A 56,684-nucleotide genomic window follows, 5' to 3' on the forward strand; every position below is an offset into this window, starting at 1 on the left:
GTCAAGACCGTGTACAACGCCAAGGCCGCGATCGTCGTTCCGGGAAGCGGCACCTTCGGCATGGAGGCGGTCGCCCGTCAGTTTGCCACCGACAGGAAGTGCCTGATCATCCGCAACGGCTGGTTCAGCTTCCGCTGGACGCAAATCCTCGACATGGGGCGGATCGCCTCCGAGAGCGTGGCCATGGTCGCGCGCCCGGTTGACGAGGAGCCGCAGGCGGCATTCGTCCCGCCGCCGCTCGCAGACGTCGTCGCCAGCATCCACGCCGAAAGGCCGGAGATCGTCTTCGCGCCGCACGTCGAAACCGCCTCGGGCCTGATTCTCCCCGACGATTACCTGCGCGCCGTCGGCGCCGCCGTCCGCGCCGTCGATGGACTCTTCGTCCTCGATTGCGTGGCGTCCGGGACCGTCTGGGTCGACATGGTCGCCAACGACGTCGACGTGCTGATCAGCGCACCACAGAAAGGCTGGAGCGGCTCGCCGTGCTGCGCGCTGGTCGCCCTTGGCGAGCGCGCGCGTGCGCGCATCGACGAAACCAGCAGCAGCAGCTTTGCCTGCGACCTCAAGAAATGGCTGCAGATCATGGAGGCCTACGAGAAAGGCGCCCATGCCTACCACGCGACGATGCCCACCGACGCCCTGGCGGTCTTGCGTGACGTGATGCTCGAGACCGAAAGCTACGGCTTCGAGCGTGTCCGCAAGGAGCAGCAGGAACTCGGCCGCCGGGTTCGCGAGCTGCTCACCAGCAAGGGTTTCAAGAGTGTCGCCGGCGAAGGCTTCCAGGCGCCAGGCGTCGTCGTCAGCTACACCGACGACGCGGATATCCAGTCCGGCAAGAAGTTCGTCGCCATCGGCGTGCAGGCCGCCGCCGGTGTGCCCATGCAATGCGACGAGCCGGCCGATTTCCGCAGTTTTCGCATCGGCCTGTTCGGCCTCGATAAACTGCACAACCCGGAGCGCACCGTGAACAGCCTGGCCGCCGCGCTTGATGCGCTGAGTCGCTGAGCGCAGGGTCGGACAAGATTCAGCCCTTTTCCCCCGTCGCCGCTGGCCAGGCGGGGAACTGCGGCAGGCGATGGCCCAGCCAGTGGTTTGAAATCGAAGGATCGGAGGAAGCGGACATGGAAAGAAACGCGGTCGCGGCGGTCGAGAAAGCCGCTGCGCAAGTCATTGATTACAGCAACGTCGACCAGCTGATTGTCCTGGTGACCGAGCAGGGGACGTCGATCGGCCTGAAAGTGATCGCCTCGATTCTGATCTTTCTCGTCGGCCGATGGCTGGCCAAGGCGGTGACCAACTTCGCGCGCAAGGCTTTCCAGAAGACGGGCATGGAGGATACGCTCGAGAAGTTTCTCTGCAACATGCTTGGCGCCGTTTTGCTGGTGGTGGTGATCATCGCCGCCATTGGCGCTCTTGGCGTGCAGACGACGTCGCTGCTCGCCGTTCTCGGCGCTGCGGGCCTGGCGGTTGGCCTGGCGCTGCAGGGCTCGCTGTCCAACTTCGCGTCCGGTGTCCTGATCGTCGCCTTCCGCCCCTACAAGGTCGGCGACTTCATCGAAGCCGCCGGGGTCGCCGGGACGGTCAAGGAAGTGCAGATTCTGACGACCATCATTCACTCGCCCGACAACAAGAAAATCCTCGTTCCCAACAGCCAGATCATGGCCGGAACGATCATCAACTACTCGGCCAACGATACCCGGCGGCTGGACATGATCGTCGGTTGCAGCTATGGCGACGATCTCGACCAGGTCCGCAGGGTGCTCAACGAGCTGGTCGCCAGCGACGAGCGCATCCTCAAGGAGCCCGCGCCGACCATCGAAGTCGTCGCGCTCGGCGACAGCAGCGTCAATTTCGTGGTTCGCCCGTGGGTCAATTCAGGCGACTACTGGGCGGTTCATTTTCATCTGCACGAACAGGTCAAGAAACGCTTTGACGCCGCCGGGCTGAACATCCCCTTTCCGCAGCGGGATGTGCACATTCATCAGCACGGCGCGGCCAACTGAGCGTTGTTGGCGGCTGGTCGCGGCACCGCACTGCTGACGACGCCAGCGTCCCGGCGGGCCGAAAACCGTCACGGCAGGTAGCGTGCAGCGCTTATCGAGGGCAACGCGATGGCCGATTTCAAGAGAATCCGCATCATGATTTCCAGCCGGTGCTCCTCGCTGGTCGCCGACGGCGAGCAGCAAGTAAGCATGACCGTCGTGCGCAAGCGCCTGCACGACAGGCTGCGCGACGAGCCGCTGCTCGGTGAAGCGCTGTTCGAGGTCTGGATATCGGACAACGCGCCCGATCAGTCGCAGGGCGACCTCGATACCGCCTGGAACCGCTCGCTCGAAGAAGTGCGCAAGGCCGACATCGTCCTGGCCCTATATACGGGCGAAGCCGGCTGGGCACCGAAAAGTGGCGAGATCGGTATCTGCCATGCCGAGTTCCAGGAAGTCTGGAACAACGGCCCGGCCAGGCTGAAGGTCGTTCGCGTGCTCGAGGTGACGTTTCCGGCCAGAAAATCGGCCGCCGAGACGAAGGCCGACAGGACTTTCCAGGAATACTTCCAGACCCTCAACCCGACCTCGCCGGAGGCGCGCAACGCCGACGATGTCGTCGCGCGCAGTCTCGAAGCGTTGCGCGAAGCCGTCGCCAGCCTGGTCAAGCTGGGCGGCCGCGAGGCGCGCAAGGGGCGTTTTGCCTACGGCACCGCCCTCGACTGGAGCCGGCTCGATTTCGGCGCCCGCAAGCAGGCCATGGAAGAAGCGCTGGGCGAAGCGCTGCGCGACCTGGGCGCGAGCCCTCTGTCGTCCGTTGCCGGCGGCTGGGACTGGCCGCTGGCGGACGAATCCCTGCTCACCATCGTGCACGGCCTGCCCGCCGCCTTTGGTGTCGCCGCCGCGCGCGAACTGGTCGGCCAACCCTTTCTCAGGGATCACGGCTACGACGCCAGCGGCGAGGCCCCGTCGCTGGCCGGCCCCGTGCATCTGGTCGCCTGTCTGAAGACGGTCAGCGAGTCGCAGGCCATGCGGCAACTGGGCTTTCCCGACGCGACCATCGTCGCCGCGCCCTTTGGCGTCTACGTGGCCGACAAGGTGCAGAAGATCCAGATGGTCTTCCTGGCCAACTGCCGCGACGCAACGACGACGCGTCATGCGCTGACGCGCCTGGTCGAATGGCTGGATTCCACCGGCGAGGAGGCCAATCTCGTCAGCCGCGCGCGCGGCCGGCGGCGGATCGTCGCCGCGGTCAGGCTCGCGCTGGATGAAGGCGCGTAGCAGGGCGGCGCGCTGAGGGTGGCGGTCGGGAGTCGGGGGTGGAAAGCGATGCCGCCGGCGAACCCCCGCTCACGTATACTTCTTCCGCTGGTGTGACGACGCGCAGCCGCATGGCGAGCAGTCACGCGATCTGCAATCGACTTCTGGAGCGGCGATGAGTTCTACAGTAGCAGCACTGCCAATCACCCTCGGCAAGGAACTGGATTTCAACCTTGACGAAGCGAGCGCGTTCGGTCGCCAACTGACCGCCACGTATACCGCGGCCGGGCCATTTCCCCATGTGGTGATCGATAATTTCTTGCCGGCCGACGTGATCGACAGCATTCACGCCAATTTCCCGGCTGAACGGACCAATGACGAAAAGCTCTATGAGCGGGGCTACAAGGGATTGCACAAGCGGCAGATCAACCCGAATCGGTGCAATCCCACTCTCAGAAACATATTTTCCGCTTTCAACTCGGCGGCCATGCTGCAGTTCCTCGAAAACCTGACCACCATAGACGGTCTCATCCCTGACCCCTATTTCGATGGTGGTGGGCTGCACGAGACCAAGACCGGCGGCTTGCTGGGCGTACACGCCGACTTCAGGATCAACAAGAAGCTGCACTTGGTGCGCCGAATCAACGTCATCATCTATCTGAACAAGAACTGGCAGGAGGAGTACGGCGGCAATCTGGAACTCTGGGACCAGAAGATGACGGCCTGCCTGAAGAGAGTCTCGCCTGTTTACAATCGCTGCGTCATCTTCAACACCGACGAGGACAGCAATCACGGGCATCCGGAGCCGTTGCGCACGCCAGAACACATCACCAGGAGGTCGGTCGCTCTCTACTACTACACCTCGTCGCGCAATATCTACGATGAAATCGAGCGGGACAAGACGCATTACAAGCCACGCCCAAGGGATCGTCTGAGCGTCAGGTACTACCTCGACAAGTGGACAAGGAAGAAGGGCTGATCATCCAACGCCGTATCCCGCCTCCTCGCAATGACGGTGGCTGGGGAGTGGTGGCCCGGATTTGGCGACGAAGCGATCGAGCGCGACTGGAGTTTACCGGCCTGCGTTCCCGGCCTTAGCCGAACTCGTAGAAAGCGATCTTGTTGCCGTCCGGGTCGCGAATATAGGCGCCGTAGAAGACATCGGGAACGCGCTGGCCGGGCTCGCCTTCGGAGCTGGCACCCAGCGCGATCGCCTTGAGGTACAACGCGTCCACTTTTTCCTTGGAGCCGGGGTTGATGGCGATCATGTTGCCGTTGCCCGGGCTGGGGTCGTTTTCATCGTAGGGGATGCAGACGCTCAGCATCGGGGCGTCCATCGTGCTGCCGATGAAGGCGATGCGGCCCATGTCCATCAACACCTTGGCGCCCAGGTCGGCGAGCAGCTCGCTGTAGAACGCCTTCGCCTTGTCCATGTTGCTTACACCGACGGTCACGTATCCGATCATGTTGGTAACTCCTTGCTGGGGTTGGTTTTACGAGCGGGATACAGTAGCGGAAAATGCCCGGTGATGATAGCGACCAGCGCGCTGCCGGCGCGCCCGCTTACGCGCTGCTCCATCCGGTCTACAATGGGCCCATCGCCCTGCTCATCAGCCTCCCGTTCCGCCAGTGCGCTGGCCATCTCCATCATGATCCTCCCCTCGAAAATCGAGCAGCACAGCGGCCCGCTGGAAATGCTGCTGCAGCTCACCGAATTGTTGCCGGCGAACTACGCGCAGTATCGGCCACTGGTCGCGGACGGCTTGTCGTTCTTCCTGCAACGCCTTTCCCCGCTGCGTCAGCAAGCCATCCTTGCAGCACAGCTTGCGCTGCCGACTGCCGCCAGCCGCGAGCGGCGCGTGCTCAGCCTGTTCCGTCTCTGCCCGACCCTGCACAAGCTGGGGCAGGTGGTGGCCCACGACCGGCGCCTGTCGGCCGATTTACGCGCGCGTTTGCAGGAACTCGAAACACTGGCGCCGACCGATTCGCTGGCTGCGCTGCGTTCGCTGCTCGATCGCGAGGTGGGCACTGTCGCCGGTCTGCAGCTCGGGCAGGAGACGATCGCCGAGGGCAGTGTCGCCGTCGTCGTGCCTTTCGTCTGGCGCCAGGCGAAAGGCGAAGCGCCGCAGCGGGGCGTCTTCAAGCTTCTGCGCCCGGGGGTGCAGGACAGGCTGGAGGAAGAACTGGCCATCTGGCCGCTGCTCGGGACGTTTCTGGAAGAACGCTGCGCTTACCACGGACTGCCGGTGCTCGACTACGGCAATACGCTGGAAATGGTCGCCCGTCTGCTGGCCAACGAAGTCCGCCTGGACCAGGAACAGGAGCACCTGCGGCAGGCTGCCGATCTCTACGCAGGCGCAGCGGATATCCTCATCCCGCGGCTGTTTCCTTTCTGTACGCCGCTGGTCACGGCGATGGAAAGGGTCGATGGCTGCAAGGTGACCCACCAGGACCTGCCCGCCGGGGAAATGTGCCAGCGTGCCGAGCGGGTCACCAGGGCCTTGCTGGCCCAGCCCTTCTGGGGCAGTGGCGAGGCGGGGGCGATGTTTCATGCCGACCCGCACGCCGGCAACCTGTTGGCCACCGCAGATGGACGCCTGGCGATCATCGACTGGGCACTCACCACACGGCTGACCAAGGCGCAGTGCGAGGCGGTCGTGCAACTCGTCCTGGGCGCCGTGACGCTCAACGAGACGCGCGTGTGCACGGCAATCGCCGCGCTGGGCCAGCCTGGCGACGAAACCCGTGTGCAGGTCGCGGTCAGAGCAGCGATTGCGCAGGTGCGTTGTGGCCGCTTTCCCGGCTTCGACTGGATGACGTCGCTGATGGATAGTCTGGCAGCGGCCTCGGCCGTTCGTTTCCCGGAAGAGATCGCGCTCTTTCGCAAGGCTTTGTTGACGCTGTCGGGTGTGGTCGCCGATGTTTCCGGGCAGACGGGGATGGACGGCGTGCTCGTCCGCCACGGCGCTGCCCAGTTTCTGCGGGGCCTCATGTGGCGTCCCTGGGCCTGGGCCGACTCTCGTGCCGTCGGTGCCCACCTGTCGACGGCCGACCTGGTCGGTCTCTGGGCCGACCTGCCGGCGACCACGCTGCGTTTCCTGGCGGGCGATCGCGGCGGGCGTCGTGGCGCAGTGCGGCAGTGATCGAAATCGTTTCCTTCGCGCCGCGAGCGGGCGCGCAAAGGCCGCGAGACGTGCACGGTGGAGCAAGCCGGCGCGCTGCTGTTTCCCGCCGTCCCGGCGCAGGCTGAATTCGCCCGCAGCCGGAGATCGCCGCCTGCCTGTGACTTTCGACACCAAGTCAATATCTGCGCCGTGCAAAGATTGTCGCATTGGGCGGACACGGACGAGGGAGTTGGCGATGAAATTGCAGAGCATGCTTGTGGTTCTTCTCGGTTTGCAGATCTGCCAGCCGGCTGTCGCCGGTTCGCTGTTCAGGTGCGAGGTCGATGGCCGGGTTGAGTTCTCCGATCGGCGCTGCCAACCGGTGAGACAGAAAGCGGTTTGCCCGCAAAGGAACGACAAAACGCCCGCCAGCGACTCGCCGCAGGGACAGTGTGCGACGCCGGCAGCGGACGCCAGCAGCGTGCAGGTCGTTTCATCCGCCACGCGGCCGGATTCCCGCGCTGGCGTCGAACCGCCCGGCCGCCTGGCTCTCAACGACATCGGGAATGGTGCACGGAGCAAATCTGCTGCGGCGGGTGCCAGGTAGGCCTGACGGCACACTTGTTCGCAGCGTCGAGGGACAGTAGCCCGCACGTCATTGCGAGGAGGCGTCGCCGACGTGGCAATCCCGAGGTCTTGTTTTTCGCCGGGCTGACGTGGCGCACCCGTAGTCAGAGAATGGAACTGGATTGCCGCGTCGGCTACGCCTCCTCGCAATGACGGTATGTGGTGGGGCATGAGCGCCAGGGGTGGCGACGAGAGCCGCCCCGGCATGGACCCTGCGGAATTCGGCCAGCACAGGGCTTTCGCCCTGCTTTCAGCAGTCGCCAAAAGCCTCCTCAAAAATGCAGCACAGCGCTAGACTGGGCAATCGATCGAACTCAAGAACCCCGTTCAATGCAAAAACTCCGGAAGTGGGCGGCTCGCCTGGCGTTGCTCTCGGTATTGCTGGCGGGAGTGTTGCTGTCCTGGGCGTACTGGCAACTGCGCGCCAGCCTGCCGGTCCTCGATGGCGTAGTGGCGATTGCCGGGTTGGACGAGGAGGTCAGCGTCACGCGGGACGAGGTCGGCATGGTCGCCATTTCGGCGAACAGTCGCACGGCCGTGGCCAGGGCGATGGGTTTCGTGCATGCGCAGGAGCGCTTCTTCCAGATGGATTTGATGCGCCGTCAGGCGGCCGGCGAGTTGTCGGCCCTGCTCGGCGGCGCGGCGCTGGAGTCCGACCAGCTCGTTCGGATTCACCAGTTGCGCGCGCGTGCCCGCGTCATTGCTGGCCAGCTTGCCGAAGACCAGTCGGCGATTCTGCACGCCTATGTGGACGGCGTAAACGCGGGCTTGCACGGTCTCGCTGCCAAGCCCTTCGAATACTGGCTGCTGCACGCCGAACCCGTCGCCTGGACGGCCGAGGACAGCATCCTGGCGGCGTACTCGATGTACCTGGTGCTGCAGCCGTCGACGCCGGAAAAGAAGTTGACCCGGATGAACGTGAAAGAACGCGTTCCCGAATCGCTCTACGCCTTCCTGCGAGCCAAGGGCTCGGAATGGGACGCACCACTATGGGGCAAGCCGCTGTTGCCGCCTTCGATTCCCGAGGAATCAAGCCTGGCGAACTGGTCGGCAAGGCTGGAACTGCCGCTGAAAAACAACGACCGTCTGGAGCCGGTATTCCCGGGGAGTAATAGCTGGGCCGTCTCGGGTGAGCTGAGCGACAACGGATCGGCGATTCTGCACAATGACATGCACTTGAAGCTGCGCGTGCCGAACATCTGGTTTCGGATGCAGATTCGCTATGGTGAAGACGAGCCATCGGGCGGTCGCTACCGGCACCAGGTCACCGGCGTGTCCTTGCCCGGAGCACCACTTGTCGTCGTCGGCAGCAACGGCAAGGTCGCCTGGGGTTACACCAACAGCTATGGCGACTTCAGTGACGTGATCATTCTCGAGCAGGCGCGCCCGGGAAGCTACCTGACGCCGAACGGCGAATACCCGCTGGAAACGGTCGTCGAGACGATCGACGTCAAAGGTGCGCCAGCGCGGCGTCTGGCCATTGAAAAGACGATTTGGGGACCGGTCGCCGAGACGGGTGCTGATGGCCGGAAGTTCGTTTTCAAATGGCTGGCCCATGACGTCACGCAGGCGATCGACTTCGGAATTCTTGCCCTGGAGACGACGGAGAACGTCGCCGACGCGATACGCGTTGCCAACAGGGCGCGCCTGCCGTCGCAAAACATCCTGCTCGTCGACAGTGACGGCAATCTGGCCTGGACGATCATCGGCGCCATTCCCAGGCGTGTCGGATGTGACGGCGAAGAACCGGTCAGCTTCGCCGACGGATCGTGTTCGTGGCAAGGCTACCTCGCCGACGATGAATATCCGCTGCTCCTGAACCCGCCTGAAGGCCGCTTATGGACGGCGAACAACCGCGTCGCCTCGGGCGAGATGCTCAGGCGTATCGGTGATGGCGGCTATGACCTGGGAGCCCGCGCCAGACAGATTCGCGACGACTTGTTCGCCCGCGAATCCTTTGCCGAGCACGATCTGCTGGCCATTGCGCTTGACGATCGCGGCTTGTTTCTGGCGCGCTGGAAGGAACATCTGGAACGTTTGCTGGCCGACGAAAGCGTTCTGCAGGACGACGTGGGGAAGGCCTTGCTGGTTCGATTGAAATCCGAAGAAGCCTTGCGTGCGCGTCGTGACTCGGTGGCCTATCGCGTCGTCAGGGCCTATCGCTACATGCTGCGTGACACGCTGTTCACGGCCTGGCTGTCTGCCGCCTATGCCGCACAGCCCGACCTCAAGATCGGCTCGCTCTCGAACCAGTGGGAGGGCGTGCTCTGGGAGGTGATCGAGAAAAAGCCCGCGCATCTCCTGCCGGCACCGTTTGCTTCGTGGGGCGACTTCGAGCGCGAGGTCTTGAAGGCGACGTTGCTTTCCCTGGGGGCGGACAACAAGGAACGGCTGGCGGAACTCACCTGGGGTGCGCGCAACACGGCGGCGATCGAGCACCCGCTGAGTCGCTTCATTCCGTTGGTCGGCAGCTTCCTGAACGCGCCGGTCGAAGCTGTCGATGGCGATGCCAACATGCCGCGAGTTGCGGCGCCTTCGTTCGGCTCCTCGCAACGCATGGTCGTTTCTCCCGGCCATGAAGAGCGCGCGATCTTTCATATGCCCGGGGGGCAGAGCGGGCACCCGCTTTCTCCCTACTACCTGGCCGGGCACGAAGCGTGGGTGAAAGGCGAAGCGACGCCATTTTTGCCGCAAGCGACGCAGCATGAGTTGACACTCGTGCCGCAGGTCAGCCCGTGATTTGCGCTCGCGGGGCTTGCCGGTGGGCTAGTTGACGGTCGTGCGCGACGGGAAGGCGCTGCCGGTCAGGAAGGCTTCGAATTCGGCGGCCGGCAGCGGCTGGCTGAACAGGTAGCCCTGCATGTCGTCACACGCCAGGCCGCTGAGCAACTGCCGCTGCGCTTCGGTTTCGACGCCTTCGGCGAGGATGCGCAAGCCGAAGCTGCGGGCGATGCAGGAAATGGCGTGAATGATCGACGTCGAGTTGCTGTTGCCGGCGTTCAGGTCACGGACGAACGACTGGTCGATCTTGATGCTGTTGATCGGGAAGCGGCGCAGGTAGTTGAGTGACGAATAGCGGGTGCCGAAGTCGTCGATCGAAATTCGCAGGCCACTGTTGCGCAGTTGCTTGACCATGTCGATGTTCTTCTCGGCGTCCTTCATCAACAGATTCTCGGTAATCTCGACGTCGAGCGCATCAGGAGGGATGGCGTAGGCTTCGAGACGGCGCAGCAGTCGTTCGGGCAGGTCGGCGCGGTCGAATTCCTTGGGCGACAGGTTGATGGCCAGCTGCAGACCGGTAAAGCCCTTGTCGCGCCAGTCGGCGAGCTGGCTCAGCGCGCGTTCGAGTACCCATTCGCCGAGGGCCACGATCATGCCGGTTTCCTCGGCCAGGGGAATGAAGGTGTCCGGCGTCATCAGGCCGAGTCGCGGGTGGTGCCAGCGGATCAGCGCTTCCATGCCGACGGTGCGCGCGTCGCGATGGCTGACCTGTGGCTGATAGTGAAGTTCGAACTGATCGCCGCCGCTTTCCAGCGCCAGGCGCAGGTCACTCTCGAGCGTGATGCGCAGGCTGTGGCCACTGTGCATTTCCGGCGTGAACTGGAGGTAGCCGTTCTTGCCGCGGCCCTTGATCTGGTACATCGCGATATCGGCGTTGCGGATCAGCAGTTCGGCACTTTCGCCGTCGTCCGGGTAAAGCGAGATGCCGACGCTGACCGTGGCAAAGAAATCCAGTCCCGCGATCTTGAAGGGAAGTTTCAGCTCGGCGAGCAGCTTCTCGGCGATCACCGCCGCGTCCTCCGCGCTGCTCAGATCGGGCAACAGGACGGTGAATTCATCGCCCCCCTGGCGGGCCAGGGTGTCGCCCGAGCGCAGGCAGCTGCGCGCCCGCTCGGCAAAGCGCTTGAGCAGCTCGTCGCCTTCGTGATGACCGTAGCTGTCGTTGATCAGCTTGAAACGGTCGATGTCGATGAACATCACGCCAAGCCGTTTGCCTTTTCTTTTCGCCTGCGTCAGGGCGACTCCCAGCCGGTCCTTGAACAGGATCCGGTTGGGCAGCCCGGTGAGCAGATCGTGAAAGGCCTGGAAGGCGATCGTTTCCTCGGCTTTCTTGCGGTCGGTGATGTCGCGGGCAACGCCCGAGGTACCCATGAAGTGCTGCGTGGCTGGCCCGTCGGTGGTGTCGTAGAGGCCTTGCGCGCTGAGAATGGTGACGATGGTCCGATTCTCGAAGTGGCGGACCCCCTGGGTCTTGGTTTGCAGCCGGATTTCGACATTGGTGCTCGCGCGATCGCCGATGCGACGCTCGTTGAACGCGAAACGGGCGTGCTCCAGGTCGTCGGGATGAACGATCAGCGAGTAGTGCTTGCCGAGCAGTTCACCGCGCGAGTAACCGAGCAGTGCTTCGACGCGGCCATTGATGAAGATGAAACGGCCGTCGCGGTCGAGGGTGTAGATGATGTCCGGCGACTGCTCGACGAGAAAGCGGTGCAGGCGCTCGGAGTTTTCGAGCTGGACGGTCATCATCGCGTGTTCGCGTTCGATCCGGCGGCGGCTCTGCAGGCGCTCGACGGCGTCGATGAGCTCCTGCGCGTTGCCGTGCTTGCGGATGAATTCGAAAGCGCCGTGGCGCAGCGCGCGGATTGCCGAATCGATCGATTCGTCACCACTGAAGACCAGCACCGCCGTCGGAACGTGCTTTTGAACCATCCATTCCATGATTTCCAGTCCATGGACGTCGGGCAGATTGAGGTCCAGGATCAGGATGTCGACGTCGCGGCGGTCGAGGCGGTCAATCGCTTCCCCCCCCGTGGCACATTCCTCGATGCTCCGCCCTGGTGCCGCGAGCAGTTGTCGATAGGCCGCGCGGATTCGCTCCTCATCGTCGACGATCAGGATGCAGCTGGTTTCCGGCTGGTCCGGAACCTGCGGCGAAAAATCGACGTTTGCTATGGCCTTCATCGTTCCTCCTGACGGGTGTTCGGCGACGCGCTCTTCTCGTTTAGTTGGGTTTGGCTTCGCCGTCGCTCCGGCACTCTACGCGGCCCGGTGTTGGCAACAGCAGTGAAATCATGGTCCCCTGGCCGGCCTTGCTGCGGCACGAGACGGGAATTCCAAGGCGGTGGGCAAGCGCGCCAACGATCGACAGACCGATGCCACGCGTCGCCCCGAGCCGACCTTCGGCGGCGCGGTGCAGCGCGCTCATCGCCATTGCGCTCATGCCGGGACCGTTGTCCTCGATGCGCAATTCGCAAACCGGCTGTCCCTGGTGAAGGATGTCTTCACTCAGCGAAAGCTTGACCCGCTGCCCGGGTGAGAGCGCTTCGGAAGCATTCTTCCAGAGGTTGACCAGGATTTGCTTGATGCTGCCACGATCGGCGGCGATGCGCACCGGGCGCAGGGGCAGGGAGGTTTCGATACCGATTCCGCGCGCATCGAAAAGTGTTTCGCGGTAGAGCTGCAGCAGCTCGCGCACCAGCTCGCAGACATCGACTGCCTTGTCGGTGCTGCCGCCTGCGGGAACTTCGCTCATCCGCCGCACGATGCTGGCCACACGGTCGATCTCTTCGCTGAGCACCTTGAGTTCGTGGTGCACGCCTGCTCCCGCCGGTAGCTTGCCGTCGAGTATGCGCAGGTAGCCCTTGATGATCGTCAGCGGGTTGCCCGCTTCGTGAACCACGCGTCGGGCGTGGCGAGTGAAGCGCGCCGACACCGCTTCGTCGGCTTCCTGGCGAAGGTCCTGTGCGTTGCGCCAGCTTTCCAGGGTGACGCCGGCGATGCGTCCGAAATTCGCCACGCAGGGCAGGCGGCGCGTCAGGCGGGTGTGCTGACCGGCGCTCAGCCCGGCGACGATCACCCCGATCGTCCGCCCGCGGCCGATCATCGGAATGCACACCAGGCCGGCGCTTGACAGCGCTCGGGCAAACTGGATGTCGATCAGCGAATTCGCGGGCGGCGCACCGCGGTCGTAGGTCGAGCAGATCAGGCCGCTGATCGCGGCCGCGGCGGCGAGGCTGCGATGCGCCTCGGCGAGGATGTTGACCTGGCCAAAGATCGCCGGCTGTGCGGCAACGCCTTTGCCCGTGAGCTGGCCGCCCTGCGGCTCGCAGAGCAGGAAGGCGAGGTGGTTGAGGTCAAACAGGATGCGTGCCGATTCGCGTAGCGAGAGGAGGACTTCGGCGTCGCTATCGAGGCTGCAGAGATCCTCCTGCAAGGGAGCCATCAGTGCCCGCTCACCGATGATCGCGGCGATCTGCTCGTGGGCGTCGTGTTCGCAGCAGCGACGAGCGCCAAGCACCCGCGGCATGCCGTTCGAACTACCGCCGGCAGCTGCTCTTTCCGGGGGGGCGATGCCGATGGCGTCGGCGATGATGCACATCCGCTGTTCGGCTTGGTCGCGCAGGCCGGTCAGGCGAGCGCTGCTGCCGTTGCCCAGCATCTGCTCGGCGAGGGCTGCCAGTCCGTGCGGAATCTCGTCGCAGGAGACCAGCGCGTGCGCCAGCCACACCAGCTGCGGGAGCCCGGCGGCGGTGACGATCTGCTCGGCGGGCAGATGGTGGAAGAGGATGCCGTCGGCGAATGGCGAATCGAGATGCCACTGGTCGGCCAGCCAGGTGCCAATTTCGCCGTGATGAACGCCGAACTGCGCGCTTTCCCGAGCGGAAAGTTCAGCTTCGCTGGGGCAGGTGGCAAGCAGCTGCAAATAAGGGTCGCCAAGTGCCGAGAGCAGAATGAGCTCGCCGACGTCGTGCAGGAGTCCCGCCAGGTAGGCCTCGTCCGGTCGCTGGTAGCCGCTGGCCGCAGCCAGGCTTCGCGACAGTTCGGCGACGAGCAGCGAGTGCGTCCAGAAGGCGGAGAGGTCGACCGACCGGGTGCCGGCGCGTTCGTCGAACAGGTTCTGCACCGACAGGCAGGTGGCGATCGAACGCACCAGCCTGGTTCCGAGCGCGATCAGGCAGTTTTCGATACTGCGCAGCTGCGTGCCGCGGCGAATGGCGGGTGAATTGGCGGCCGTCAGCACGCGCGTACACAAACCGGGATCCTGTTCGACGAGGCCCGCCAGCTTGGCCATCGTCGTGCTGTCGTCGTCGACCATCTGCAGCAGGCGCAGCAGGACCTGTGGCGGCGAAGGGGCGCGTCCCGACTCGATGGCGTGGCGGACGGGCTCCGGCAAGCTATACATCGTCGTGAGCGAGGATGCGAAACGGTGTCCTTGCGGCAGAAGAGTGGCGGGAAAGCGCGCGCATTGTCCTGGGGGGCTAGGAAAACGGGTTGTGCCCGGCGCGAACAGCGTTCTCGCCGGCAGCGTCGATGCCTTCCTGGACCTCGCGTGAAACGACTTCGAAGAGCGTACGGACGACGAAGTTCATGCCGTCGATGATTTCATCGACCGACAGCATCGAGGGAACGCGGGTGCCGCGGTGTTCTATCGCGCCGCCAATCTGTTCGACATTGACGCCCAGGCGCGTCAGGTTCGACGCCAGACGCGGCTCGGTGAGGACGAACAGGGTGGTGATTCCGTAGCTGCGAGCCAGCGAAATCAGGCAAAGATAGACCGCCAGAGCGAGGTAGGGTTGGCGCGGCTGCTTGGCAGTGCCGAAGTCCTCCTCCGAGATCGAGATGGGTCTTTCCTTCTCGCCCGGCCGGCGGCGGTAGCTGCCGATCACCGCCAGGCGAGAGATTTCCGCAATGCGTGATCGGTCCAGCGCCAGCGGATCGACGATCGAGCGGTCCAGCGTTTCCGCGCAGCTGATCTCCAGCGGTAGCCTGGCCTCCTGGGCAAGTTCCGGATCGATCAGCACGAGGCGAGCGCAGCCGACGAAGTCCCCCGTCGAAACCGATTGCACCAGGCAGTGCAGCGACTGCTTGTCGTAGGCGTCGGCTTCGAGACCCTCGGGGCGCAGCGGCTCGTAACCCAGCTCCTGGCAATAAACCTGGTGCCGGATGCGGTAGTTTTCGGCGCGCAGCTCGTCGGTCAGCGCCGGCACGACCCTGAAGAACCGCCGGTAGCCCTGGCTCATGGTCAGTTCTGTCAAGTTGGAAAGAAACATCCGCCGCCCTTGTGGTGTTGTCTGTCTGGCCGGCGAGCTGCCGGCACGACCTGCGCATACTACTACGAAGTGCGGGGCTCGCACCCTTGGCGGGCGCCACGTCAGTCGAGTTTCTTGAGGTAATCCTTGGTGAAGATCTTGTCCGGAAGATCGCGCAGCTTCATGCTGCCGTATTCCAGGACCGACTGCTCGCCGCCGCGCAGCGCATCTTCCATGACCAGTCGAGTCGGGCGCTTCCTGCCTTCCATGGTCTGGTAGTTCTCGTACTTGCAGGTTTTCAGCAGGCGGTTGGAGAGCGAATAGAACTCCGCGCGGTACGGCCAGGAGTCCTTTTCCCGGACCCAGTAAAGCACCCGCTGGTAAGTGACGCCGCGGTCGACCCCGATCAGTTCAAGCACGAAATAGCTGTCGTCGCCGATCTTCTCGCTGCGCAGAAGCTTCGGGTTGTAGTCGGCGGCGAAATTGGCCCGTGCCAGGTCGCCGTTGGCCACCTGTCCGGTCAGCCGTTGCGAGAGGGCGAGGCGAATTGGCTGCGAGACTTCAGGCATGAAGATCCACAGGTCGCGGCCTTTCATCAGGATGATCTGACCGCGCTCGGATGCCGGTTCGGTGACCATCACCACGCTGTTGGTGTTGCCCTTGGACAGCACCCGATACTTATGCACGTCGGGGTTGTCGCCGTTGGTGGTCGTGGTGATTGCCACGTCGACCTGAAAGCTGTCGGCGGGGAAGCGAACCTCGTCGGCTTTCTGGACGATCATCCGGGCCATGGCCTCGTTGCCGGGATCTTCCTGCGCGGGCGTTGCCGCCGGCGCTGCCGCGCTCCAGGCGGAGAAAGTCAGCAGGAGAAGCGCCAAGGCAGTCTTGACACCAGAATGGCGGATCGTCATGCTTTCCATCGTTTTCACCTCATTGTGCTGGCCGTTCAGTCGGTTGGCAGGAAGTGCCACCGCATGAAAGTTGTCCGCATCGACCACGTTTACAAGGATTATCAACTCGGCGAGCAGAAAGTCCAAGCGCTCAAGGACATCACGCTGGCCTTCGACCCGGGAGTGTTTCTGGCAATTGCGGGTCCGTCGGGCAGCGGCAAGACAACTTTGCTCAACCTGATCGGCTGCATCGACACCCCAAGCAGCGGCAAGATCTACATCAACGAGAAGGACGTCAGCGGCCGGACGCCGAACCAGCTCGCCGATCTTCGCGCGCGGACCATCGGTTTCATTTTTCAGACGTTCAATTTGCTGCCCGTGCTGTCGGCGGCTGAAAACGTCGAGTATCCGCTGCTTCACCGCCGCGATATGTCGGTTGCCGAACGGCGCGAGCGGGTGGCGTACTTTCTCGATATCGTTGGCCTGGCAAAGTTTGCCAATCACCGTCCGAACCAGCTGAGCGGCGGTCAGCGGCAGCGCGTGGCCATCGCCCGGGCCCTGGTGATCAAGCCGGCCATCGTCCTCGCCGACGAACCGACCGCCAACCTCGATCACAAGACCGGTGAGGAAATCCTTCTTCTGATGAAGAGGATCAATCGCAAGCTCAAGACGACTTTCATCTTCTCTACCCACGACAGGCGGGTGATCGCCAAGGCCGACCGTCTGGTCCGCGTCGAGGATGGCGAGATCGCCCTGCTCGGGAAGCGTTCGAGTGGCAAGTGGTCGCTGGCGCGTCACCGTCCGACGGAAGCCGTTGTCGACGAGCCGGCGAGTGCGCTGGCTAACGAGGAGCCGGCAGTCAATGACGACGAGAAGCAGGACAGCGCGCCGATCGAGGCGCCGGATAGCAACGGGGAAAACCGCAATGCAGATCAGAAATAAGCAGCCTTTGACCGTTCTCGCCCTGCTTCTGGCGAGCTTGCCGCTGTCGCTTCTGGCCCAGCCGGCGGATCACGCCGGGCGCGCTGCTGGCGATGCCCTCCTCGCCGCCACGCCAGAGCGGGTGCCGTTTCAGCTCGCCGCCAAGTCGGACGATCTGCCGCTGAGCCGGGATTCGCTGTTCGGCACCGACGAGCCGGCTGCGAAGCCCGCCGCAAAGCCGGTCGCCGCTCCAGCCGCCGCCCCGGCAAGCGAACCGCCGCTCAGTCGCGACGCCCTGTTTGGGACCGATACGCCAGCCGTCGCTGCGCCCGCCGACGAACTGCCGCTTAGCCGCGATGCCCTGTTCGGCGACGGCGACGATGCCCTGCCGAAAGGAAAGGCGGCGCAGGCTGTTGCCCAGTCGGCGTCGCGCCCGGTTCGCTACCGCGGCTTCATCCAGAACGTCATGGCCTACACCACGCCCGGGCCGGCGCACTGGTCGGAGGCGATGACACGTGCCGATGTCAGTGCGCAGGGCGATTTCGGCAGTGGCGTCAAGTGGCATCTGGGCGCGCGCGTGGACTTCGACGCCGTTTATCCGATGAGTGATTTTTACCCGCAGGCGGTGAACGACAATCAAACCCTGAATGCGATGTTGCGCGAGAACTACATCGATATCGGCGCCGGCGACTGGGATTTCCGTGTCGGTCGGCAGCACATCATCTGGGGAGAAATGGTCGGTCTGTTGTTCGGCGATGTCGTTTCGGCCAAGGATATGCGGCATTTCGTGCTCCCCGAGTTCGACATCCTGCGCATTCCGCAGTGGGCTGCACGGGCCGAGTACTTCAAGGGCGACTTTCACGCCGAGGCGATCTGGATCCCGGTGGCCAGCTACGACAACATCGGCAAGCCGGGGGCGCAGTTCTACGACTACACGCTGATACCCTATGGCCAGGCCACTTTTCGCAACGAGAAGATTCCGACGCAAAACCTCGAGAACACCAACTATGGCCTGCGCCTTTCCGTTCTCCAGAACGGCTGGGATGTGGCGGCATTTGCCTACAGCAGCATGAGCGTCGCGCCGACCTTCTACCGGCAGATCATTGCCGGAGCGCAGCCGACGGTGGAGTATCAGGCGCGGCACGAGCGCATCGACCAGTACGGAACGACCTTTGCCAAAGACCTTGGTTCGACGGTTCTCAAGGGCGAAGCGGTCTACACCAGCGGCCAGAAGTATCAGTCAACAAATCTGACGACCCCCGATGGACTGGTCGCGCAGAACACGCTCACTTGGGTGCTCGGCCTGGACTTTTCCCAGATTACCGACACCCGGGTCAACGTCCAGGTCTTCCAGAGTCATTTCTTCGACCACAGCCCGGATATCATCGAGTCGGCCAACGAGAACGGCTACAGCCTGCTGGTGAACCGCAAGTTCGGCGACAGGTTCGAGGCGCAGGCGCTATGGATTTCCAGCCTCAACCGCAACGACTGGATGTTGCGCCCGCGGGTCAGCTGGAACTTCGAGAAGAACTGGGACCTGGCGGTCGGCGTCGATATCTTCAACGGCCCGCCGCTGGGATTCTTCGGCCGCTATGACGACAGCGACCGGGTCTATTCGGAGCTGCGCTACAGCTTCTAAAGCGTCGGGTTCCGGCCGGAGATCGATACCGCGGCAGCGAAACCATGGAGCCCGAGACGCGGGGCGTCGCCGGCAGCGAGCGTGCGTGCACGCTACTGTTCGGTGACCACCACGACGCCGCCACGCCGGCGGTCACCCGCGCCATAGAGGTGCCCATGACCGCTGGCGACGCAGTTGACGCCACCGAAGAACAGGCTCGCCTCGTCGAAGCGGGTCGCTGCCGGCCATGCCGCCTGCAGGGCGTCGGCGGCCCCGGCACCGAGGCCGTGACTTTCAAACCACAATCTGGCCCCTTCGACGTGCAGGCGCGGCGCGTTCACCGCCTCCTTGAGCGGGCGGCGATAGGCCAGCAGGTTGAGCAGCGATTGCAGGATGGCGCTACGAATCCGATTTGAGCCGCCGCTGCCGAGCGCGAAGCATGGCCGTTCGCCGGCGACGACGATCGTCGGGGACATCATCGTGCTCATCCAGGTTCCCGCTGCCCGGTGATGGAAACCGCTGGGGTTGATGTCGTCCTCGCCGAGGAAGTTGTTGACGTGGATACCGAGTCCGGGCAGGGCTTCGCCACAACCCTCACCATTGCTGGTGGTCATCGCCGCGGCCATGCGGTCGGCGTCGATGACCGAGATGTGGGTCGTCGCGCCGAGTTGGTTCTCGGCAATCAGCGTTTGTGTTCGCGCACCCCAGGCGGGAATGCCGTCGCCGGCGGCGAGATCGAGAATCGATCCCGGGTCGGCGTAGAGGCGGTGGTCATAACCCGCCTGGCGGATTTCCGATACCGTCGCCAGCAGCGCCGCCATCTTCAGCTGCTGCTCGCGCGACAGGAATTCCTCTTCGCCGAGACCGAGTCGCTCGGCGATACGCAGGCCGGCGCCGATCAGGCCGCCTCCGGCCGCCGGCGGCGGGTTGGTGAGCACCGTGTACGGGCCAAAGCCGACGCGCAGCGGTGCACGGATCACCGGCGCGTACGCCGCCACGTCCTCGGCGGTGATCAGTCCGCCTTGCGCCGGGCCGAAGTTGGCGACCAGCGCCGCCCAGTAGCGGGCGACGTGGGTGTCCGTGTCGCCCTCGCCAAGCGCGTAGAGGAAGTCGCCGAGATCCGGGTTGCTCAGGCGATCGCCTGCTTGCGGCAGGACTCCGCGCGGGAAGAACAGGTTGGCCACGGTCGGCGAGCGGCGGGCGATCGGCGCGACGAGTGAAATGATCATCGCTATCTGCGGGCTGACCGTGAAGCCGTCACGCGCCCAGGCGACCGCCGGCGCGACGACTTCGCGCAGCGGTACGCGGCCGGCGCGCCGGTGCAGCTCGAGCAGTCCGACCAGTTCCCCGGGGACAGCCGCTGCCGCCCTGCCGACATGGAAAACCTGCGTCGTGCGTCCGAAATCGACCGTCACCGGCGCGAAGTCGAGGCGCGGCGGGCTGGCGAGGCCGCGCCCCGGTGTTGCTGCGAAGAAGTCGAGGACCTTGTAGCCATCGTCGGCGTCGCCCCAGATGCACGCGCCGCCGCCTCCCAGCGAGGTCAGCGGCAGTTCGGTGACGGTCGCCGCGAGCTTGGCGGCGACGATGGCATCGACCGCGTTGCCGCCCCGGCGCAGAAGGCAGGCGCCGGCTTCGGCGGTATGCGGCTCCGACGCCGCGATGACTCCAAGAATCCCCATTGGCGGAGGATACGCGATGGCCGCGTGCGAGTGAACACGATGTGCAGCCGACGACACCTCACCCTCGCCACTCGCTGCGCAACACGCCGGCTGCCATACCCCGGCCTTTCGCCGGCGGTAGCCCGCGTGGCGAAGCGGCTGCCGCCAGGCGCCTTTCAGGAAACGCCGAGCAGCGTGCTGTTGCGGCCGAAGGCGAGCAGGGCGCCGGGGATCCGTTCGAGAGCCATGACCTGCTCGGCACCACCGTGCCTGACGGCTTCCTTGGGCATTCCGAAGACGACGCAACTCGCTTCGTCCTGGGCGATCGTCCGGGCGCCCGCGTCGCGCATTTCCTTGAGGCTGCGAGCGCCATCGTCTCCCATGCCGGTCATGATGATGCCCAGCGCGTTGCCACCGGCGAACCTGGCCACCGAGCGGAAAAGCACGTCGACCGATGGCTTGTGGCGGTTGACCAGCGGTCCGTCGACGACGTCGACCAGATAATGGGTGCCGCTGCGTCTGAGCATCATGTGCCTGTTGCCGGGCGCAATCAGCGCCCGGCCGGCGACGACTCGGTCGCCGTGGCCTGCCTCGCGCACTTCGATCTGGCACATCTCGTTGAGGCGCTGGGCGAGCATCGCGGTGAAGCGCTCCGGCATATGCTGGACGATGACCATTCCCGGGCAGCTTGTCGGCAGTCGGCCCAGAACGAACTCCAGCGCCTGCGTGCCGCCGGTCGACGCGCCGATGGCCACGATGCGCTCGGTACTCCCGGCGCTGGCGGTCGCCGCACCGGCGGCAAGCATGACGTCGGCCGAGTTCTTCGGGCGCAGCAGATCGTTGGTCGGTGCTGGTGTCGCTCGCCTTTGCGGCGGCAGGCAGGTTTGCGCAGCGGCGCGCACCGCGCGCACGATGGCCTCGGCATGATGTCCGGCGGCGGGCTGCACGCCGATCGCCGGCGTGCAGAAGCTGCCGACGGCGCCGGCTGCCAGCGCCGCCAGCGTCGCTGGTCCCTGCCGCTTGGCCAGCGACGAGCAGATGACGATGGCCGTCGCTCGCTCGGCGAGCACCTTGCGCATGAACGAGAGGCTGTCCAGGCGTGGCGTCTCGACGTCCAGCACCAGCACTTCCGGCCATTGCCGGCGCATTTTCTCCAGGGCAAGCAGCGGATCGGCGGCGCTGCCGATGACCTGGATCCCCGCTTCGCCGGCGAGCGCCTGGGCGACGAACTGGCGCACCAGCACCGAGTCGGCGACGATGATGACCTTGGTGGGGGATGTGCCCATGGGGCGAGGGACCTTCACCGGTGCATGATTCCACTCTTCGTTGCCGTCGGCAAGCACGGCTGTGCTCGCTGCACGCGGCGTTGACCCTGCGGCTGCCGCTATTCCTGCTGGCTGCCGGGCAAGCTGTTGTCCACGCGGGGCGCCAGTTCTCGCCGCTTGGCCCGCACTCGTCGGTGGGCAGAAAATCCGGCGATTCGCGCGACCGCCGCCTTCGCCGCCTGATAGTCCGGGCGTGCGCAAAGCGCGGCCTGTAGCGCGCCGAGCGCCTGCCGGTCGCGTCCCAGGCGGAAGAGCAGCAGGCCGAGGTCGTACCAGGCGCCCGCCAGTGCCGAGCCGTGGCCGCTCGCTGCGCGCAGGCACTGCGCCGAGGCCAGCAGATCCGGCCCGCCGGCGACCGGTGGAGCCGCTGGCGCGTCCGGATCGGCGGCGCTGAACGCCTGCAGCGCCTGGCTGCGACGGTCGGTCCGATAATAGACAAGACCAAGAAACTGCAGCGACACGATATCGTCCGGGATCGCCTGCAAAATGCTGCGTGCGATCCATTCGGCCTGCGCGAAGTCGCCGCTTTGATAGAAGGTGCCGAGAAGGTCGAACAGGGCGTCGATCATTGGCGGGCTTCCTTGCGAGAAATGGCCGGCGCTGCAGGCGGCGCGATCACCCCACCTGCAGCCTGACGGCGCCGAGACGGGCTCAACCGATGTCGACCGGAACGAAGATCTTCGCGTCGTCGCGCTCGATGAGCAGGGCGACCTTCCTCCCGGACTTGTCGAGCAGCGTGCGCAGCTGGGCGATGTCGCGCACCTCCTGGCCGTTGAGCGACAGGACGATGTCGCCCCGCCGGATGCCGGCCTTGGCGGCTGGGCCGCTGACGTTCTCGACGAGCAGACCGCCGGCCATGCCGCTTGCCTGCTGCTCCTGCGGGCTCAACGGACGCAGTGCCAGACCAAGGCGAGGATTGTCGGCTTCGCCGCCGCTGGCCGCCGCTTGCGCCTGAGTCGGGATTTCGCCGACCGACAGCGCGATATCGCGCGTGCCACCCTTGCGCCAGACCTGCAGCGCGATCTGCGTTCCCGGTTTGATCGCCGCCACCAGGGGTGGCAGCTCGGCCGAGCTGCCGATTTCCGTGGCGTCCAGTTTGAGAATGATATCGCCCGCTTCGAGACCGGCGGCCGCCGCCGGGCTGCCTTTCTCGACCGAACTGATCAGCGCGCCGGCGGTGTTCTTCAAGCCGAAGGACTCGGCCAGCGACTGCGAGACTTCCTGGATGGTGACGCCGAGGCGCCCGTGACTGACCTTGCCGTTCTTCAGCAACTGCTCCTGAATGTTCATCGCCACATCGATGGGGATGGCGAACGACACGCCCTGATAACCGCCGTTGCGACTGTAGATCTGCGAGTTGATACCGATCACTTCGCCGTTCAGGTTGATCAGGGGTCCGCCCGAGTTGCCCGGGTTGACCGCCACGTCGGTCTGGATGAACGGCACGTAGCTGTCGCTGGCCAGCGAGCGGCCCTTGGCCGAGACGATGCCGGCGGTGACGCTGTTCTCGAAGCCGAACGGTGAGCCGATGGCGACGACCCATTCGCCGACCTGGGCGCTGCCCGGACTGCCGAGGCGAACGACCGGCAGGTTCTTGGCGGCGATACGCAGCACGGCGATGTCGGTGAGCTTGTCGAGGCCGACGACCCTGGCCTTGAATTCGCGCTTGTCGGTCAGCTTGACGGTGACCTCGTCGGCATCGCTGACGACGTGGGCGTTGGTCAGAATCAGCCCGTCGGCGCTGACGATGAAGCCCGAGCCCATGCCGCGCGAGGGGGCTCCGCCGTCGGGCATCGGAATGCCGAAGTGGCGGAAAAGCTCGGGGACGCGTTCATCCCGGTCGCCGCCTGAGTACGCCGTTTTCGACGCTCCGACGGCGCTGATATTGACCACCGCCGGGCCACTGTGCTCGACGATTGCCCGGAAATCGGGCAGCCCGACGGCAGGATTGGCCAGCGGCGCTGCGCTCGGCGCCGCAAGAGCGGCAACGGCGTCGGCCGGGCGGATGACGTCGCCGCCCAGCTTGGCGTAGCCGACGCCGACGGCGGCGATCAGTGCCGCAGCCAGCAGACTGCGTTTGAAGGTCGTTGCTTGCATGGTGATCTCCTCTTTCGTTTCATCGAGGAAGCGCATCGCTTCCGGTGCAACGTACGATAGACGGCCATGACTTAAGACTGACTTAAAACGAAGTGCGGGTCGGAGTGGTGGACGAATTGGTGGCGGAGGCTGAGCGGTCGAATTGAACGCGTGCGCACAAGCCGCCGAGCCGGGCTTCGCCGAGGTGCACCGTCGCCTGGTGCCGTTCAGCGATGGTCTTGACGATGGCCAGCCCCAGGCCGCTGCCCGCTTCTTCGCTTTGTGCGCGGCGATAGAAGCGGTCGAAGACGCGTTGCCGGTCGGCGGCGGGAATGCCAGGGCCGGAGTCACTGACTTCGATGAACACGCCGTCATCGTCACCGACGGTAACGTCGACGCGACCGCCGGCCGGGGTATAGCGAATGGCGTTGCCGACCAGGTTGGTGATCAGGATGCGCAGCGCTTCCTGGTCGCCGCGAATAACATCATTGTCGGTGCCGGGCGCGGCGCCGAGATCGATTCCCTTCGCTTCGGCCAGCGCCAGCTGCGCGGCGATCACCGTCGCCACGAGATCGCCAAGGTGTACCGCGCTGGTCGCACGTTCTCCGCTGCCCGGTTCCTGGCGGGCCAGGGTCAGCAGTTGTTGCACCGAATGCGTCGCGCGCTGCAAACCGCCCTTCAATTCGCCGAAGGCCTCGGCGCGGGCGGCAGCATCCGGTGCGCGCTCGGCAAGCTGTACCTGCAGACTCAGTGCCGCCAGCGGCGTGCGCAGTTCGTGCGCGGCGTCGGCAGTGAACTCGCGCTGCGCCTGCAGCGCGTGCTGGAGCCGGTCGAGCAGCTCGTTCAGCGCGCGTACCAGTGGCACGACTTCGCTCGGCACCCGATTTTCCGGGAGCGGGTCGAGGGCGACCGCGGTGCGCGTGCTGACCGCGCGTGCGACGGCGTCGAGCGGGCGCAGTCCGCGGCCGACGACGACCCAGATCAGCACTCCGAGAACCGGCAGCATGAGCAGGAATGGGGCGACGGTACGCAAGGCGGCGGCCAACGCCAGTTCGTCGCGCGAATGCATCGGCTGCGCGACCTGAATCGTCTGGCCGTGCTGCTGCATGCCGAAGACACGCCACTTGCCATGGCCGGTATCGATGGTCGCGAAGCCCAGCGGCGTCCGGTCCGGCAGTTCGTTGCGCGGGTGCGACAGGTAGAGGCGGGTGCCGTCCGGGCGCCAGACCTGGATCGAGAAGTCCTGCGCGTCGCCGTCGATCGTGAAATCGTGCGGCCGCCCGCCCTGGAACACCTGGTCGCGGAACGACAGGGCCAGCTGGCGCAGCTGGTAATCGAACATCGCGTTCGCCTCGTCGCGCGCCGTGCGGTAGGTGGCCAGCGCGCCGAGCAGCGTGGTCAGCGTAATCACCGACAGGAGCGCCAGCAGCAACTGGCGGCGGATCGACGTCATCGGCCAGGCGGCACCAGGTAGCCGACACCGCGGATGTTCTTGATCCGCTCGCTTCCGAGCTTACGCCGCAGCGAGTGGATATAGACCTCGACGGCGTTGCTTTCGATCTCTTCTCCCCAGCCGTACAGCCGCTCTTCGAGTTTCGCCCGCGACAGCGGCACTCCCGGTTGTTCGAGCAGCGCCTGCAGGAGGGCGAATTCCCGTGCCGAAAGCGCTACCGGCTTGCCGTCCTGAGTGAGCTCGTGAGTTGCCGGATTCATGCGCAGATCGCCGTGTTCGATGACCGGGCTGGCGCGACCGGAACGGCGGCGCAGCAGCGCGCGCATGCGCGCCGACAGCTCGTCGAGGTCGAAGGGTTTCACCAGGTAGTCGTCGGCACCGCTGTCGAGCCCCTTGATGCGCTCGGTGACGGCGTCGCGGGCGGTGATGATCAGCACCGGAATGCCGTTGTCCGAACGCCGCAGCCTGGCGAGAACCTCCAGCCCGGACCTGCCGGGCAGGCCGAGGTCGAGGAGCAGCAGCTCGTAGGGAATCGTCGTCAGCGCCAGTTCGGCCGCCTGCCCGTCGCGCACCCAGTCCACGCTGGTGCCCTCCTGGCGCAGGCCCTGCTGGACGCTCTTGCCGATCATCGGGTCGTCTTCGACCAATAGCACGCGCATCGTTTTCTGCGGAGAGGAAAAGGATCGTCGAACGGCCCGCAACTACGCGAGATAGGGCATGGCGCTTACGGCGCCAGCACCACTTCGTAATACACGCCGCTCGACCCGAAGTAGGGCTTGTACCAGTTCGGCCCACTCTGGTAGTACTGGGCACCGTTCACCGTCATGTGTCGGGCGTTGGGAGGCAGTGCCGCGTACTGGCTGCCGATCGGCAAATTGTTCGGGGTCACGTAGGTCGGCTGTGGGGCCACATAAACCGGCTGTGGGGCCACGTAGACGGGTTGTTGGACCACCACCGGTTGCGCCGCGCTGGCGATCGCTGCCCCGGTCATCGCTCCAACCGCCAGGCCGGCAACGGCACCCGCGGCCGCGCCGCACCCGTAGCAACCGCGATGGTAGTAGCCGCCGCCGTGGTAGTAGCCGCCATGGTAGGGGTGGCCGGCGGCAACGAAGCCTCGTCCGCCCCATCCGCGTCCAGCCGCGACCCAGGCGTTGGCGTCGGCAAGGGGAGCCAGGACGCTCGCGGTCACCGCGACGCCGAGAATGAGTTTTTTCACCGGTTTCATCGTTTTGCTCCTCATGTCACTCATTTGGACTGCGCAAGGCCGATCGGCTTGAACTCGAGCTTCACCGCGTCCTTGGGAATGGCGACCTCGAAGCTCTGGGTCGGCATTGGCGCATTGAGCTTCCAGTCCGAGAACTCGACCGTGAACGTGGGCTGCCGCTCACCACTGCGGTACGACGCGATTACCAGGCGCGGCAGCCTGTCCCGCGTGCCGATCCAGAGCTCCCAGTCAACGCCGGGGGCGGTAAACGCCAGGTGATCGGTGTTGACCCCGTCGATTGTCGATTGCCCTACCAGAAGGGCGCTCGAGAGATCCTTGGTGAGGCGGGCGTAGGGGTCGGAGACCAGTAGGTCAACGAAGGGCGCCAAGGTGTCCGCGCCCGGCTGTTCCTGGGCGAGGACGGAGTCGAGGGTGCTGCCGCTGGCGTCGTGTTGCGCGTAGAACTTCTTGGCCGGGCCGATCGCCGTCACCGTCTTGCCGTTGTAGTAAAGGTCGGTTGGCACGAGGTCGCCGCGCGACTCGACGAACAGGCGGTCGGGCCGCTGCAGCCGTACGCGTGTCGCAGCGAAGAGGCTGACGTACTGCCCGCTCGGCGCCTCCAGGGGCAGCAGGCTGCGGGCCTTGAAGGCGAGTGTCCGCGCCGCGGCCAGAGTGTCACTCATATCCTTCAGCAGCTTGAGAGCTCGCTGATCCGTGATCTCCTTCGCGGGCGTGACCGGCTGCTCAGCCTTGTCGTCGGCCAGGGCCGTGCAGAGGCCCCCGAGAAGCACCGTGGCGGCCAGAAAAGTGCCGCCGACAAGATGTGCCATCATGTTTCGTCCCATCATTTTCTCTCCCGTTGTTCCAGTATCGTCCAGATGGACTGTTTGCGCAGACCCACGCCGCGCAGTGTAACGAATCCCTGATCACCATTGGTGAGTCGCGTGAAGGCGACAAGCTCGAGGCCTTCTCGCCCGGGCACGATAACGGCCGCGGCAGTTGTTTCTTGACGCTGCCGGCGACAGCGGCGGCAAGCATGCGTCTGTGTGAACGCGTCACGGACAAGGAAACGACCACGCGCCGCCGGGCGGGCGCGTGGTCGTCGGGAGTCCTGCTACTTGCTACCTGTGGTCGTGCGTGCTGCTGACCACCTGCGCCATTTCGCGCTCGACCTCCTCGTCGAGATGCACGTCGGCGGTGTTGAAGGCGCCGGCGTCGGGGTCGTTATAGACGTCCAGGTTCAGCTGCCCTTCGCTCTTGGCGACGATCACCGAAACCACCGCGTCGCCCGAGACGTTGACCGCGGTGCGGATCATGTCCAGCAAGCGGTCGACACCGAGAATCAGTCCGATGCCTTCGATCGGCAGGCCGACCTGGGTGAACACCATCGAGAGCATGATCAGGCCGACACCGGGCACGCCCGCCGTGCCGATCGACGCCAGCACCGACATCAGGATGACCGTCAGATAGCCGCCCATGCCGAGATCGACGTTGTAGACGTTGGCAATGAATACCGTGGCCACGCCCTGCATGATCGCCGTTCCGTCCATGTTGATGGTGGCGCCGAACGGGACCGTAAACGAGGCGACGGAGTTCTTGACGCCCAGGCGTTCGGTGACCGTGCGCAGCGTCACCGGGATGGTGGCATTGGAACTCGAGGTGCTGAAGGCGAACACCTGTGCATTGCGCATCTTCGCCAGGAAGATTTTCGAACCGAGTCCAGAGAAGACCTTGAGCACCACCTGCAGGGTGACGAAGAGGTGGAAGAGCAGGACACCGATGAGCACCAGCACATAGCCAAGCAGTTGCGCCAGCAGATCCAGTCCCAGGCTGGCAATCGCCTTGGCGATCAGGCAGAACACGGCGTAAGGCGCCAGCGCCATGATGATGCTGACCATCTTCATCATCACTTCGTTGAGCAGTTCGACGAACTCGACGACCGTCTTGGCCTTCTTGCCAACCAGCAGCAGGCCGACGCCGCAGAGAATGGCGAAGAAGATGATCGACAGCATCTCGCCCTGCGCCATGGCATTGACCGGGTTGGACGGGATGACGTTGATCAGGACCTCGGACAAGGGCGGCGACTCCTTGCCGGTGAACTTCGCCGTGGTTTCGGCGTTCATGCCTTCGCCGATGCCCAGGCTGGCGGCCAGCAGGATGCCGGTGGCGATGGCGATCGCGGTGGTGACCATATACAGGACGAAAGCCTTCGAACCGATACGCCCCAGCAGTTTGATGTCGCCGATGCCGCAGACACCACAGATCAGCGAAAAGAGCACCAGGGGAACGACCATCATCTTCAATGCGTTGACGAACATCTTGCCGACGACGTGGAACAGGCCGTTGACCAGGTATTCGTTGATTAGCGAGCCTGCGGCATTCATGCCGCCCAGGTTGATCACCAGGCCAACCACTATGCCTAGCGCCATCCCCAGCAATACTTTGACTGTCAGATTCATGACCACCTCCTAATATGGGTAATGCTGTCTCTTGGAGTCGCGACGAGCCTCCATCGCGCGTCAGCTGCGCCTACGCTTACCCTCGCAGCTGCACGGTACGCCCTTGTTTTTCTCCTTTGGCCGCGAAGCAGATCGCCTGATTTCTGGTCAAGGTGGGGTCTTTCCGTAGTACAAACTAACACCAATCGAAGATCGGAATGCAAGGACGTTCTTCGTCGGCATTACGCGCCCAATCGCACCAGCCGATTATCCACATCCGCGACATAAGATTTGTGGCGAGCAAAGCGCCAGAAAGCAACAATATTTAAAACAAAGACATGCAGAGGTTCTGTGGTATTTCTGCGGGTCTGGCGAGCGCTCGATGGTGGCCGCGCTGCGGGGTGACAAGGAAGCCTGAGGCCATTATTGGTGCCAGGCATTCTGACGGTATTGGTGCCAACCCGTTGCCGACTTCCGGCGCGATTCCGGGCGAGTGGCGAACGTAGTGCTGCATTCCCGATGCGACTTTCAGCGACCCTGACCGCAGGGTGGAACCCCTGCGGTGGCGGGATTTCACCAGTCACATGGGGCACCCCGCGTTGCCCACTCCCGGCAAACATTCCCCACCTGCCGTCATTGCGAGGAGGCGCAGTCGACGCGGCAATCCAGACATTTGCCGCTGCGCACGATCATAAACGGCATCGAACCCGAGCACGGCACTCAGCGGCTCGGGAATTAGTGTTCCTGCAACCCCTGGAAAAGGAATCTTGTCGGAATTCTTTACAGTCCGAATTCGGCGTACACACAACGCCCTGATTCCATGACAAAGTATTTTCCGGCATGCTTTGTGCTTGCAGTTTGCATATTCGCTTGCGTCCCGCCCGCCGCACAGTTCTTGCGGCGTTCCCGTTTCGCCTGCGACGCAGCAGGCCCCTTCGGTCAGGGGAGTAGTGGAACGTGTGGGGGACACACCGTTGCCGCAGCTTGCCTGCGACTGGATTCCCGCGCACCTTGCTGTTTCCAGGAGAAATTTCTCCGATTGCGGCTTTTTTTGGGGTCCAACGATGAAACCACTTCACGATCTATTCGCGTTCAGTCTCGTTGCCATCAGCTTGCTCGGTTCGCTACCAACGCACGCATCACCCATTGTGGGAGGCTGGTATGGCACCCACCTCGGACAGGCTGACAGCACTGCGGTCATCACGTTCCTTGCAGACGGAAGCTACTGGATGGCCGAAGACGGCAGTTCGGTCCTCGACCCCAGTGGGCAGGACGGCATGGAAAGAGGCACCTACACCTGGAATCCGCTCACCAGTGCTTTCTCGTCCACGACGCTCGTGGACACGTCGGGGCAGTGGGGGTTGTCTCACTCGGGCCTGACCTCGATCGGCATTTCCGGTGACACGATGACGATCGATGTCGGTGTCACGCTGAATCGCGTAACCAGCCCAACCAGCGCCATTGTCGGCTCCTGGTATGCCACCCCTGGCGGACAAGCTGCCAGCACGGTGCTTATCACTTTCCTGTCTGACGGAAGCTACATGATGGCCGAAGACGGAAGTTCGATCCTCGATCCCAGCGGACAGGATGGCATGGAACAGGGCAGCTTCACATGGAATGCGCTCACGAATGCTTTTTCGTCCACGACGCTCGTGGATACGTCGGGGGAATGGGGCCTGTCGCACAGTAATATCGCTTCCGCCGCCGTAAGTTGTAACACTCTGCAGTTAAGTGACGGCGGGGATACTTTTACGCTGGTTCGGGTCGTTTCCGACCCGCAGGTCTGCGCCATTCCCGAGCCGCAAACCTGGGCCAATCTGCTGCTTGGACTCGGTCTGATGGCGGCATTCGTGCGCCGTCGTTCGATTTCGCGCGAGGGCGCGCGCTAGTGGTGTTCTGCATTCTCAATGAGACTTTTGGCGACTGCTGAAAGCAGGGCGAAAACCCTGTGGTGGCTGAAATTCGCATCGTCCATGCCGGGGCGGCTCTCGTCGCCTCCTCGCAATGACCAGCGTGCTGGCGTGTTGCCGCCTACCCGACGAGACTTTCAGCAAGCCCGACAGCCGCACGCAACCCCTGTGGTGGCTGGGATGTATGCGTTTCATGCTGCGCGCAACACTACACCAGCGAGCACGACGCCGGCGCCCGTTCCACACCAAACGCCATAGAGCTCCGCCACTTGGCAGGGGCAATGGTTGTGCTGAAAGGGGAGGACGGCGAACGGCAATGGACGTTGGCGGCGATGGATAAAGAGATGTGACTTTGCTAGGGCCTTCGATGTGTCCGAGCGGACAGGTCAGCGCGTCAGCAGCATCCACAACACCAGATTGAGCAGCAGCGAGACGCCGGCGATGATCCGCCAGGTGAGCAGGGGGTTGCGCAGCGCCAGCGGCGTGACAGGTGGTCGGCCGACCGGGCGGTGGGCGCCGCGTTCGAGCGCCAGCAGAAATTCCTCGGCGGTTTCGAAGCGCTGCGCGGGATCCCTGGCGACCGCCTTGAGGAGGACATTTTCCAGCCAGCCGGGGATGTCCGGGCGGTAGCGCGTCGGTGCTACCGGTTCGCCGAATTTCGGATGCTGGAAAGGCTCGATCTCGCCGTAGGGGTACTTGCGGGTGAGCAGGTGGTAGAGCGTCACGCCGGCCGCGTAGAGGTCGTGCGCCGGGCCGGCGCGCTCGCCGGCGAGCAGCTCCGGTGCCATGTAGCTGGGGGTGCCCGGGCTGCCGGTGGCGGGGTCGTCCTCGGAGAGGCTGAGCGCGACGCCGAGATCGAGGATGCGCAGGCGGCCGTCGCGCCCGATGTGGATGTTGTCGGGCTTGATGTCCCGGTGCGCGACGTCGAGGCGGTGCAGCGCCGAGAGCCCCTTCATCAGGCGGACGGCATGCTGGACGGCGTCGGCAACGGTGAAGTGCAGGCCGGCGTCGAGCATTTTCTGCAGCGTCGCTCCCTCGTGCCAGGTCTGCAGGTAGTACAGGCAGCTGCGTCCTTCGGCGGGCAGCAGCTGGGCGAAGAAGGGCGAGGTGATGCGCCGGCCGCGCCACTCCTCCATGATCAGCGCGCGGATTTCCTCGCCGTCGTCGGCCAGCTCCGGGCGCAACGTCTTGAGCACCAGTGGCTGGCGTGAGCAAAGATCGGTGACGCGGTAGAGCAGGGTGGCGCGCGAGTCGTGCAGCACTTCGTCGATCTGCAGCCCGTCGATTTCCTGGCCCGGCTTGAACTGCGGCGGCAGCGGCAGGCGCGCCGTTCCTTCCAGCGAGTCGCGCAGGTTCTCTGCCGGCAGTTCTTCGATGCGCGCAACGACGGCGCTGGCGTTGTCCTGGCCGCCGGCCGCCAGCGCCAGGCTGGTCAGCGACGCGGCTGCCTGCTGCGCGTCGGGATGGGCGAGCAATGCGGAGCGGATGCGGCCGTCACCGATCGCCGCCCAGACGCCGTCGCTGCAGAGCAGGAAGCAATCGCCGACCTTCAGTTCGCCGTCGGCAAAATCAAGCTGGAAGTGGCGGTCGAGGCCGACCGCGCGCGAGAGCACGTTCTTGAGTTCCGGATGTTCCCAGACGTGGTCGCTGCTCAGACGTGTGCACATGCCGTCACGCAGCAGATAGAGACGCGAATCACCGACGTGCGCGCTGACGTAGCGACGGCCGCGCAGGACGAGAACGGTCAAGGTCGTGGCCATGCCGGTGAGATCGGGGTGCCGGCCGGCTTCAGCCATTACCCAGCGGTTGAGCGCGGCGATGACCTTATCTAGCGCGTGCGGCACGCTCCACGTGTCGGGCGTCGCGTAGTAGTCGGAAAGCAGGCCGCGGACCGTGTACTCGGCGGCTTCGCGACCGCCCTGGTGGCCGCCGACCCCGTCGGCGACGGCGGCGATCAGGCCCTTGTTGTCGAGTTCGGCCCCAGCGGGGGTGACCATGCCGCAGAAATCCTCGTTGCGCTCGCGCGGTCCGGTGAGCGACGAGTGACCGATATCGACTCTGAGCGGCATTTCTCGGCTAGCCTTCTGATTTCATGGTCTGCTGTGCCGCCTGTGTCTGGCGCTTACGAGCCTCGCCCGGCGCCCTCTATCGTGCACCGAGCACGAGGCTCGCGCTGGATGAAATCAGCGATTCGCCAGGTTTTTCCTGACGACGTCTTGATATTTGCGGATTTTTCCGCGTTTCAGCCTGATCCCGTCCTTGGCCGACGCCGTTCCCTTGTCGATGTGGTCCAGGTATCTGAACATCTCGCGAGGCGCGATCTTGACGAATCTGTAACCCAGCCTGGGCAGCGCGTCCTGCATCTCGTAACCGGGAATTTTCTCTCCCATCGAGAAGCTCATGCCGTGGCTCTTGATGATGTTCACGTTCCACAGGGCGCAGAAACTCTTGAAGTAAACCTCGTAATACAGGGTCGGTGGCCTGGTTTTCAAGCCAAGCGCTATCTTCAGCCGCCTGAAGTAATACTTCGTTCCTCGCGTCGCAGTCCGCCAGACGGTGTGTGGCAGCTTGCGCAACACCGGTTCCATGCAGCCAACGGCGGCGACCCTGTCGTCGGCAGAGAATTTCTCCAGCATGATGTCGATAATGGCCGGGTCATAGATGAAAGTGTCGGTATGCAATAGCAGGAGATACTCGGTGCTCACCTTTTCGAGGATCATGTCCAGCGCGCGGCCGTGCGCCAGAAAGCCGACTTCCTCGCCGGGTGGTTTTCTTTCAATCAGCTTGATCCAGTCGATCGACCTCAGGTAATCCAGGCTGGCGTCGTTGGAATCGTTATCGACGACCCATACCGGAATTTCGGAAACGTCGACCGCTTTTTGCAGTAAATCCAGGCAGATCGAAGTCATTTCCAAGGACTTGTAATTGACCAGCGCGATACTGAATCGCGGCGGGCGATCGACCTGCCCGCTGATTTCTTCCTGGCTGTCGCTGCGTGTACTCATGGCAATGGGTTTCTACGGCTTCATCAAGGCGTTGTTCGAGTCGCCAGCGGCAGATGTTCGACGCGCCGACGGGCCTGCCGGCCGTCGACGCTGGCCGGCTTGAAAGCAGGGCGGCGGGAGCGGGAACGGCGCGGCAAGGTGGCAATATACCTTGCCGCGCCGGTTTGCTGAAAGGAGCAAGGCGTTCGCAGGTCGCCCCGATGCGGTCAGCGATTGCCGCCGCGAGTCCTTCGCTTACCGCCTGCAGACCGAGCCAGACCGTGCCGTCGTCGTTGCCGCCCTCAGATCTTCGCTGCCGTCAGGTGCGCCGCACCCCAGGTCGTCCGCCAGCGGTTCTTGACGGCGCTCAGCCCGGCCAGCGCGAGCAGGGCCAGTGCGGCGAAGATCAGGAAGCCGATCTGATAGCTGCCGGTGAGCTGCTTGGCGTAGCCGAGCGACGATGCCAGGTAGAAGCCACCGACGCCGCCGGCCATGCCGACCAGCCCGGTCATCACACCGATCTCCTTGCGGAAGCGCTGCGGCACCAGCTGGAAGACTGCGCCGTTGCCCATGCCCAGTGCCAGCATGGCGCCGACGAAGGCGAGCAACGCCATCCACGCTTCAGGCAGGCCGATACTGACGATGGCCAGGAAGATCGCGGCGAAGACGTACATCACCGACAGGCTCTTGATGCCGCCGATGCGGTCGGCGACGTTGCCGCCGATGGGTCGTACCAGCGAACCGGCGAAGACACAGGCGGCGGTGAAGAAGCCGGCGGTCTTGGCGTCGAGTCCGTACTGGATGTTGAAGTAGATGGTCAGCGACGAGGCGAGGCCGACGAAACCGCCGAAGGTGACCGAGTAGAAGAACATGAACCACCAGGCGTCGCTGTCCTTGAGGACTTTCAGGTACTCGGCCAGCGACTTCGGCGGCGGGCACTCGGGCGAATCCTTGGCGGCGACCATGTAGAAGACGAAGACCACGAGCAGGGGAATCAGCGCCAGGCCGAAGACGTTGGTCCAGCCGTAGGCGATGGCCAGGCTCGGCGCGATCAGCGCCGCCAGTGCCGTGCCCGAGTTGCCGGCTCCGGCGATACCCAGCGCCGTTCCCTGATGTTCGGGCGGATACCAGCGCGAGGCGAGCGGCAGGGCGACGGCGAACGACGCGCCGGCGACACCGAGGAAGATGCCGAGGATCAGCGTCTGTTCGTAGGTCTGCACGCCCACGTACCAGGCGACGAACAGGGAGACCATCACCACCAGCTGGCCGATGGCGCCGGTGAGTTTCGGCTTCAGGTGGTCGACCATCAGGCCCATGACGATACGCAGCAGGGCGCCGGCGAGCACCGGCGTGGCGACCATCATTCCTTTCTGGGCGTGTGTCAAGCCTAGGTCGCCGGCGATCTGCACGCCGAGCGGGCCGAGCATGACCCAGACCATGAAGGCCAGGTCGAAGTAGAGGAAGGAGGCGATGAGCGTTGGCCGGTGGCCGGCTTTCCAGAACGAGTTGTCCATGGTCGTAGTCCGTCGGTGGGGGTGAGAGTTCAGGTTGCCGCTATTTCAGATATCGAGAAACACCGTACCGCTTTCGATGCGGATCGGGTAACGGCGGGAGCATCCCTGGTCGGGGGCGACGGCCTCTCCGGAATCAAGGCGCAACCTCCAGCCATGCAGCGGGCAGGTCACCTGGTTGCCGTGCACCAGCCCCTGCGACAGTGGCCCGCCCTTGTGCGGGCAGCGGTCACGCAGCGCGAAGACCTCGTCCGACGACGTGCGAAAGAGCGCGATGTCGCCATTCATTGACCTGACGATGCGACTGCCGAGGCGCGGTATGTCGTCGAGCTTGCAAATCGATTTCCATTCAGCCATTGCTGTTCTCCAGTTCTTCCGGCTCTATACCGAAAGCGTTTCGTATTCGTTCTTCTCGACGCCGGCGATGCGCTCGGCCCAGGGGTCCTTGGCGTCCTTGAGTTCGGCGAGCAGGCGGCCGTGCAGCGCCTTGCGGTTTTCCTCGTCGTCGACGACCCGGCTCTTGGCGTGGTCGAGGCCGACGCGTTCGAGGTAATGGCAGGTGCGCTCGAGATAGAAGGCCTCTTCGCGGTAGAGCTGCAGGAAGGCGCCGGCGTACTCCATCACCTCTTCGTCGTTGCTGACCTTGACGAAGAACTGCGCAACTTCGGTCTTGATGCCGCCGTTGCCGCCGACGTACAGCTCGTAGCCCGAATCGACGCCGATCACGCCGACGTCCTTGATGCCGGCTTCGGCACAGTTGCGCGGGCAGCCGGAAACGGCGAGCTTGACCTTGTGCGGCGAGTACATGTCGAAGAGCATCTTTTCGAGCTTGACGCCCATGTCCATCGCCAGCTGGGTGCCGAAGCGGCAGTGCTCGGCACCAACGCAGGTCTTGACCGTGCGGATCGACTTGCCGTAGGCGTGCCCGGAGGGCATGTCGAGGTCTTTCCAGACGCCGAGCAGGTCGTCCTTCCTGATTCCGAGCAGGTCGATGCGCTGGCCGCCGGTGACCTTGATCGTCGGCACCTGGTACTTGTCGGCGACGTCGGCGATGCGGCGCAGTTCGGCGGCAGTGGTCAGTCCGCCCCACATGCGCGGTACCACCGAGTAGGTGCCGTCCTTCTGGATATTGGCGTGCGCGCGTTCGTTGATCAGCCGCGAGCGCGGATCGTCCTTCGCCTGCTTCGGCCAGGTCGAGATCAGGTAGTAGTTGAGCGCCGGGCGGCACTTGTCGCAGCCGTCGGGCGTCGTCCATTCGAGGAAGCGCATCGTTTCGCCGATGCTCAGCAGCGGCTGCTGGCGAATCGCGTCACGCACCTCCTGATGCGAGAAGTCGGTGCAGCCGCAGACCGGCTTGCGGTTCGACGCTGCCGGCGTGTAGGCGCCACCGATCGTCGCCGAGAGAATCTGCTCGCAGAGGCCGGCACACGAGCCGCAAGACGACGCAGCCTTGGTGTGCTTCTTGATGTCGTCGAGCGTGAACAGGCCGTTTTCCTTGATCGACTTGACGATCGTCCCCTTGCTGACGCCGTTGCAGCCGCAGACCTCGGCGCTGTCGCTCATCGCCGCCGCCTTGCTGTGGCCCTGGTGGCCGACGTCGCCGACGTGCGACTGGCCGAAGAGCAGATGGTCGCGGATCTCGTGAATGTCCTGGCCGTCGCGCAGCAGCTGGTAGTACCAGGGCCCGTCGGCGGTGTCGCCGTAGAGCACGCCGCCGACCAGCTTGTTGTCCTGGATCACCAGCTTCTTGTACACGCCGCCGGCGGCGTCGTTGAGGATGATTTCCTCGCTGTCCTTGCCGCCGAAGAAGTCGCCGGCCGAGAAGAGATCGATGCCGGTCACCTTGAGCTTGGTCGAGGTCACCGAGCCGGTGTAGCGGCTGATGCCGTAGTCGCCAAGATGGTTGGCGGCGACCTTGCCCTGCTCGAAGAGCGGCGCGACGAGTCCGTAGGCGATGCCGCGGTGGGCGACGCATTCGCCGACCGCGTACACCTTGGGATCGTAGGTCTGCATGGTGTCATTGACGACGATGCCGCGATTGCAATAAATCCCTGCCGCCTCGGCAAGGGCAATGTTCGGGCGGATGCCGACCGCCATGACAACCAGATCGGCCGGCAGCTGCAGGCCGTCCTTGAGGCGGATGGCGGCGACGCGGCCGCTCTCGCCGGCGACCAGTGCCTCGGTCTGCTTCCCGAGCAGGAATTTCAGGCCGCGCTCTTCGAGCGACTTCTGCAGCATCCTGCCGGCGGTCTCGTCGAGCTGGCGTTCGAGCAGCCAGTCGGCAAGATGCACCACGGTCACGTCCATGCCGCGCAGCTTCAGCCCGTTCGCCGCTTCCAGGCCGAGCAGGCCGCCGCCGATCACCACCGCGTGGCTGTAGCGTTTGGCGGCGTCGATCATGGCGTCGGTGTCGGCGATGTCGCGGTACGAGATCACCCCGGGCAGGTCGTTGCCGGGAACCGGCAGCATGAACGGGTTGGAGCCGGTTGCCAGCAGCAGGCGGTCGTAGCCTTCCTCGCTGCCGTCGTCGGCGATCACCCGGCGCTTGACGCGGTCGATGCGCTTCACCGTCTTGCCCAGATGCAGCCGGATGCCGTTCTCGGCGTACCACTGGTGATCGTTGAGGATGATGTCCTGGATGGTCATCTCGCCGGCGAGCACCGGCGAGAGCAGGATGCGGTTGTAGTTCGGGTGCGGCTCGCTGCCGAAAACGGTGATCTCGTAGTGATCGGGGGCGATCTTCAGCAGCTCCTCGAGCGTGCGCACGCCCGCCATGCCGTTGCCGACCATCACCAGCCTCTTCTTGCTCATTTTCGCAACTCCATTCGAAACGTCTCTATGGAGGCATTAAAGCAATTGGCGTGCCATAGGCGGCGACGGTTGATTTTCCTGAAGTTTATTCTGGCGTCGCCGGGCGCAAAATGATGCGGCGCACAAGTTCGGGGCACGCCGGCGCGTGCTGGTGCGAGTTATGGTGCAGGGAGGGGCGCTTGCCAAGGTGTTCGCGCGAAGGCAGGCGAGCCTGCGCCTCCTCGCAATGACTGGTGGGCGGGCAGTGGTTGCTTCCACCCTGCCTGCCGCACCACCCTAGCGCATGACGAACGCCTCCTGATGGAAGCGCAGGCGGCTCTGCCACAGCTCGTGCAGGCGGTCGCGCAGGCTGTCGGCGAGTCCCTGCGGGCCGCAAAACCAGACCTCGGCCGGGCGCGCGCGATCGTGTCTCGCGGCCAGTTCGTCGGCGCCGAGTTGCTGACCCTGCCTGGCGTCATGGACATGGAGGCGGATCGAGGGCAGTCGATCGGAGAGCGCCTCCAGTCGGGCGACGAAAGGATCACCGTCGCGATCGCGCGTGCAGTAGTGCAGATCGGCGGTCGGCACGTCGGCGGCCCTGCCTTGCAGCGCTTCCAGCCAGGCCAGGAAAGGCGTGATGCCGATGCCGCCGGCGACCCAGATCTGCTGCGCGCCACGCTGCTGGCGGGCGATGTCGAAGCGTCCGTACGGTCCTTCGACGCGCAGCGGCTGGCCGACGGCCAGGCGTCGCGCGAGCTGGCGCGTGTAGTCGCCAAGAGCCTTGATCTGGAAAGTGATCTCGCGGTCGCCACGGTCGGCGCTGGCGATCGTGAACGGGTGCTGCCCTTCGCCGTCGTCGAAGCCGACGAAGGCGAACTGGCCGGGCCGATGCCCCGGCCAGCCGGCGTCCAGGCGGCAGCGAACGGCGAGCAGGTCACCTGCCGGGTGGTCGAGCGCAACGACGCTTCCGCACACCTGTCGCGAACGACCGATGCGCCCGGCCAGCGCGAGCACGCTGCCGTGGACGCCGCCGGCGATGAGCAGCGCGAGGAGCGTACCGACCGGCTGCGTCCAGTAGTCTGTCGGGGCCAGCAACAGCGCATGGAAGGCGAGCATCAGGTAGAGCAAGGGCATCGCCCGGTGCAGGAATCGCCACATCCGGTACGGGAAACGCTGCCACAGCGTGATCGCCAGCATCGCCAGAAGCGCGTAGATCGCCCATTCGCCGAGGTCTTCGGCGAGATCGCGCAGCACTTCCAGAAAGCCGCCGTAGTTCTCCTTCGGCACGCGTCCCTCACGGCCGACGAGTGCCTTCAGGATGTCGCTCGACATCTCGATCAGCCAGTGCGCGGCGGCGAAAGCGCAGGCCAGGATCCCTGCCCATTTGTGCGTGCGATAGACGCGGTCCATGCCGCCCAGCGGGGCTTCGAGCCATGTCGGGCGGGTGGCGAGAAACATCGCCACCGACATCAAGGCGATCGCGAGCAGGCCGGTGAGGTAGAGCGCTTCCTGGCGCAGGACCCACAGCGGGGCGCCGCCGGACGGCGTGCCGGTGACGAGTACATCCCAGCCCCAGGCCGCGGTGACGAGGGTGATGATCAGAGTGAGAGCGGTTTTCATGGTTGGCGCATCATTCCGTCAGTGGATCAGGCAGGGGAGTCTTCGACAGCGGGCGCGGTGGCCGGCGAATGAAAACTCGAGGTCATTTGCCGGCAGGCGGGAGCGCGCCGACGGCGGCCTGCGGCAGGTCGTCGCGGCAACGCCTTTCGTTGCAGTCGGCCGAGCCGCTCCTGCGTTCGCCACGTTCGTCGCTCGCGCGCTGGCGCTCACCCTGGCGAGAGTCCATGACTTCGCCGGTCTGCGGATGAACGTACAGCTTGCTGCGCGTGCCATCGCGGCGGGTGGCGCGCACTTCGTACTTGCCGTGCTCGCGTTCGATCTCCTCGATGTTGCGGTAGCCGGCCGCCTCGAGTTTGTCGACAATTTGCGGAATCGACAGCCACTGCCGGTCGGCAGTGGAAGCGGCGGCCGGTGGACGCTTGTCGTCGCTGAAGGCAGGTGTGATGAAAGCGCTGGCGGCGCCGAGAACGACGCCTATGATCAGCGCGGGAAGGAAGTTTTTCAAGCTCATGGTGGCGATCTCCTGTTGAGCGGTCGGGGGTTCAAGGAAATGACCGCGGGGCAAGTGTGCAAGGTGTTTTCTGAACGTCCGCTGAGTCGGCTGTTCATCTGCTGTTGCCGAAGAGCAAGGCCCAGCGCCCAACGTTCAGTGCCTAGTCGTCGTAGTAGCCGCGTTCCGCGCCGGCGTGGCAGGCAAGGCAGTTGGCCTTGCTGCGCACCTCCTTGTGTTGCCACTCCCAGGCGGGAACTTCGCGGTGTTCCTTGACCCAACGCTTGAGCTCGGTGATGCGTAGCGGCGCCTTGTTCGTCGAGGCCCCGCGCAGCAGCTTGTCGCCGTAGCGCCGGCCGCCGGTATCGCCGGCGTTGCTCACCAGGTAGTGGGTGATCTGTGCGGCGGTCACGGGATCGACGCTGGCGTCGTCGCCGAAATGGTCCTTGAGTTCGCCCATCATTCGCTGCCACGAACTGGCCGGAAGCATCGACGGCGGAAAGGCGAGGTGGCAGCTGCCGCATTCTTCCTTGACCACCGGGTCGCTGACCGGCGGGAAGTAGTGGCTGCCACCGGCCTGCGCGCGCTGGAAGACGAGCGCTGAAAAGGCGATCGCCAGCAGGCCGAGCGCGATGGGGCGATAGGGCAGATTCATCGGTTTCTCCTTGGGATGGCTGGTGCGGTGCATGCATTGGTGCAAGTGTCGGCGGGTGCGTGCTTACTGACTGATCATGAAGCTCAGCCAGTCGCCTTTTTCCTGCGCCGTACACTGACGGCCAAGCACGTCGTTGCAGTTGCGCTTGAACCATTTCTCGACCTTGGCCGGGTCGGCATAGCGGCCGGGGCTGGCCGACAGCGCTACCGGGTCGATCGCTTTTCCGGCCGGAGTCTGGCCGGATTTGCGCGGGTCGTTTGCGTGGCAGCTGGTGCACGCCGGGGTATCGGCCTTGCCGCCGGCAAACGACTGGCGATGGAAAGCTTCGCCGCGAGCTGCCGAGAAACCGGCAAAATGGGGGTCGCCGCTCTTCGCTGCCGCTGAATAGGCGGCAAGCAGATCGTCGCGTGCCGCGGCGAACGCGGTTGTGCTGACCAGGACTGCCAACGTCGCTGCCAGGAGCTTCGTTCTCGGGTGCCTCTGTGCGTGCCGTTTCATGCTCGTTCCCTTTCGCTTCGGTTTGACATGGCGCCACTTTGCCTGGCGCCCTCTGAACGAAGGCTGAAGCGCGTGTTCATCCTGCGTTCAGCTGCAACGGCGTAGAAAGGAGGTCCACTGCAGGCCGCCGTGGCGAGCGAGGGTCAGCCCGGAAAGTCCTTGCTCCCGTTACACTCTGGAGATGAGCCGCTTGAAGAACGCTTTGCTTGCCCTTGCCACGGCGCTGATGGCCAGTGCCAGTCCCGGTAGTGCCGGCGGTTCCGGCGACGGCCACGGTGCTGACCACGACCGCGCGCGCCAGGCGCTCGAAGCCGGTGAGGTGCTGCCGCTACGAGCGATCCTCGAACGCGTCGAGCGCGCTTATCCGGGGCAGATCGTCGAGGTCGAACTCGAACGCGAGGACGGCCGCTGGGAGTACGAGATCAAGCTGCTGCGCAGCGGCGGAGCGCTGGTCAAGCTCAGGGTCGACGCTCGTGACGGCAGCATTATCGGCGTCAAGGGGCGCAAGGATCACAGGCAGGGCGAGCGCCGTGGCGAGGCGGGCGGGGAGCAACGCGGGGAGCAGCACTGATGCGCATCCTGATCGTCGAAGACGAACCTCTGCTGCAGACGCAACTGTCCGACGCGCTGCGCGCGGCCGGCTACGCGGTCGATTCCGCAAGCAACGGCGTCGACGCCCACCACCTCGGCGACAGCGGCTCGTACGACGCCGTCGTTCTCGACCTCGGCCTGCCGCAGCTCGACGGTATCAGCGTGCTCCGGAAATGGCGTTCCGCCGGCCGCGCCATGCCGGTGCTGATCCTGACCGCGCGCGACGGCTGGCACGAAAAGGTCGCCGGCATCGACGCCGGTGCCGACGACTACCTGACCAAGCCGTTCCACATGGAAGAGCTGCTCGCCCGCCTGCGCGCGCTGATCCGCCGTGCCGGCGGACACGCCAGCGCCGAACTGGTCTGCGGTCCGCTGACGCTCGATACGCGTAACGCCCGGGCGACCGTCAATGGCCAGGCCCTGACGCTGACCAGCCACGAGTACCGCGTCCTGGCCTATCTGATCCACCATCGCGACGCGGTGGTCTCGCGCAGCGACCTGGTCGAGCACATCTACGCGCAGGACTTCGATCGCGACTCGAATACCGTCGAGGTCTTCATCGCCCGCCTGCGCAAGAAATTGCCGCCAGGGCTGATCGAAACGGTACGCGGCCTCGGCTATCGCCTGAGTGCCGGTGCATGAGCTTGCCCGCCGCGCCGCGCTTCGCTCTTTTCGCCCGCGGCTCGCTGCGCATCCGCCTCCTCGCCGGGACGCTTTTCTGGATCGCCGCGTCGATCGCCGTCGCCGCCTGGGGATTGAGCAGCCTTTTTCGCGAACACGTGGCGACGCAGTTTCACGCCGAGCTGAAAACGCATCTCGACCAGTTGACCGCCCAGCTGGCGGTCGACGGCAAGGGGCAGGCGACGCTGGCGATGCCCTTGAGCGATCCGCGCCTGAGCCTGCCGTACAGCGGACTCTACTGGCAGGTCGACGAGCTGCCGGCCGAGGTCGACTCTGCGTCGGCGCGCACTACGCTTGCCGGCCGGCTGCGTTCGCGCTCGCTTTGGGACAGCGTTCTTGCCGTGCCGCCCGATGCGCCGGCAGACGGCGAGATTCATCAGCACCGCCTGAGCGGTCCGGGCGGCAGCATGCTCGGCATGGTCGAACGCGTTATCCGCGTCGAAGAAGGGAGCGGCGGAACGGAGGGAAGCGATGCCGGCAGGCGCACTGCACGCGCCTTTCGCCTGATCGTCGCTGCCGACGAGCAACTGATGCGCGAACCGGTGAGCAGATTCGATGGCGCGCTGTGGCTGGCACTCGGCATTCTCGCGGCGGGTCTGGTCGTCGCTGCCCTGGTCCAGGTGATCGTCGGGCTGGCGCCGTTGCGCACGCTGCGCGCCGCCCTCGGTCGCGTTCGCGATGGCGACGCGCAGCGTCTCGAAGGTCGATTTCCGGCCGAGATCGCTCCCCTGGTCGACGAGTTCAATACCGTTCTGGCACAGAACGCCGAGGTCGTCGAGCGCGCCCGCACGCAGGCGGGAAATCTCGCGCATGCGCTGAAAACGCCGCTGAGCGTCCTCGCCAACGCCGCCAGTGGCAAGCACGACGAACTTGCCCGCCTGATCGTCGGCCAGGTCGACACGGCCAAGCGCCAGGTCGACTATCACCTGGCGCGGGCGCAGGTGGCGGCCAAACGCTGCCTTCCCGGCGCCCGCACGCCGCTGCGAGCAAGCCTCGAAGCACTGCTGCGCACGATGCGCCGGATACACGCGGAGCGCCAGCTCGAACTGCTTCTGCGTCCCTTTGCCGATAGCCTGGCATTTCGCGGCGAAGAGCAGGATCTGCAGGAAATCCTTGGCAACCTGCTCGACAACGCCTGCAAGTGGGCGCGCAGCCGTGTCGAGGTCGCTGCCTGTGCGACCGGCGACCGCCTGCGGATCACCATCGACGACGACGGCCAGGGAATCGCCACCAGCGATCGCGATGCGGTATTCCGCCGCGGTGTGCGCGCCGACCAGCAGGTGCCGGGTTCTGGCCTGGGCCTGTCGATCGCCGACGACCTGGCGCAACTCTACGCGGGCGAACTGAGCCTGGCCGATTCGCCGCTGGGCGGGTTGCGGGTGGTGCTGAGCCTGCCGGCGGCGGGCAGCAGCAGCGGTCGATCGGCAGGCGGTCGTCCCGACCCGGCCTGATCGCGCGGGCTCGATCCGCGCTCGAGCGGAGCGCTGCCCGCGTCACTCCGAAAGATCTCGCCGGCACGGCTGCTGGAGGGCGGGGGTCTGTCGGAATTCTTTACACTCTCGTCCGCCGGCCACCTTCTGCGTTTTCTAGCGGGCTGATTTAATGTGTATAGCATATCGTGGTGTGAAACTTGCTTTCAAGACAGAAGTGCGTCGGTGACTCACCAATCGTCCTTCCTGGCGTGTGCAGGAAGGTTCTGGCAGGGAGGCGGTGAATTCAGGGGGCTGCTCCGTTCCCGCCGGACTCTTCCGGTAGTACTTTTGTCCGCTTGCTTGACACTCTGGAGACCGAAGATGAGCACTCTAAGATCCTTTCTGGCCATCGTCATCGTGGCTTTTTTCCCGTCGTGGGTGTGGGCCGGACAGATCGTCGTTTTTGGCGACAGCCTTTCCGACGTTGGCAACGTCTATGCCGACAGTATTGCCCTGGGACTGACTCCCGATCCACCCACGCCGCCCTATTACGCGGGCAGAATGTCCAACGGTCCAATCTGGGTGGACTACCTGGCCGATGCGATGAACGTTCCGCGCGCCGAGGCAAGTCAGCAGGGCACGGGTGGAACAGGCTATGCGTATGCGGGTTCAGCGATCGGTCCGGGAACGCGGCTACGGAATTCGATCGCCGTTCCGGGGCAGGTACAACCGGTTTCGAATACCGGCAAGCAGATCGACGACTTCCTGGCGGCAAGCGCCGGCAATCGCTTTTCGCCTGACCAGATGGTCCTTTTCTGGGGCGGCGCGCAGAACCTCCTGCAGGCAACCCTGACGGGTAGCGTTGCCAGCGGCCTGGCTGCCGTGGCGGCCACCCTCTCCGAATTCGAACTCGAGCTGCGCAAGCTTGACGCCAACGGCGCGCAGCGCGTGGTCGTGCCGAATCAGATCGACGCCAGCACTGCGCCGTTCTTCAACGGCTACGGGCCAACGCTTCCAGCGGGCACCCAGCCGCTCCTGGCGTTCCTCACCGTCGCGTTCAATACGCAGCTCGACGCACTGCTCACCGGCTTGATGGCCGATCCCACCCTGCAGATGCAGCTCTTTCCGGTTGATATGTTCGGCTTGCTCAAATCGGTAGAGGCGAATCCGTCGGCATTCGGGTTCACCAACGCCACGACGCCAGCCTTCATTCCCGGATTCGGGCAGGTTGCCAATCCGGCGGGCTATGTCTTCTGGGATCCGATCCATCCGACCACCGAGGTTCACCAACTGATGGCGGCGGCAACCTACCACGCCGCAGTGCCGCTCCCGGGAACTCTCCCGTTGCTGGTACTGGCCATTGGACTGCTCGCTGCCGGGCGCGGTGGCGCGCGGCGGCCAAGGGCTAAGGGCGTTCCTGCGGGGGCGTGACAGACGACGTGGTGTGCGGGTGAATGAACGGGCAGCCTATGCTGCCCGTTCATTCGTTCCGGCGCTCGTCGCAAACGAGAAGCCGGGATCGGTCTGGCAGGGGCTCAGGTGCCCTGGCGCAAGGCGTCGACGATCAGTACCCGCGATGCCCGCCGCGCTGGGAGCAAGGCGGCCAGACAGGTGGCCACGAAGCCCACGGCGCCGGCCGTGACGACATCGACCGGAAGCAGGCGAATCAACGCCGTGTAGCCGATGTTGGCGTTCGGTGGGGGGGGCATCGGGATGCCGATCGCCGAAATCAGCCAGGCGCAAACACAGCCGAAACCGATCCCGAGGAGTGCGCCGATCAGGCCGATCAAGGCGCTTTCGGCAAGGATCAGGCGGAACACCTGTCCCGGGCGATCGCCCAGCGCCAGCATGGTGCCGAACTCCCGTGTACGTTCGAAGATGGTCATGTTGACGCTGTTGACCACGCTGAGCAGGACCATCAGCAGGATGATCAGGCGCAGCACGCCGAACTGCCGATCGTAGAGTTCCAGCGTCTTGTCGTAGAAGTCGGACAGTTCGTGCCACGACGCGATTTCGTAGCCGTGCGGGCCCAGTTTCTCCCGCAGCGAAGCCTGGGCGCGCTCGGTGTCTTCGGTCCGGCTCAGCAGGACCACCATCAGGTGTGCCGATTGCGTATCCATGAGGCTGCGCGCCGCCGCCAGCGGAATGCGCACGGCGCGTGCGTCGAACTCCTTGGAGAAGCTCTGAAAGATGCCGACGACTTCGAAGTCGAGCGTGTTGACGGCGCCCTGTGGCAGGCTGATGATCAGATTTGCGCGGTCGCCTGCTTTCAGCCCGAGGCTTCGCGCGACACCCTGCCCGAGGACGATCCCGTCCAGGTCGCTGTCGGCGAGTGGCCGACCCTCGATATAGCGCAGGAAGCTGCCGAGGACTGCCTCCGCCGACGGCTCGACGCCTTCGCCGATGATGCCGAGATCCCGTTTGCCGTTGTTGATCATGCCGGCGAATGCCAGCCGGGCGAGGACCATTTCGGCTCCCGGTTGGGCGAGGATTTCCTGCTGCAGTTGTTCGGGCCGTTCGATGAGATAGCGTTCGGGAGCGCGGATGCCGCCCTCGCGATAGCCCTGACGGGAAATCTGCAGGTGCCCCGTCTGCGAGTGAATCAGCGCTTCGCCCAGTTGCACGAAGATGTCCTGCACGAAGCCGCCGGCGAGAATCAGCCCGGCGACGCCCAGGGTGATCGCCGCCAGCGTTGCCGCCGAGCGCAGGCGCTGGCGAAAGATGTTGCGCAGGACAAAGGTCCATCCGTCGGGCAGGCGCAGCTTCATTGGTTATGCCGCAGCGCGTCTACGATGTTCATTCGGCTGGCCTTCCAGGCGGGCATGATGCTGGCCAGCAGGGTGGCGATCAAGGCCAGCAGGAACGCGTCCCGAGCCAGATTGCCGCTGACCAGAATTCGCCCTATATACCCTCGCGCCATCCCCGGTGGCGGCGGCATGGGGATGCCGATGGCCGAGATCAGCTGTGCCAGACCATAGCCCAGGGCGACGCCGAGGACGCCGCCGAGGAGGCCGACGAGGATGCCTTCGAAGATGAACATCCCCATGATGTGGCGGGCGCGCTGGCCGATGGCCAGGCTGGTGCCGATTTCGGTGGTGCGCTCGAGAACGCCCATGGTCTGGGTATTCGAGATGGTGAGCACAATGAGCAGGCCGATGATGTACTTGACGACGCTCACCTGCTTGGAGAAGAGGACCACGGTCTTGTTGTAGAAATCGGCCAGCTCTGTCCACGGCACGATCTGGAAGTCGTCGCGCTTGAGGGTGTCGTTCAGGTGGCTGGCGGCCGCGGCGGTCTGCTCGGTCCTGTCGAGCAGCACGACCCACGACGTCGCGCCGTCGACACGCATCAGCTTTCTGGCGACCGCTAGCGGCAGGCGCAGGGCCCGGTCGTCGTAATCCTTGTACATGGTGGCAAAGGTTCCGGCGACGCTGACCTCGACGGCATTGGCGCCGCCGTTGGCCGCGGTGGCCAGCAGCACGACGACATCGCCTGGTTGCAGGCCCATACTGCGTGCCAGGCCTTCGCCGAGAACGACGGCGGATTCCGTGGCCGATGCCAGGTCGCGGCCACTGACGATGGCGATACCGCTGCTCAGCCGTTTTTCATGTTCGGGGTCGACGCCATCGCCAATGAAGGCGATGGTCGCGTCGCCGTGGCTGAGCAGTCCACTCAGGGCAAGGCGCGGGGCCAGGCTGGCGAAGCCGGGTGTCTTCTCGACCACTTGCTGCGCCGGCGAGTGCCCGGGGAGCAGGAAGGCGTAGGGATCGGCGATTCCCTTTTCAAAATAGTCCGGGCGGACGACCTGCAGGTGACCGAGTTGCGAATGAATCGTCGCCTCGCGCATCTCCTGGAAAATGTACTCGATGAATCCGCCAGCGAGCAGAAAAGCCATGATGCCAAAGGCAACCGTGCACACGGCGACTGCCGTCCGCCGGGTATTGCGTTGCAGGTTGCGAATGGCGAGGCGCACATCCGCAATCAGGCTGGCTATTGGCACCGAGAGTTCTTTGCCTGTAATGTTCAAAAAACGAGTTGGAGGGGAGTGCCGCCCGACTTGCTGCAGTGCGCCGCCACCTGGGCCACGGGCTATTGCCGAGAAGTTGCATTTGATCAAGTGCTTAGGCGGTCATGTTGCACCGTTTTGGCAAGGCCGGCAGATACCGTTTAGGCGCTGATACTAATTGGAGAGGGTTCATCGTGCAAGCTTTCGACTACGACCAGGCGTTTTCGCGCAACCTTGGCTGGGTTCGCGATGCGGAACAGTCACGCCTACGCCAGGCGCGCGTCGCCATTGCCGGCCTGGGCGGAGTCGGGGGCTTTCATCTTCTCACCCTGGCGCGGCTGGGCATTGGCCACTTCACCATCGCCGATCTCGACGTTTTCGAAGTCGCCAACTTCAATCGTCAGGCCGGAGCGAGCCAGGCAACCGTGGGCCGGGCAAAGGTTGAGGTTCTCGCCGAGATGGCCAGGGACATCAACCCGGAATGCCAGCTGGCACTCTTCCCTGACGGAGTGAGCAAGGACAACCTGGACGAGTTTTTCCAGGGCGTCGATCTTTATGTCGACGGCCTCGATTTCTTTGCCTTTGAAGCACGTGAGCGCGTTTTTGCCTATTGCGCCGAACACAGGATTCCTGCGATCACCGTCGCGCCACTCGGGATGAGTGCGGCGCTGCTCAATTTCCTGCCCGGCGGCATGACTTTTGAAGATTATTTTCAGGTTGCCGGCCGCCCCGATCTGGAGAAGGCAGTACGTTTTCTCGTCGGTCTTGCACCGGCCTTGCTGCATCGCCATTACCTGGTCGATCAGACACGCGTCGACCTGAAGTCTCGCCGCGGTCCGTCGACGCCAATGGCGTGCATGCTGTGTGCCGGGGTTGCCGGCAGCGAAGCCTTGAAGCTTCTGCTCGACCGGGGCAGGGTACTGGCCGCTCCGCATGGCGTACAGTTCGACGGTTATCGCAACAAGCTGGCCCGTACCTGGCGACCGGGCGGCAACCGTAATCCGATCAATCGCCTGGCGATCGCCATCGCTCGCCACCAACTCAAACTGGATTGACATGGACAAGCTGAGTCAGGAGCGGCTGCGCTTCGTTCTCCAGAGCGCGCTCCTCGCGCCGTCGGCGGACAACCACCACCGTTTCCGTATTCAGGTTCGTGATCAGGTGATCGCGATCCGTGGCATCGAGACTCGCCTGCCGCCCGTGGGCAGCTACAAGCGAGTTCTCGCGCTGGTCTCGCTCGGCGCCGTGGCCGAGAATCTGAACCTTGCGCTGAGCCGATTTGGCCTGGCTGGCGACGCGCTCCTGTTGCCGGACCCCGCGCAAGCCAATCTTCTCCTGCGCGTTGTCGTCAACGCGCGCGGCGTGGCGCCGGATCCGCTTTGGAAAAGCATTCCCGAGCGCCATACCAACCGGCAGGTCCGCTTCAGTGGTCCAGCAATGAACGCTGCCGAACACGCCGACCTCGATTCGGCTGTCGCCGCTTACCCGACCAGCAAGCTGATGTGGCTCGACGAAGCGGCGCTGCGCAAGCGCGTGCTTGGCCTGATGCGCCGTGCGGAAAGCGAACGTTTCCGCAACCCGGTGTTGCACGAGGAGCTTTTTTCGGCGATCCGCTTTGACGTCGGCTGGCGCAATAACTGCCTGGAAGGATTGCCACCAGGCAGCCTGGGTGTCGAGGCACCGCTGCAGCCCTTCTTCGCTCTCCTGCGCCATTGGTCGCTGGCCCGTGTGCTGAACCTCTTCGGGGCGCATCAGATGCTTGGCTTCCGCTCCTGCTACCTCCCCTGTCGTATGGCACCGCATCTGGGCCTTCTGGCGGTCAGTGATGCGGACGACAGTCAGTCGATTTTCGACAGCGGACGATCGTTCCAGCGGCTGTGGTTGGCGGCGACCGGACACGGGCGAGTCCTGCAACCGATGCCGGCGGCAGCCCTTTACACCTGCCGCGGAGCGCGGGCCGAGGGAATTCCCGCGACCTTGCAGCGAGACCTGGCCGACGCCTGGAAGGAGCTGCTCGGTGGCGCCGCTCCGGTGATGCTGTTTCGCATGGGTCTTGCCCGGCGGTCGGCGATCGTTTCGGGTCGGCGGCCAGTCGACGATTACCTGGAGCTGCGGCAATGAGCTGTCGACAACGCTTCGCGCATTGAACCCGGGCGCGCTGCGCTGTCCTCGCCCCGACCGTCGCGGCGGTGACTCTGCCGACTTAGCGCCTGCCTGCTACAAGCCTTGCAGTTCGCCCTGGTAGCGCTGCCAGTTGGCAACATAGTGCTCGGCGCTGTGGCTGATCCGTTCCACCTGTTCGGCGCTCAGCTGGCGAACCACCTTGCCCGGCGAGCCGACGATCAGGGAGTGGTCCGGAAAGACCTTGCCTTCGGGAATCAGCGTTTTGGCGCCGACAATGCAGCCCTTGCCGATCACCGAATGGTTGAGCAGCACCGAGCCGATGCCGATCAGCGAGCCGTCGCCGATGGTGCAGCCGTGCAGCATGACCAGATGGCCGACGGTGACGTTGCGGCCAATGTCGAGCGGCACGCCTTCGTCGGTGTGCAGCACCGAGTTGTCTTGAATGTTGCTGTTTTCGCCGATGCTGATCGGGTCGTTGTCGCCGCGCAGCGTGGCGTTCCACCAGATCGAGGCGTTCCTGGCCAGACGGACGTCACCGATGATGATCGCCGTTGGGGCGACCCAGCATTGTGGGTCGAGCTGCGGGCGACGGGTGCCGAGTGTGTAAATGGGCATGGCATGGGTCTCGCGGTCGTTGCGGATTGCAGATTGTAGCCTGTAAGCCACGGCCAGGCCTATTGATGGCGCAGCGCTTCGATCGGGTCGAGTGCGGCCGCCCGGCGCGCCGGGTAGAAACCGAAGAAGATGCCGATCCCTGCGGCAACGGCAAAAGCAACCAGCACCGAGCCGCCGGAGATGACGATCACCATATCGGTGATGGCGTTGACCAGCAGTGCTCCGCCGATCCCGAGGAGCAGGCCGATCAGGCAGCCGGCGACGGAAATGATCAGCGCTTCGAGCAGGAACTGGCTGAGGATGTCCTTCTGGCGGGCGCCAATGGCCATGCGGATGCCAATCTCGCGCGTCCGCTCGGTCACCGAGACGAGCATGATATTCATGATCCCGATGCCGCCGACGAGCAGCGATACCGAGGCGATGGCGCCGAGCAGCAGCGACATCACGCGCGTCGTTTCGGCGGCCGAGTCGGCGGCAGCGGTCAGGTTGCGGATGTAGAAGTCGTTGTCCTGTCCTTCGCGCAGGCGATGGCGCTGGCGAAGCAGGGCGATCATGCTCGTTTCCACGCCAGGCATGGCTTCCGCCGACGCGGCCTGGACCATCATGACCCGCACCGATCCCGGAAAGGGGGTACCGAAGACCTTGCGCTGGGCGGTCGTCAGCGGCACGATCACCGTGTCGTCCTGGTCGCGCCCGTCGAGGTTCTGGCCCTTCTTGCCGAGAACGCCGATGACCAGGAAGGGACTCTGCTGGATGCGGATGGTCTTGCCGACGGGATCGTCGCTGCCGAACAGGTTGTCGGCGATGGTCTGCCCGATCAGCGCCACACGGGTCGCCGAACGCACGTCCGAGTCTCCGAACGGGTAACCGTTGCTGACCGCCCAGGCGCGTGCGTCGAAATAGGCGGGCGTCGTGCCGACCACCGTGGCACTCCAGTTGTTCGCGCCATGCACCAGTTGCTGCCGTCCCTGATGCACCGGTGCCACCCGGCTGACGCCTTCGAGCTGAGCGATCGCCTCGGCGTCGGCAACGTTCAGCGATGGGCCACCGCCGCCGCCGCTGCGCAGACCGCCGGCGCTGGTCGATCCCGAGATGACGATATACAGATTGCTGCCCATGGTGCTGATGGTTTGCGCCACCGCGTACTGAGCACCCTGGCCAATGGCCATCATCAACACCACCGAGCCGACGCCGATGACCATCCCGAGCATGGTCAACGCGGTGCGCATGCGGTTGGCCCCCATCGCCCTCCAGGCTTCGCCGAGCATCGCTTTCAGCATTGGCCGGGCACCCTTGCCGGCGTCGCAACGTCGCTGACGATCAGCCCGTCGAGAAAGCGCACCTGGCGCTGCGCCCAGGCGGCGATATCGGCTTCGTGGGTAACCAGGACGATGGTGATCCCGGCAGCGTTGAGCGTTGCCAGCAGGTGCATGATCTCTGCGCTGGTATGGCTGTCGAGGTTGCCGGTCGGCTCGTCGGCAAGGATCAGCGGCGGCGAGGTGACCAGTGCGCGGGCGATCGCCACGCGCTGTTGCTGACCGCCGGAAATGCGGCTGGGTAGCGAGTCGGCGTAGGCGGCGAGGCCGACGCGGGCCAATTCCTGCTGCGCCCGCTGCTGACGCTGCGCGCGCTCGACACCGGCGTAGACCAGCGGCAGGGCGACGTTGTCGGCGAGCGTCATCCGTGGCAGGAGATTGAAACCCTGAAAGACGAAGCCGATGGTCCGGTTGCGCAGTGACGCCAGTTCGTTCCTGCCGAGATGCGCGACATTGCGATCAAGGAGAAAATAGTCGCCGCTGGTCGGTGTGTCGAGGCAGCCGAGCAGGTTCATGAAGGTGGACTTGCCGGATCCGGACTGACCCATGATGGCGACGAACTCGCCGGCTGCGATGCTCAGATCGACACCCCTGAGCGCCGGGAACGGCCCGGCGGCCGTGCTGTACGACTTGCCGAGTCCGGCGACGCGAATGAGTGCCGACGACATCAGAACAGGCGCATGCCGACGCTGCTCGGCTTGCCGCCCGAAGTGACCGCGTTCTCGCCGACGACCACCCGTTCCCCGACCTTCAGCTCGCCGCCGAGCACTTCGCTGTTGCGGTTGTCGGTGATGCCGAGCTGCACGTTCACCGCCTTCAGCTGGCCCTGATCGACGACGTGCACGGTGCCGCTGCTGCCGCTGTCCTTATCCCTGTCGTGCTTGCCGCCCTTGCCGCCCTTGCCCCTGACGTCGCCAGCGACCGGTTTGCTGCCAGGATCCTCTTCGGGCGGCTTGAAACGCAGCGCCGCGTTGGGGACGAGCAGGGCGTCTTCGCGCCGGGCGACGACGATGCTGACGTAGGCGGTCATTCCGGGAAGAAGAATATGGTCGGGATTGGAGAGCGAAACGCGGACGTTGTAGGTGACGACATTCTGCTGCGTCGTCGGGTTGAGGCGAATCTGCTGCACCTGGCCGGCGAAACTTCGCTCCGGGAAGGCGTCGACGGTAAACCGTACCTGCTGCCCGTCCCTGATCTTGCCGATGTCGGCTTCGGCAAAGCTGGAATCGATGCGCATTTCGGACAGATCCTGGGCGATCTTGATCAGCGTCGGCGTTTGCAGACTGGCGGCGACCGTCTGTCCCAGATCGACGACGCGGTCGACGACGACGCCAGAGACCGGCGAGCGGATCGTCGTGTAGCGCAGATTGACCTGGTCCTTGTCGGCCGCTGCCCTGGCTTGCGCCAGCTGCGCCTCGGACGAGCGGCGCGTCTGGATCGATTGCTCGAGTTCCTGGCGGGAAACGTACTCCTGCTCGAAGAGCGCCCGCATGCGTGCTTCGTTGGCGCGTGCCAGATCGAGCGCTGCCGAGACGTTGCGCACATTGGCCGCCGATTGCCGGGCCTGGGCGGCGAGCAGGGAGTCGTCGAGTTCGAGCAAGGCCTGGCCCTTCTCGACCTTGTCGTTGAAATCGACATACAGGCGGGTGACCGTCCCCGAAACCTGCGTCCCGACATTGACCAGCACCACCGGGTTGAGGGTGCCGTTGGCCGACACCGTCTGGGTGATCTCGCCACGCTCGATGGCCTGCAGCTTGTAGCGCTGCTCCGGCGACAGGGCAGACTTTTGCTGTTGCCAGTACAGGCCGCCGGCGGCGAGGGCGACGGCGAGCACGCCAATGGTCGATCTTGTGCGCGAGATTTTCATGGATTGCGGGCTTTCGGCTCGCCACCGACGGCGAGCAGCAGGCTGCTGTCGAGGACGCCTATGGATCGGGCCAGGGCGGCGCGCGAGACCTGCCAGTCCAGCATCGCCTGGATGCGCTGCAGGCGCGCAGCGGCGAGCGCGCTCTGGGCGTTGAGGACGTCGAGGATGTTGCCGACGCCGGCCTTGTAGCGGCCCAGGGCGACACGTTCCGACTGTTCGGCACTGCTCAGCAGGTCGGCGCTGGTGCGGATCGTCTGGGTGGCGGTGTTCAGGCTCTGGTAGTTCTCCCAGACTTCCAGAGCAACCTCCTGGCGGGTGTTTTCCAGGCGCGCGGCCTGGACCTCGCTGCGCGCCTCGGCGGCGCGTATCTGGTAGGTGGTGTTGAAACCGGAAAAGATCGGCAGCTGCACGCTCAGCCCGATGGCATTGCCCTGGCCCGAGAGGCCGTCGAGGTTTTCCCACTGCGGACCGGCGCTCAGCGAGATCGTCGGCCGGCCGGAGGCGCGCGCGTAGTCGATCCCCGATTGCGCCGCTTTCAGTTCGGCTTCGGCGGCCTTCATCTCGGGTCGACGCTGGCGTGCTTCGGCGATCAGTGCGGCGATGTCGCGGTCGAAGCCGCTGTCGGGCGTGGTCGTCGGAATGTCGTCGAGACGTAGCCGGTGGTTGGCGTCCAGGCCCATCACCTTGGCCAGTCTGCCGAGCATGTTGCGCAGTACACCCTCGCTCCTGATCCGGTTGAGCGTTGCCTGCGACCAGGCGGTCTGCGCCTGCAGGCGGTCGGCCGGGGTGCCGCTGCCGACGCGGTAGCGGACTTCGGCGGCGGTCAGGCTCTCGCGGCTGGCTTTCTCCGATTCCAGCGCCGCGCTCACGGCCGCCCGTGCCGCCTGGGCGTTGAAGTAGGACTGCAGGGCGCCGAGAAAGACGCTCTGCACGGTCGCGTCCAGTGTCGCCGCCGCAGCGCTGAGCAGTTGCCGCGCGACTTCGAGGTTGGCCGAGCGGGCGCCGAAATCGATCAGCAGCCACGACAGGGTCAGCGACGCACTGCGCTGGGTCGCGCTGCGCGCCTCGCCACGCAGGCGATTAACCGCCAGTCGACCATCGAGCGCCGGCAGGAAGTCCGACTTCGCGACGCCGACCTGAGCCGCCTGCAGGCGGGCGATGGCCCATACTTCACGCGTCGTCGGGTTCTTGCACAACGCCAGATCGACGACTTCGAGAACGCCGTAAGGGGTGTCGTCGGGCAGTGCCTGGCACGGCAGATAGGCATTCTGCGCGGCAGAAAGATCAAGGGCCGGGTGTGGCGGGGTGATGGCGTCGGTGGCAAAGGGGTCACTCACTTCCCCGGCCGACAGCTGGCCGGGAAGCGCTGCAAGCACGATGACGATTGCGGTGAGGAAGCGAGCAGCGCGCGCAAGCAGCGAACCCGGTCGGGATGTGGTGTTGGTCATTTTTCGCTAGTATAGCCAAGCTCGCAGCGATCGCAGCCGGGCGATGCGCTCGGCGCAGTCCGCTGCGGCCACTTTTCCCCTGCAACAATGTTGCCCGGCGCCGGTGGCCATCGGAGCGTGCGACGACGCACCACAACGAGGGTTGCCGCAATGACATTCAAGTGTTCAGCTTTTGGCGCTCGCCGGCGCAGGGCAGGTCGTCCCGCCAGCGGGACCTGCGGTGGCACCCCCGCCAGAAGAGGCGCTGATGCCCTGGGCTGAAGTGCTCAGCCTGCTGGCGATGCTGGCTGCTGGCGCCCTGTGGTGGGACAGCTTCAAGTCGCGTGAGGCGGGCATGCGCGCGGTTCGCGCGGCTTGTGCTGCCGAGGATCTCCTCTTGCTCGACGATACCGTTGCCCTCGCCTCCCTGCGCCCGGGACGCGACGATGAGGGTCGCTTTCGCCTGCGTCGCGTCTATCGTTTCGAGTTCAGCGACACCGGCGACAATCGCCGCGATGGTCAGGTGACGCTGCTCGGCAGCGAACTGGTGACGCTGCACCTGCCGCACTCGAATCGCTCGCCACTGCGTTCGGTGGGCACGCCCGACGAGGAGCAGAATCGACCGTTTCCGCGCCTGCCGTCTTGAACTACCTGGCGCACGCGCTGCTCTCCGGTGCCGACGACGAGTGCCGGCTGGGTGGCTTGCTCGGCGACTTCGTCAAAGGGCCTTTGGCGCCACCGCCAGCGCAGTTCAGCGCGGCCGTCGTGCACGGCCTGCTGCTGCACCGGCGGATCGACAGCTTCGCCGACGCGCACCAGGCTTTCGCACGCAGCCGGAGACGGGTGAGCAGCGAGCGTCGCCGCTACAGCGGCATCATCGTCGATATGTTCTACGATCACTTTCTTGCCGTGCACTGGGCGCGCTATTCGCCGCAGCCGCTGGCGACGTTTTCCGCCGCTGTCTATGCGCTTCTCGCTTCCCGGGCGCTACCCGACCGTCTGGCCCGGATTTTGCCCACCATGCGCGACGAGGACTGGCTGACCAGCTACCGTGAGCCGGCTGCCGTCGGTCGGGCGCTCGACCGGATCGCTGTGCACCGGTTGCGGCGCAGCAACAGCTTGCGCGGCGCGGGCAGCGAGCTGGTCGCCGGCTACGCCGGCTTCGAAGGCGACTTTCTCGAGTTCTTTCCGGCAGCCATGGTCTTTGCCGCGCACTTCCGCGAACAGCGCCCGGCGTAGAGCCTCTGCGCGGCTCCCGACCGGCCGGCGTGCCTGCCTTTTCCGGCGATCAGCCTTCGCGCGACGCGCGTCGGCGCTCGTTGTCGGTGAGCAGGCGCTTGCGGATGCGAATGTTCTTGGGCGTGATTTCGACGAGTTCGTCGTCGGCGATGAATTCCACGGCCGATTCAAGGGTCAGCGCCACCGGTGGCACCAGGCGTACGGCTTCGTCGGTGCCCGAGGCGCGAACGTTGGTCAGTTGTTTGCCCTTGATCGGATTGACCACCAGGTCGTTCTCGCGGCTGTGGATGCCGATCACCATGCCCTCGTAGAGTTTGTCACCAGGGCTGCTGAACATTCGCCCGCGGTCCTGCAGTTTCCAC

50 protein-coding genes (2 of these 50 cut by a window edge) are annotated in these 56,684 nt (G+C 64.8%); 18 read left to right on the forward strand and 32 right to left on the reverse strand.

Going from position 1 to position 56,684, the window contains the following annotated elements; genetic code table 11:
• From QZ613_RS03190 to QZ613_RS03205, 4 genes are all read left to right on the forward strand, one after another.
• Positions 1–1,005: the 3' portion of an aminotransferase class V-fold PLP-dependent enzyme gene (locus QZ613_RS03190; RefSeq protein ID WP_291981484.1), read on the forward strand. Its footprint begins 126 nt before the window's first position; 1,005 of the gene's 1,131 nt are visible here — the last part of the coding sequence; the start codon falls outside the window, past its left edge; the stop codon is at positions 1,003–1,005.
• A 116-nt stretch (positions 1,006–1,121) separates the two neighbouring features.
• Positions 1,122–2,003 carry a mechanosensitive ion channel domain-containing protein gene (locus QZ613_RS03195; protein ID WP_291862981.1) on the forward strand — a complete coding sequence of 294 codons (882 nt, stop codon included), beginning with the start codon at positions 1,122–1,124 and terminating at the stop codon, positions 2,001–2,003.
• A gap of 135 nt (positions 2,004–2,138) precedes the next feature.
• Complete coding sequence (locus QZ613_RS03200; RefSeq protein WP_291981486.1) at positions 2,139–3,263, forward strand: hypothetical protein; 1,125 nt, start codon at positions 2,139–2,141, stop codon at positions 3,261–3,263.
• Between the two features lie 154 nt (positions 3,264–3,417).
• Positions 3,418–4,221, forward strand: coding sequence for a 2OG-Fe(II) oxygenase (locus QZ613_RS03205; RefSeq protein ID WP_043563698.1), 804 nt, complete (start codon positions 3,418–3,420; stop codon positions 4,219–4,221).
• A 115-nt stretch (positions 4,222–4,336) separates the two neighbouring features.
• Here the strand turns inward: QZ613_RS03205 and QZ613_RS03210 are convergent, their stop codons facing one another.
• Both QZ613_RS03210 and QZ613_RS03215 read right to left on the reverse strand, forming a co-directional pair.
• A complete protein-coding gene (locus tag QZ613_RS03210) occupies positions 4,337–4,708 on the reverse strand; it encodes a VOC family protein (RefSeq protein WP_043563696.1) in 372 nt (123 codons plus the stop codon).
• On the reverse strand, positions 4,705–4,893 hold the full coding sequence (locus QZ613_RS03215) for a hypothetical protein (RefSeq protein ID WP_291862973.1): 189 nt from the start codon (positions 4,891–4,893) through the stop codon (positions 4,705–4,707). Before QZ613_RS03215 ends, QZ613_RS03210 begins: the two co-directional genes overlap by 4 nt.
• Between QZ613_RS03215 and QZ613_RS03220 the strand changes: the two genes are divergently transcribed.
• The 3 genes from QZ613_RS03220 to QZ613_RS03230 all read left to right on the forward strand — a co-directional run bounded on the left by QZ613_RS03220 (position 4,892) and on the right by QZ613_RS03230 (position 9,712).
• Complete coding sequence (locus QZ613_RS03220; protein WP_291981488.1) at positions 4,892–6,385, forward strand: AarF/UbiB family protein; 1,494 nt, start codon at positions 4,892–4,894, stop codon at positions 6,383–6,385. The two genes, QZ613_RS03215 and QZ613_RS03220, sit on opposite strands and share 2 nt — an antisense overlap.
• A gap of 217 nt (positions 6,386–6,602) precedes the next feature.
• Positions 6,603–6,953, forward strand: a complete 351-nt coding sequence (locus QZ613_RS03225; RefSeq protein WP_291981490.1) for a hypothetical protein — start codon at positions 6,603–6,605, stop codon at positions 6,951–6,953.
• 350 nt (positions 6,954–7,303) lie between these two features.
• Complete coding sequence (locus tag QZ613_RS03230; RefSeq protein ID WP_291864846.1) at positions 7,304–9,712, forward strand: penicillin acylase family protein; 2,409 nt, start codon at positions 7,304–7,306, stop codon at positions 9,710–9,712.
• Positions 9,713–9,739: 27 nt separating this feature from the next.
• Here the strand turns inward: QZ613_RS03230 and QZ613_RS03235 are convergent, their stop codons facing one another.
• The 4 genes from QZ613_RS03235 to QZ613_RS03250 form a co-directional block, all read right to left on the reverse strand.
• Positions 9,740–11,935: an EAL domain-containing protein gene (locus tag QZ613_RS03235; protein ID WP_291864844.1), complete on the reverse strand. Its 2,196-nt coding sequence runs from the start codon at positions 11,933–11,935 to the stop codon at positions 9,740–9,742.
• 40 nt (positions 11,936–11,975) lie between these two features.
• Positions 11,976–14,156 (reverse strand): HDOD domain-containing protein, encoded by a 2,181-nt coding sequence (locus tag QZ613_RS03240; RefSeq protein ID WP_291864841.1) that lies wholly within the window; start codon positions 14,154–14,156, stop codon positions 11,976–11,978.
• A 76-nt stretch (positions 14,157–14,232) separates the two neighbouring features.
• Complete coding sequence (locus tag QZ613_RS03245) at positions 14,233–14,994, reverse strand: PEP-CTERM/exosortase system-associated acyltransferase (RefSeq protein WP_291981492.1); 762 nt, start codon at positions 14,992–14,994, stop codon at positions 14,233–14,235.
• Between the two features lie 131 nt (positions 14,995–15,125).
• Positions 15,126–15,923, reverse strand: coding sequence for an outer membrane lipoprotein-sorting protein (locus QZ613_RS03250; protein ID WP_043563678.1), 798 nt, complete (start codon positions 15,921–15,923; stop codon positions 15,126–15,128).
• A gap of 54 nt (positions 15,924–15,977) precedes the next feature.
• Between QZ613_RS03250 and QZ613_RS03255 the strand changes: the two genes are divergently transcribed.
• The gene (locus QZ613_RS03255) at positions 15,978–16,835 is read left to right on the forward strand and encodes an ABC transporter ATP-binding protein (RefSeq protein WP_291864835.1); all 858 of its coding nucleotides are present in this window, start codon (positions 15,978–15,980) and stop codon (positions 16,833–16,835) included.
• Positions 16,819–18,453 carry a DUF1302 family protein gene (locus QZ613_RS03260; RefSeq protein ID WP_291864832.1) on the forward strand — a complete coding sequence of 545 codons (1,635 nt, stop codon included), beginning with the start codon at positions 16,819–16,821 and terminating at the stop codon, positions 18,451–18,453. Before QZ613_RS03255 ends, QZ613_RS03260 begins: the two co-directional genes overlap by 17 nt.
• 92 nt (positions 18,454–18,545) lie before the next feature.
• Here the strand turns inward: QZ613_RS03260 and QZ613_RS03265 are convergent, their stop codons facing one another.
• The 9 genes from QZ613_RS03265 to QZ613_RS03305 form a co-directional block, all read right to left on the reverse strand.
• Positions 18,546–20,111, reverse strand: a complete 1,566-nt coding sequence (locus tag QZ613_RS03265) for a gamma-glutamyltransferase (RefSeq protein WP_043563672.1) — start codon at positions 20,109–20,111, stop codon at positions 18,546–18,548.
• Between the two features lie 155 nt (positions 20,112–20,266).
• Positions 20,267–21,376 (reverse strand): chemotaxis-specific protein-glutamate methyltransferase CheB, encoded by a 1,110-nt coding sequence (cheB, locus tag QZ613_RS03270; RefSeq protein WP_291981494.1) that lies wholly within the window; start codon positions 21,374–21,376, stop codon positions 20,267–20,269.
• A 98-nt stretch (positions 21,377–21,474) separates the two neighbouring features.
• Positions 21,475–21,984: a hypothetical protein gene (locus QZ613_RS03275; protein WP_291981496.1), complete on the reverse strand. Its 510-nt coding sequence runs from the start codon at positions 21,982–21,984 to the stop codon at positions 21,475–21,477.
• Between the two features lie 82 nt (positions 21,985–22,066).
• Positions 22,067–23,512 carry a DegQ family serine endoprotease gene (locus tag QZ613_RS03280; protein ID WP_291981498.1) on the reverse strand — a complete coding sequence of 482 codons (1,446 nt, stop codon included), beginning with the start codon at positions 23,510–23,512 and terminating at the stop codon, positions 22,067–22,069.
• An 82-nt stretch (positions 23,513–23,594) separates the two neighbouring features.
• Positions 23,595–24,944: an ATP-binding protein gene (locus QZ613_RS03285; RefSeq protein WP_291864820.1), complete on the reverse strand. Its 1,350-nt coding sequence runs from the start codon at positions 24,942–24,944 to the stop codon at positions 23,595–23,597.
• Positions 24,941–25,603, reverse strand: coding sequence for a response regulator transcription factor (locus tag QZ613_RS03290; protein ID WP_291864817.1), 663 nt, complete (start codon positions 25,601–25,603; stop codon positions 24,941–24,943). The genes QZ613_RS03285 and QZ613_RS03290 overlap by 4 nt, the downstream gene beginning before the upstream one ends.
• Before the next feature lie 65 nt (positions 25,604–25,668).
• Positions 25,669–26,169 (reverse strand): hypothetical protein, encoded by a 501-nt coding sequence (locus tag QZ613_RS03295; RefSeq protein WP_291864814.1) that lies wholly within the window; start codon positions 26,167–26,169, stop codon positions 25,669–25,671.
• 20 nt (positions 26,170–26,189) lie between these two features.
• Positions 26,190–26,981 (reverse strand): DUF2092 domain-containing protein, encoded by a 792-nt coding sequence (locus QZ613_RS03300; protein WP_291981500.1) that lies wholly within the window; start codon positions 26,979–26,981, stop codon positions 26,190–26,192.
• 288 nt (positions 26,982–27,269) lie between these two features.
• On the reverse strand, positions 27,270–28,607 hold the full coding sequence (locus QZ613_RS03305; RefSeq protein ID WP_043563659.1) for a dicarboxylate/amino acid:cation symporter: 1,338 nt from the start codon (positions 28,605–28,607) through the stop codon (positions 27,270–27,272).
• A gap of 953 nt (positions 28,608–29,560) precedes the next feature.
• On the opposite strand from QZ613_RS03305, the gene QZ613_RS03310 reads away from it, so the two are divergent.
• Complete coding sequence (locus tag QZ613_RS03310) at positions 29,561–30,475, forward strand: PEP-CTERM sorting domain-containing protein (protein WP_291981502.1); 915 nt, start codon at positions 29,561–29,563, stop codon at positions 30,473–30,475.
• Positions 30,476–30,882: 407 nt separating this feature from the next.
• Here the strand turns inward: QZ613_RS03310 and QZ613_RS03315 are convergent, their stop codons facing one another.
• The 9 genes from QZ613_RS03315 to QZ613_RS03355 form a co-directional block, all read right to left on the reverse strand.
• The gene (locus tag QZ613_RS03315) at positions 30,883–32,565 is read right to left on the reverse strand and encodes a bifunctional protein-serine/threonine kinase/phosphatase (protein WP_291864806.1); all 1,683 of its coding nucleotides are present in this window, start codon (positions 32,563–32,565) and stop codon (positions 30,883–30,885) included.
• Between the two features lie 114 nt (positions 32,566–32,679).
• Complete coding sequence (locus QZ613_RS03320) at positions 32,680–33,501, reverse strand: glycosyltransferase (RefSeq protein WP_291981504.1); 822 nt, start codon at positions 33,499–33,501, stop codon at positions 32,680–32,682.
• A gap of 281 nt (positions 33,502–33,782) precedes the next feature.
• Entirely contained in the window at positions 33,783–34,994 is a 1,212-nt protein-coding gene (locus QZ613_RS03325; protein WP_291864800.1) for a nitrate/nitrite transporter, read from the reverse strand.
• Positions 34,995–35,039: 45 nt separating this feature from the next.
• Positions 35,040–35,348 (reverse strand): nitrite reductase small subunit NirD, encoded by a 309-nt coding sequence (gene nirD / locus QZ613_RS03330; RefSeq protein WP_043563648.1) that lies wholly within the window; start codon positions 35,346–35,348, stop codon positions 35,040–35,042.
• A 24-nt stretch (positions 35,349–35,372) separates the two neighbouring features.
• Entirely contained in the window at positions 35,373–37,802 is a 2,430-nt protein-coding gene (gene nirB / locus QZ613_RS03335; RefSeq protein ID WP_291981506.1) for a nitrite reductase large subunit NirB, read from the reverse strand.
• A 276-nt stretch (positions 37,803–38,078) separates the two neighbouring features.
• Positions 38,079–39,401 (reverse strand): ferric reductase-like transmembrane domain-containing protein, encoded by a 1,323-nt coding sequence (locus tag QZ613_RS03340; protein ID WP_291864790.1) that lies wholly within the window; start codon positions 39,399–39,401, stop codon positions 38,079–38,081.
• Between the two features lie 82 nt (positions 39,402–39,483).
• Complete coding sequence (locus tag QZ613_RS03345; protein WP_291864787.1) at positions 39,484–39,912, reverse strand: PepSY domain-containing protein; 429 nt, start codon at positions 39,910–39,912, stop codon at positions 39,484–39,486.
• Positions 39,913–40,054: 142 nt separating this feature from the next.
• A complete protein-coding gene (locus QZ613_RS03350) occupies positions 40,055–40,546 on the reverse strand; it encodes a diheme cytochrome c (RefSeq protein ID WP_043563640.1) in 492 nt (163 codons plus the stop codon).
• 63 nt (positions 40,547–40,609) lie between these two features.
• Complete coding sequence (locus QZ613_RS03355) at positions 40,610–41,044, reverse strand: DUF1924 domain-containing protein (RefSeq protein WP_291864783.1); 435 nt, start codon at positions 41,042–41,044, stop codon at positions 40,610–40,612.
• A gap of 226 nt (positions 41,045–41,270) precedes the next feature.
• Between QZ613_RS03355 and QZ613_RS03360 the strand changes: the two genes are divergently transcribed.
• From QZ613_RS03360 to QZ613_RS03375, 4 genes are all read left to right on the forward strand, one after another.
• Positions 41,271–41,615 carry a PepSY domain-containing protein gene (locus QZ613_RS03360; protein ID WP_291864854.1) on the forward strand — a complete coding sequence of 115 codons (345 nt, stop codon included), beginning with the start codon at positions 41,271–41,273 and terminating at the stop codon, positions 41,613–41,615.
• Positions 41,615–42,277, forward strand: a complete 663-nt coding sequence (locus tag QZ613_RS03365) for a response regulator transcription factor (RefSeq protein ID WP_291864780.1) — start codon at positions 41,615–41,617, stop codon at positions 42,275–42,277. The genes QZ613_RS03360 and QZ613_RS03365 overlap by 1 nt, the downstream gene beginning before the upstream one ends.
• Positions 42,274–43,767 (forward strand): ATP-binding protein, encoded by a 1,494-nt coding sequence (locus QZ613_RS03370; RefSeq protein WP_043563634.1) that lies wholly within the window; start codon positions 42,274–42,276, stop codon positions 43,765–43,767. The genes QZ613_RS03365 and QZ613_RS03370 overlap by 4 nt, the downstream gene beginning before the upstream one ends.
• Positions 43,768–44,109: 342 nt before the next feature.
• Positions 44,110–45,159 (forward strand): SGNH/GDSL hydrolase family protein, encoded by a 1,050-nt coding sequence (locus tag QZ613_RS03375; RefSeq protein ID WP_291981508.1) that lies wholly within the window; start codon positions 44,110–44,112, stop codon positions 45,157–45,159.
• A 104-nt stretch (positions 45,160–45,263) separates the two neighbouring features.
• Here the strand turns inward: QZ613_RS03375 and QZ613_RS03380 are convergent, their stop codons facing one another.
• Both QZ613_RS03380 and QZ613_RS03385 read right to left on the reverse strand, forming a co-directional pair.
• A complete protein-coding gene (locus QZ613_RS03380; protein ID WP_043563631.1) occupies positions 45,264–46,496 on the reverse strand; it encodes an ABC transporter permease in 1,233 nt (410 codons plus the stop codon).
• Complete coding sequence (locus QZ613_RS03385; protein ID WP_043563883.1) at positions 46,493–47,728, reverse strand: FtsX-like permease family protein; 1,236 nt, start codon at positions 47,726–47,728, stop codon at positions 46,493–46,495. The genes QZ613_RS03380 and QZ613_RS03385 overlap by 4 nt, the downstream gene beginning before the upstream one ends.
• A 197-nt stretch (positions 47,729–47,925) precedes the next feature.
• Between QZ613_RS03385 and QZ613_RS03390 the strand changes: the two genes are divergently transcribed.
• On the forward strand, positions 47,926–48,789 hold the full coding sequence (locus QZ613_RS03390; RefSeq protein WP_291864851.1) for a ThiF family adenylyltransferase: 864 nt from the start codon (positions 47,926–47,928) through the stop codon (positions 48,787–48,789).
• Between the two features lies 1 nt (position 48,790).
• Complete coding sequence (locus QZ613_RS03395) at positions 48,791–49,855, forward strand: hypothetical protein (protein WP_043563629.1); 1,065 nt, start codon at positions 48,791–48,793, stop codon at positions 49,853–49,855.
• Between the two features lie 96 nt (positions 49,856–49,951).
• Here QZ613_RS03395 and QZ613_RS03400 read toward each other — a convergent pair whose 3' ends face one another.
• The 5 genes from QZ613_RS03400 to QZ613_RS03420 are packed head-to-tail and all read right to left on the reverse strand — an operon-like array spanning position 49,952 to position 55,104.
• Entirely contained in the window at positions 49,952–50,473 is a 522-nt protein-coding gene (locus tag QZ613_RS03400) for a gamma carbonic anhydrase family protein (RefSeq protein ID WP_043563627.1), read from the reverse strand.
• A gap of 59 nt (positions 50,474–50,532) precedes the next feature.
• Positions 50,533–51,753 (reverse strand): ABC transporter permease, encoded by a 1,221-nt coding sequence (locus QZ613_RS03405; RefSeq protein WP_043563625.1) that lies wholly within the window; start codon positions 51,751–51,753, stop codon positions 50,533–50,535.
• Positions 51,747–52,457 (reverse strand): ABC transporter ATP-binding protein, encoded by a 711-nt coding sequence (locus tag QZ613_RS03410; RefSeq protein WP_043563622.1) that lies wholly within the window; start codon positions 52,455–52,457, stop codon positions 51,747–51,749. The genes QZ613_RS03405 and QZ613_RS03410 overlap by 7 nt, the downstream gene beginning before the upstream one ends.
• Positions 52,457–53,656: an efflux RND transporter periplasmic adaptor subunit gene (locus QZ613_RS03415; RefSeq protein ID WP_043563619.1), complete on the reverse strand. Its 1,200-nt coding sequence runs from the start codon at positions 53,654–53,656 to the stop codon at positions 52,457–52,459. Before QZ613_RS03415 ends, QZ613_RS03410 begins: the two co-directional genes overlap by 1 nt.
• Positions 53,653–55,104 (reverse strand): TolC family protein, encoded by a 1,452-nt coding sequence (locus QZ613_RS03420; protein ID WP_043563617.1) that lies wholly within the window; start codon positions 55,102–55,104, stop codon positions 53,653–53,655. The genes QZ613_RS03415 and QZ613_RS03420 overlap by 4 nt, the downstream gene beginning before the upstream one ends.
• Positions 55,105–55,351: 247 nt before the next feature.
• On the opposite strand from QZ613_RS03420, the gene QZ613_RS03425 reads away from it, so the two are divergent.
• Complete coding sequence (locus QZ613_RS03425) at positions 55,352–55,729, forward strand: DUF3301 domain-containing protein (protein WP_043563615.1); 378 nt, start codon at positions 55,352–55,354, stop codon at positions 55,727–55,729.
• Complete coding sequence (locus tag QZ613_RS03430) at positions 55,726–56,322, forward strand: acyl carrier protein phosphodiesterase (protein ID WP_043563613.1); 597 nt, start codon at positions 55,726–55,728, stop codon at positions 56,320–56,322. The genes QZ613_RS03425 and QZ613_RS03430 overlap by 4 nt, the downstream gene beginning before the upstream one ends.
• 49 nt (positions 56,323–56,371) lie before the next feature.
• Here the strand turns inward: QZ613_RS03430 and typA are convergent, their stop codons facing one another.
• A protein-coding gene (gene typA / locus QZ613_RS03435) for a translational GTPase TypA (RefSeq protein WP_291981510.1) crosses the window boundary here: on the reverse strand, positions 56,372–56,684 show its 3' end. Its footprint extends 1,529 nt past the window's final position; 313 of the gene's 1,842 nt are visible here — the last part of the coding sequence; its start codon lies beyond the right edge, outside the window; it ends in the stop codon at positions 56,372–56,374.

This window comes from Candidatus Accumulibacter sp. ACC005 (genome assembly GCF_907163215.1).
Lineage (GTDB): Bacteria > Pseudomonadota > Gammaproteobacteria > Burkholderiales > Rhodocyclaceae > Accumulibacter > Accumulibacter regalis.

Bases quoted from the DNA above. Each gene is read 5' to 3' on its own strand.
- QZ613_RS03195 (WP_291862981.1), top strand. From the start codon at position 1,122: ATGGAAAGAAACGCGGTCGCGGCGGTCGAGAAAGCCGCTGCGCAAGTC.
- QZ613_RS03200 (WP_291981486.1), top strand. From the start codon at position 2,139: ATGATTTCCAGCCGGTGCTCCTCGCTGGTCGCCGACGGCGAGCAGCAA.
- QZ613_RS03205 (WP_043563698.1), top strand. From the start codon at position 3,418: ATGAGTTCTACAGTAGCAGCACTGCCAATCACCCTCGGCAAGGAACTG.
- QZ613_RS03210 (WP_043563696.1), bottom strand. From the start codon at position 4,708: ATGATCGGATACGTGACCGTCGGTGTAAGCAACATGGACAAGGCGAAG.
- QZ613_RS03220 (WP_291981488.1), top strand. From the start codon at position 4,892: ATGATCCTCCCCTCGAAAATCGAGCAGCACAGCGGCCCGCTGGAAATG.
- QZ613_RS03215 (WP_291862973.1), bottom strand. From the start codon at position 4,893: ATGATGGAGATGGCCAGCGCACTGGCGGAACGGGAGGCTGATGAGCAG.
- QZ613_RS03225 (WP_291981490.1), top strand. From the start codon at position 6,603: ATGAAATTGCAGAGCATGCTTGTGGTTCTTCTCGGTTTGCAGATCTGC.
- QZ613_RS03230 (WP_291864846.1), top strand. From the start codon at position 7,304: ATGCAAAAACTCCGGAAGTGGGCGGCTCGCCTGGCGTTGCTCTCGGTA.
- QZ613_RS03235 (WP_291864844.1), bottom strand. From the start codon at position 11,935: ATGAAGGCCATAGCAAACGTCGATTTTTCGCCGCAGGTTCCGGACCAG.
- QZ613_RS03240 (WP_291864841.1), bottom strand. From the start codon at position 14,156: ATGTATAGCTTGCCGGAGCCCGTCCGCCACGCCATCGAGTCGGGACGC.
- QZ613_RS03245 (WP_291981492.1), bottom strand. From the start codon at position 14,994: ATGAGCCAGGGCTACCGGCGGTTCTTCAGGGTCGTGCCGGCGCTGACC.
- QZ613_RS03250 (WP_043563678.1), bottom strand. From the start codon at position 15,923: ATGGAAAGCATGACGATCCGCCATTCTGGTGTCAAGACTGCCTTGGCG.
- QZ613_RS03255 (WP_291864835.1), top strand. From the start codon at position 15,978: ATGAAAGTTGTCCGCATCGACCACGTTTACAAGGATTATCAACTCGGC.
- QZ613_RS03260 (WP_291864832.1), top strand. From the start codon at position 16,819: ATGCAGATCAGAAATAAGCAGCCTTTGACCGTTCTCGCCCTGCTTCTG.
- QZ613_RS03265 (WP_043563672.1), bottom strand. From the start codon at position 20,111: ATGGGGATTCTTGGAGTCATCGCGGCGTCGGAGCCGCATACCGCCGAA.
- cheB (WP_291981494.1), bottom strand. From the start codon at position 21,376: ATGGGCACATCCCCCACCAAGGTCATCATCGTCGCCGACTCGGTGCTG.
- QZ613_RS03275 (WP_291981496.1), bottom strand. From the start codon at position 21,984: ATGATCGACGCCCTGTTCGACCTTCTCGGCACCTTCTATCAAAGCGGC.
- QZ613_RS03280 (WP_291981498.1), bottom strand. From the start codon at position 23,512: ATGCAAGCAACGACCTTCAAACGCAGTCTGCTGGCTGCGGCACTGATC.
- QZ613_RS03285 (WP_291864820.1), bottom strand. From the start codon at position 24,944: ATGACGTCGATCCGCCGCCAGTTGCTGCTGGCGCTCCTGTCGGTGATT.
- QZ613_RS03290 (WP_291864817.1), bottom strand. From the start codon at position 25,603: ATGCGCGTGCTATTGGTCGAAGACGACCCGATGATCGGCAAGAGCGTC.
- QZ613_RS03295 (WP_291864814.1), bottom strand. From the start codon at position 26,169: ATGAAACCGGTGAAAAAACTCATTCTCGGCGTCGCGGTGACCGCGAGC.
- QZ613_RS03300 (WP_291981500.1), bottom strand. From the start codon at position 26,981: ATGATGGCACATCTTGTCGGCGGCACTTTTCTGGCCGCCACGGTGCTT.
- QZ613_RS03305 (WP_043563659.1), bottom strand. From the start codon at position 28,607: ATGAATCTGACAGTCAAAGTATTGCTGGGGATGGCGCTAGGCATAGTG.
- QZ613_RS03315 (WP_291864806.1), bottom strand. From the start codon at position 32,565: ATGCCGCTCAGAGTCGATATCGGTCACTCGTCGCTCACCGGACCGCGC.
- QZ613_RS03320 (WP_291981504.1), bottom strand. From the start codon at position 33,501: ATGAGTACACGCAGCGACAGCCAGGAAGAAATCAGCGGGCAGGTCGAT.
- QZ613_RS03325 (WP_291864800.1), bottom strand. From the start codon at position 34,994: ATGGACAACTCGTTCTGGAAAGCCGGCCACCGGCCAACGCTCATCGCC.
- nirD (WP_043563648.1), bottom strand. From the start codon at position 35,348: ATGGCTGAATGGAAATCGATTTGCAAGCTCGACGACATACCGCGCCTC.
- nirB (WP_291981506.1), bottom strand. From the start codon at position 37,802: ATGAGCAAGAAGAGGCTGGTGATGGTCGGCAACGGCATGGCGGGCGTG.
- QZ613_RS03340 (WP_291864790.1), bottom strand. From the start codon at position 39,401: ATGAAAACCGCTCTCACTCTGATCATCACCCTCGTCACCGCGGCCTGG.
- QZ613_RS03345 (WP_291864787.1), bottom strand. From the start codon at position 39,912: ATGAGCTTGAAAAACTTCCTTCCCGCGCTGATCATAGGCGTCGTTCTC.
- QZ613_RS03350 (WP_043563640.1), bottom strand. From the start codon at position 40,546: ATGAATCTGCCCTATCGCCCCATCGCGCTCGGCCTGCTGGCGATCGCC.
- QZ613_RS03355 (WP_291864783.1), bottom strand. From the start codon at position 41,044: ATGAAACGGCACGCACAGAGGCACCCGAGAACGAAGCTCCTGGCAGCG.
- QZ613_RS03360 (WP_291864854.1), top strand. From the start codon at position 41,271: ATGGCCAGTGCCAGTCCCGGTAGTGCCGGCGGTTCCGGCGACGGCCAC.
- QZ613_RS03365 (WP_291864780.1), top strand. From the start codon at position 41,615: ATGCGCATCCTGATCGTCGAAGACGAACCTCTGCTGCAGACGCAACTG.
- QZ613_RS03370 (WP_043563634.1), top strand. From the start codon at position 42,274: ATGAGCTTGCCCGCCGCGCCGCGCTTCGCTCTTTTCGCCCGCGGCTCG.
- QZ613_RS03375 (WP_291981508.1), top strand. From the start codon at position 44,110: ATGAGCACTCTAAGATCCTTTCTGGCCATCGTCATCGTGGCTTTTTTC.
- QZ613_RS03380 (WP_043563631.1), bottom strand. From the start codon at position 46,496: ATGAAGCTGCGCCTGCCCGACGGATGGACCTTTGTCCTGCGCAACATC.
- QZ613_RS03395 (WP_043563629.1), top strand. From the start codon at position 48,791: ATGGACAAGCTGAGTCAGGAGCGGCTGCGCTTCGTTCTCCAGAGCGCG.
- QZ613_RS03400 (WP_043563627.1), bottom strand. From the start codon at position 50,473: ATGCCCATTTACACACTCGGCACCCGTCGCCCGCAGCTCGACCCACAA.
- QZ613_RS03405 (WP_043563625.1), bottom strand. From the start codon at position 51,753: ATGCTGAAAGCGATGCTCGGCGAAGCCTGGAGGGCGATGGGGGCCAAC.
- QZ613_RS03410 (WP_043563622.1), bottom strand. From the start codon at position 52,457: ATGTCGTCGGCACTCATTCGCGTCGCCGGACTCGGCAAGTCGTACAGC.
- QZ613_RS03415 (WP_043563619.1), bottom strand. From the start codon at position 53,656: ATGAAAATCTCGCGCACAAGATCGACCATTGGCGTGCTCGCCGTCGCC.
- QZ613_RS03420 (WP_043563617.1), bottom strand. From the start codon at position 55,104: ATGACCAACACCACATCCCGACCGGGTTCGCTGCTTGCGCGCGCTGCT.
- QZ613_RS03425 (WP_043563615.1), top strand. From the start codon at position 55,352: ATGCCCTGGGCTGAAGTGCTCAGCCTGCTGGCGATGCTGGCTGCTGGC.